Annotated in this window: 21 protein-coding genes (1 of these 21 running past the window's edge); 3 read left to right on the top strand and 18 right to left on the bottom strand. The window is 69.9% G+C overall.

The genetic code is table 11. The features are described from left to right. The 13 genes from ABD848_RS18635 to ABD848_RS18575 all read right to left on the bottom strand — a co-directional run. Nucleotides 1-1,882, bottom strand: partial view of an amino acid adenylation domain-containing protein gene (locus tag ABD848_RS18635; protein WP_344974033.1) — the 5' end (the start) only. Its footprint begins 5,198 nt before the window's first position; only the first 1,882 of its 7,080 coding nucleotides appear in the window; it begins with the start codon at nucleotides 1,880-1,882; its stop codon lies off the left edge, out of view. Between the two features lie 12 nt (nucleotides 1,883-1,894). Further along, complete coding sequence (locus ABD848_RS18630) at nucleotides 1,895-7,615, bottom strand: SDR family NAD(P)-dependent oxidoreductase (RefSeq protein WP_344974030.1); 5,721 nt, start codon at nucleotides 7,613-7,615, stop codon at nucleotides 1,895-1,897. Nucleotides 7,616-7,626: 11 nt separating this feature from the next. Further along, nucleotides 7,627-8,379 (bottom strand): polyketide synthase, encoded by a 753-nt coding sequence (locus ABD848_RS18625; RefSeq protein ID WP_344974027.1) that lies wholly within the window; start codon nucleotides 8,377-8,379, stop codon nucleotides 7,627-7,629. Further along, nucleotides 8,376-9,110, bottom strand: a complete 735-nt coding sequence (locus tag ABD848_RS18620; protein ID WP_344974024.1) for an enoyl-CoA hydratase-related protein — start codon at nucleotides 9,108-9,110, stop codon at nucleotides 8,376-8,378. Before ABD848_RS18620 ends, ABD848_RS18625 begins: the two co-directional genes overlap by 4 nt. Further along, nucleotides 9,107-10,354 carry a hydroxymethylglutaryl-CoA synthase family protein gene (locus ABD848_RS18615; protein ID WP_344974021.1) on the bottom strand — a complete coding sequence of 416 codons (1,248 nt, stop codon included), beginning with the start codon at nucleotides 10,352-10,354 and terminating at the stop codon, nucleotides 9,107-9,109. Before ABD848_RS18615 ends, ABD848_RS18620 begins: the two co-directional genes overlap by 4 nt. Before the next feature lie 16 nt (nucleotides 10,355-10,370). Then, the gene (locus ABD848_RS18610; protein ID WP_344974018.1) at nucleotides 10,371-11,633 is read right to left on the bottom strand and encodes a beta-ketoacyl synthase N-terminal-like domain-containing protein; all 1,263 of its coding nucleotides are present in this window, start codon (nucleotides 11,631-11,633) and stop codon (nucleotides 10,371-10,373) included. After that, nucleotides 11,630-11,869, bottom strand: coding sequence for a phosphopantetheine-binding protein (locus ABD848_RS18605; protein ID WP_344974015.1), 240 nt, complete (start codon nucleotides 11,867-11,869; stop codon nucleotides 11,630-11,632). Before ABD848_RS18605 ends, ABD848_RS18610 begins: the two co-directional genes overlap by 4 nt. Further along, nucleotides 11,859-18,791, bottom strand: coding sequence for a beta-ketoacyl synthase N-terminal-like domain-containing protein (locus ABD848_RS18600; protein ID WP_344974012.1), 6,933 nt, complete (start codon nucleotides 18,789-18,791; stop codon nucleotides 11,859-11,861). The genes ABD848_RS18605 and ABD848_RS18600 overlap by 11 nt, the downstream gene beginning before the upstream one ends. Beyond that, nucleotides 18,788-31,870, bottom strand: a complete 13,083-nt coding sequence (locus ABD848_RS18595; protein ID WP_344974009.1) for an amino acid adenylation domain-containing protein — start codon at nucleotides 31,868-31,870, stop codon at nucleotides 18,788-18,790. Before ABD848_RS18595 ends, ABD848_RS18600 begins: the two co-directional genes overlap by 4 nt. 14 nt (nucleotides 31,871-31,884) lie before the next feature. After that, a complete protein-coding gene (locus ABD848_RS18590; RefSeq protein WP_344974006.1) occupies nucleotides 31,885-33,816 on the bottom strand; it encodes an alpha-ketoacid dehydrogenase subunit alpha/beta in 1,932 nt (643 codons plus the stop codon). Nucleotides 33,817-34,366: 550 nt separating this feature from the next. After that, nucleotides 34,367-35,185 carry an AfsR/SARP family transcriptional regulator gene (locus ABD848_RS18585; RefSeq protein WP_344974003.1) on the bottom strand — a complete coding sequence of 273 codons (819 nt, stop codon included), beginning with the start codon at nucleotides 35,183-35,185 and terminating at the stop codon, nucleotides 34,367-34,369. 327 nt (nucleotides 35,186-35,512) lie between these two features. Beyond that, a complete protein-coding gene (locus ABD848_RS18580; protein ID WP_344974000.1) occupies nucleotides 35,513-37,126 on the bottom strand; it encodes an ABC-F family ATP-binding cassette domain-containing protein in 1,614 nt (537 codons plus the stop codon). A 689-nt stretch (nucleotides 37,127-37,815) separates the two neighbouring features. After that, entirely contained in the window at nucleotides 37,816-38,670 is an 855-nt protein-coding gene (locus ABD848_RS18575) for an alpha/beta hydrolase (RefSeq protein ID WP_344973997.1), read from the bottom strand. 486 nt (nucleotides 38,671-39,156) lie between these two features. Here ABD848_RS18575 and ABD848_RS18570 point away from each other — a divergent pair, with 486 nt between their 5' ends. Beyond that, nucleotides 39,157-42,291: a BTAD domain-containing putative transcriptional regulator gene (locus ABD848_RS18570; protein WP_344973994.1), complete on the top strand. Its 3,135-nt coding sequence runs from the start codon at nucleotides 39,157-39,159 to the stop codon at nucleotides 42,289-42,291. Here the strand turns inward: ABD848_RS18570 and ABD848_RS18565 are convergent. Together ABD848_RS18565 and ABD848_RS18560 are read right to left on the bottom strand one after the other, a co-directional pair. Continuing rightward, complete coding sequence (locus tag ABD848_RS18565) at nucleotides 42,281-42,922, bottom strand: response regulator transcription factor (RefSeq protein ID WP_344973991.1); 642 nt, start codon at nucleotides 42,920-42,922, stop codon at nucleotides 42,281-42,283. The two genes, ABD848_RS18570 and ABD848_RS18565, sit on opposite strands and share 11 nt — an antisense overlap. Then, nucleotides 42,910-44,154, bottom strand: coding sequence for a sensor histidine kinase (locus ABD848_RS18560; RefSeq protein ID WP_344973988.1), 1,245 nt, complete (start codon nucleotides 44,152-44,154; stop codon nucleotides 42,910-42,912). The genes ABD848_RS18565 and ABD848_RS18560 overlap by 13 nt, the downstream gene beginning before the upstream one ends. Before the next feature lie 912 nt (nucleotides 44,155-45,066). On the opposite strand from ABD848_RS18560, the gene ABD848_RS18555 reads away from it, so the two are divergent. Both ABD848_RS18555 and ABD848_RS18550 read left to right on the top strand, forming a co-directional pair. Then, complete coding sequence (locus tag ABD848_RS18555) at nucleotides 45,067-46,035, top strand: ATP-binding cassette domain-containing protein (RefSeq protein ID WP_344974055.1); 969 nt, start codon at nucleotides 45,067-45,069, stop codon at nucleotides 46,033-46,035. Then, nucleotides 46,032-46,853, top strand: a complete 822-nt coding sequence (locus tag ABD848_RS18550) for an ABC transporter permease (RefSeq protein WP_344973985.1) — start codon at nucleotides 46,032-46,034, stop codon at nucleotides 46,851-46,853. Before ABD848_RS18555 ends, ABD848_RS18550 begins: the two co-directional genes overlap by 4 nt. 265 nt (nucleotides 46,854-47,118) lie before the next feature. Here the strand turns inward: ABD848_RS18550 and ABD848_RS18545 are convergent, their stop codons facing one another. The 3 genes from ABD848_RS18545 to ABD848_RS18535 form a co-directional block, all read right to left on the bottom strand. Then, nucleotides 47,119-47,334, bottom strand: coding sequence for an MbtH family protein (locus ABD848_RS18545; RefSeq protein ID WP_344973982.1), 216 nt, complete (start codon nucleotides 47,332-47,334; stop codon nucleotides 47,119-47,121). Between the two features lie 67 nt (nucleotides 47,335-47,401). After that, nucleotides 47,402-55,240 carry an amino acid adenylation domain-containing protein gene (locus ABD848_RS18540; RefSeq protein WP_344973979.1) on the bottom strand — a complete coding sequence of 2,613 codons (7,839 nt, stop codon included), beginning with the start codon at nucleotides 55,238-55,240 and terminating at the stop codon, nucleotides 47,402-47,404. A gap of 86 nt (nucleotides 55,241-55,326) precedes the next feature. Next, on the bottom strand, nucleotides 55,327-57,671 hold a 2,345-nt coding region (locus tag ABD848_RS18535), incomplete at its 5' end, for a non-ribosomal peptide synthetase (RefSeq protein WP_344973976.1).

The raw sequence follows: 57,671 nt of genomic DNA, 5'->3' as shown, positions 1-57,671 counted from the left end.
GCCGGCCGCCGTGGGGACGCGCGAGGCCGCGCATGTGGTCGATCGAGCGGTCGGGGGCGGCGTCCAGCACCTCCCCCTGGCCGTCGTGGAGAGCGAACAGCTGACCGAACAGCAAGGCCAGACTGCGCGCGTCGGCGAGTAGCGCGTCCAAAGCGGCGTGGAGGACGACCTCTCCCCCAGGCAGGAAGCTGACTTCCAACGCAAACATCGGCCACGCGCCGATTTCGAACTCAGTGCGGCGCATGCGCTCCGCGACCGCGGCGAGCCTCTCCTCGACCTCAGCCCGGCCAAGGCCGGTCAGGTCGTGGCGGGCGAAGGTGTAGTAAGGGACTTCGCCACGCACGGTCATGGTCCCGTCGTCGTGAACCACGGCGCGCATCATGGGATGGTGCTCGACGAGGCGGTGCCATGCGCGTTCGAGTCGGTCGACATCATGGCGGCGCAGCAGGAACTCCTGGTAGACCTTGGTTTCTGCCGCCCCGGACAATCCACCGACCCTGCCGACGAGGTAGGCCGACTGGAGTTCGGTGAGCGGAAGCCCCGTGACGTCTTGCCGCGATGGCTGGACCAGCTCGGCCACCTCCGGCGATACCGCGGCCTCGCTGTCCCCCTCGGCGGCCGCCAGGCGGCACAGCGCCCCGGTCAGCCGGTCGAAAGCCTCGGCCCCGGCGGCCTCGTCGATCACCCCGCTGGCGATGTCCCAGGAGAGCACCAGGGCTCCGTCGTGGTTCTCCTGGGCACACTGCTCAAGATGGACGCCCGGGGTGTGGGTCAGGGTAGCCCCGTCATCGACTCGCGCGGGCCAGCTGCGCGGATCGTCCTCGGCGTCGGCGCCCGGCAGGCTCCCGAGCATGCTCGTGAAGACGACCCGCACCGGATCGCCGTTGTGCGACCGCTCCTGGCGGCTCCACTCCCGGTGCGCCCGGACTCCGCTCACCGCGTCGTGTTCCAAATCGCGCCATAGCTGGCGCTGAACGGCTCGGAGGTACTCGCCGAACGATCCCCCGGCGGGCGGGGCGAGGAAGACGGCGGTCGAGATGAAAGGCCCGACGAGACGGGCGACGTCGGGATGCACGGGCTTGCGGTTGTAGGTGGTGAGGACGATCGGGCGCTCCGCGTCGCCGATCACCGCGGCGAAGAGGGCGAGCAGCATCGCGGAGGGCGTGGCCCGGCTCTGGCGGGCAAGCCGCTGGACGGCCGCCCACTGCGGTGGTGGAAGAGTGAAAGACAGCCTGCGGCGTTCCCGGCTCTGCCCTGCGGGGTCCGCGGTAAACGGTGCCGGACGGTCGAGGTCGGCCCCGGCCAGCTTGTCGCGCCAGTACCGCAGGGCCCGGTCTGTCTCAGCCGCGGACGGCGTCGCTCTCGCAACGTAGTCCCGGAAGGTCAGTTGCGGCGGCTCGGGTTCGACTCCGTGGCGGTAAAGCGTGTACCACTGGGCCAGCAACAGGGACACACTCGGCCCGTCAGCCACCATCTCGTCCACGGTGAGGTGAACCCGCGCCCGGTCGCTGCCGAGCAGCACCGCTTTGATCGCGAACAGCGGCCAGGTGCTCGGGTCGAAGTTTTCGGCCTCGACGGTTTTCCTCAGCTCCCGGAGCTGCGCGGCCTGTTCGGCCTCGGAAACGTCGGAGAGGTCCGATACGGGAATCCGGTAACGGGGCACCTCGTCCCGAATCTCTTGCGTTCCGTCGGAACGCACTGTCGCACGAAGCATCTCGGTGCGATAGACCAGACGGTTCCAGGAGTCCTCCAGTCGGGCCACGTCGAGGCCGTCGGTTTCGAACTCCAGGTGCACCTGCGCCCCGGTCCCCGATCCGAGGACGCGGCCGACGTAGAAGGACTCCTGAATCTCCGTCAACGGAAAGGACGGTTGGCTCTCCATCGGTCCTTCTCCCTACTGTCTTCCGTTGTGGGACGCGATTTGCCGGGCGATCTGGGACACCGTCTGATCCGCCAGCTCCTCCAGCGGGATCGAGAGCCCGAACAGTTCGTCGATCTCAAAGCGCAGGTTCATCAGGTTCACGGAATCGACTCCCAACTCGGGCAGAGCGCATTCGAGGTCGACCGCGCCCGTTCCTCCGGGGATCTTGGGTTCGGTGATTCGCCGCAGGGCGGTGAGGACGGCCTCATCGTCCTCGGCGGGCTCGGAGGACGGCTCGGAGGACGTTTGGGGCGCGACGGTGCCCGCCTCGGCTTCCGGCGCCCCTGCCTGCCTTGGCGCCTGCGGCTCGGTCCAGGGCACAGCCCCTGGGGCGGGGGCGGGCTCGGGGGCGGGCTGGGGCGCGGGCGCGGTGTGGGGAGCCGGGGCATGCGTCCCCTGGTCGGTGAACCACAGCGGCCTGCTGAGCAGCGCCGAGGGAGGAACCGCGACGATCGGCTGCGGCGGGGAGCCGCCCAGACGCTCCCACGGCACATCGAGGCCGTCGAGCCACAGGCGACCGATGGCGTGGAGCCGTCCGTTGCTCCACAGGCGTTCGAGCAGGTCCTCGGCTTCGAGGAGACCGGCGAGCGCGTGCCCGTTCGACCGGTCCCGCAGGTCGCTGACGGGAACATCGGGCGACGTGAGCCGTTCGGCTATCTCGGCGGTGTTTCGCACGACCGCCGCCAGACGACAGCTCCCGGCGGCCCGCCCCTCTCGCAGCGTGCGCGCGAGAGCCGCCAGATCCACCTCTTCCTCCGCTGCGAGAACCTTCCGCGACCACTCGGCGATCCGCTCCGCGGTCGCCGTGACATGCTGCGGCGTCGGCCCGGAAAGGACGAGGAGCTGCGGGCCGTCGTCACCGGTGGCGACGGTGCGCCGCTCGCGATACTCTTCGACGACCACATGGGCGTTGACACCACCCGCGCCGAACGAGCTGATGCCGGCCCGACGCGGCATCCGGGTTGTCTGGTCCTCCCGCAACGGAGGCAGCCACTCCCCCTGTTCGTGTTGGAGCTCGAAGCGTGTCGCATCCAGCCTGAGGTTCGGGTTAACCGTGTCGGCGTGCAGCGTCGGGGCTAAGATCCCATGCCGCATCTGCAACAACACCTTGGTCAACGCCGCCAGCCCGGCCACCGACTCGCCGTGTCCGATCGCGGATTTCACCGAGCCCAGCGAGCAGGGGGGCGCTCCGGGGCGACCGTAGGTCTGCTCCAGGGCCGCCACTTCCACCGGGTCTCCCAGCTCTGTGCCAGTACCGTGGGCTTCCACCGCGGTCACGGTCGACGGGTCGACCTGGGCGCGCTCCAGCGCCCTCCTGACCACACGAGCCTGGGCGTCGGGGCTGGGAGCGGTGTATCCGTTGGTCCGGCCGCCGTGCGCCACCGCGCTTCCGAGAACCACCCCATGGATCTGGTCGCCATGGGCGACGGCGTCCTCCAGAGGTTTGACGAGCACCGCTCCGACGCCCTCGCCCGGGCCGAAGCCCGCTCCGCCCGCGCCGAAGCTGCGGCAGCGGCCGTCCTCGGCGAGGAAGCCGGACTGGCGCAGCATGCGCAACCGCGACGGGTGGAGGTAGAGGTTGACGCCCCCGACAAGGGCGGCGGCGCATTCGCCGCGCTGGATGCTCTCGCAGGCCATATGGAGGGCGACAAGTGAGGACGAACAGGCGGTGTCCACCGGCTGACTCGGACCACGCAGGTCAAGCAGGTAGGAAAGGCGGTTGGCGAGACTCCAGTAGTGGCCGGTGGGCATGGTCCGATGCCCGTGCGCCCAACGCTCGGCGCCCAGCAGTTGATAGTCGCTAGACGTCACCCCGACGAAGACGCCGACACTGCGCGGTGTGCCGTCCGCTGCCTCCAGACGGTCGAGACGGCCACCCGCATGGCCGGCGTCCTCCAGTGCTTCCCAGGCGACCTCGAGGAACAGCCGTTCCTGAGGGTCGGCGAGCGCGGACTCGTACTCGGCGAGGCCGAAGAACTCCGGATCGAACCGGTCGATGCCGCGCAGGAAGTGTCCCTTGGCCCGCACGTCGTCGGCTCCGGCCCAACGGTCGGTCGGCAGATCCGCGACGGTGTCCCGTCCAGCGCGGAGATTGCTCCAAAACGTGGCCGTATCCGGAGCGTCCGGGTAGCGCCCCGCAAGGCCGACGATCGCATACCCCCGCTCTCGGCCCAGCGGCCTGGGCACAGCCGCACCGGAGGGCACAGCCGCCGCCGGAGGATCAGCGTCGAGAGCGGAGAAGTGGCCGGCCAGTTCCGCCAAATCGCGGGCTCCGTACACGTGCTCGGGTCCGACGGGGCCGACGGTTCGGTTGAGCTCGCCGACGATGGTGCGGATCATCAGCGAATCCAGGCCAAGCGACTCGATCGTGGTACTGGGCGCCAGACTCCCCGGTGGACGGCCCAGCGCCTCGGCGAACGCGTCCACCACCCTGTCTCTTAGCTCCTGGGCGGCCTCCGGGGCCACGGGCGCCACCTCGGGGTGGGGCGCGTCGCCACCGCTGTGCATCGCCCCGTCGCTCTCGTCGCCTGTCCCGACGAGCCCCTGTTCGTGCAAGTGACGGAACCAGGAGTCGCTGTCGCCGTGGAAGACCGACACGACCGGACCGAGCCGGTGTTCGTCAGCCCGCAGCAGCCGTTCGAGCGCGGCCAGTCCGAGCGGGACGGGCAGGGGCTCCATGCCGGTCTGCTTGCGCAGGAAGGCGCGCACCGGCTCTGGCACCGACATGCCGTCCCCGTCCCACAACGGCCAGTCCACCGAGAGCGTGCGTCCGGACCTAAGGCCGTGGCGGACCAGGCGGGCGCGGTCATGGGCGAAGCCGTCGAGGTAGCCGTTGCCGAAAGCGTAGTCCGCCTGTCCAATGTTGCCGGTCACCGCTGCGACGGAGGAGAACAGCACGAACATGTCCAACGGCAGGTCGCGGGTGGCCAGGTCCAGCGCCCTGACGCCGTCGACTTTGGGCCGGAGCACCGCTTCCAGGTCCTGCGGGGCCTTGCGGGTCAGGAAAGCGTCACGGACCAGACCCGCCGCGTGCAGTACGCCGTGCAGCTCGCCCTCCGTGGCGAGGATGTCGCCGACCAGTTCGACGACGGCGTCGGGATCGGCGGTGTCGGCGGCCACGTAGCGGACCGCTCCCGCGCGAAGCGGCGGACGCGCCTCGGGCGCCAGCTCCTCCCACGGGGTCCTGCCGCAGACGACGACCCGAGCCGAATACCGGTCCACGAGATGCGCCGTCAAAGCCCGGCCGATCCCTCCCGCGCCCCCGGTCACGAGGTAGACACCGCCGACGCGAAACGCCTCCGGGCGCGTGTCCGCCGTGTGAAGGCTCTGCCACGCCATCACCTCGCGTGTGCCCGCACGCCGGTCGACGCACATCTCGGTCAGCGTGCCCGGGGCCGCGAGTTCGGCTTGGACCACGGGCGCGGCGGCCGCGCCCGTGTCGTCGACGAGCACGGCGCGACCGGACACGCGGGGATTCTCCCCGCAGACCGACCGGAGGAAGGCCGCCGCGGCGGGAGCGAGCGCGGGGTCGGCCGTCAGCACCAAGAGCGTGAGCGGCCGGTCGCGGGTCCCAGACGACAGCACCCCACGAACCACCTCGAAGGCCTCGACGAGCGCAGCGCTCTCAGCGTGGTCGAGCCTGAGCACCACCGCTGCGGGCTGCGTGTCGAGCGAGGACGTCGAGTGTGCCCCGGGGAGGGCCGCGACGAGGTCGCCGCGTGGGTCGTGAACGGCCACCGCCCCCGCCGCGGCTTCCGCCGCCGGCTCCGGTCGGTGCGTCCACACCGGCTGTAGCAGGGTGAGCTCGGCTACCCGAGGGTCTTCCTGGCGGGGCAGGGGCACCGGTTCGGTTCCGGCACGGCTCTGCCCCCGGCCCCCGGGCTCTTCCGGCGCGACCGCGTATCGGTCATCGGCGAACGAGGAGCCGGGAAGGGCGAGTCGGCGGTGGGTGGCCGGCGGGTACACCTCGGCCCAGTCGACATCCTCGCCCGCCAGGTAACGCTGAGCCAGTTCGGCCAGATGGGCCGGAGCGGGCGACACCTGCCGCCCCTCCAAAGCCGCCAGCAGCTCGGCGCGGTCACGGACCACCAGGGCCTCCCGGTGAGAATGGTGCGTCCGGGCGACGGCGAGAGTATGCGCGACGTCGCAGAGCGCCGCAGCCGCACCGGGGCCGGCAAGCCAGCGCCGTAGCGCCCGCTTGGCGGCAGCAAGCCCCTCGGGGTGGCGCGCGGACAGCACCACCACCGCAGGTTCGTCCGAGACGGCGCGCGCCGGCGGCTCCGGCGGCTGCTCGACGACGACGTGAGCGTTCGTCCCGCTGAACCCGAAGGAACTCACGGCGGCCCGCTTGGGTCGCGGGGGCTCCCGCAGCGTCATGCGTCGGTCGGCAACCGTGAACGGCCCCTCGGAGAGGGGAAGCCGGGGGTTCACACGCTCCTGGTGCAAAGTCGGGGGTACCTCCCCGCTGTTCACCACACCCATCGCCTTGACCAGGCCGGCCAGGCCGGCTGCTGCGGAGGTGTGCCCGATGTTGCTTTTCACCGAGCCGATCGGGACGCTGCCGGCGGGCGCCCCCGACCCTCGGAACGCCTCGTTGAGCGCGCCCACCTCGATCGGATCGCCAAGGGGAGTCCCGGTCCCGTGGCACTCGACGTAGTCGATCGTGGCCGGATCGACGCCGAACCGCTCATACGTCTGCCTGATCAGCGCGGCCTGGGACGCGCCGCTGGGTGCGGTGATGCCGTTGGTCTGCCCGTCGGAGTTGGTCCCGCTGGCCCGGATCACCGCGCGCACGGGATCACCGTCGGCCAACGCGCGCGAAAGGTGTTTGAGTACGACCACGGCGCAGCCCTCGCCGGGGACGATGCCGTCGGCCCCCGCGTCGAACGCCCGCTCGCTTCCGCTCGGCGACAGCATCCCCGCGCCGCTCATATAGACGTAGGGGAGCTCGGTGAAGTAGAGAGTGACGCCTCCCACCACCATCATGTCGGCCTCGTCGAGCCACAGCGACTGACACGCCATGTGAAGCGCGGTCAGGGAGGAGGAGCACGCCGTGTCGACCGTCGCCGTGGGGCCGCGTAGGTCCAGCCGGTACGCCAACCGCGCGGTGACCATCGAGTTCGAGTTTCCCTGCATCACCTGGGGAAGCCGGGAGTGCGGACTGCTGCGCTCGATCCGGTTCACATAGTCGTTGAGCATCACCCCGGCGTACACGCCGCAACGACTGCCGGCGAGTTCCGCGGGAAGCTGTCCGGCGTTCTCCAGCGCGCGCCACGCCTCCTGGAGGAACAGTCGAGCCTGCGGATCTGTCAGCTCGGCCTCTCGCGGAGTCATCCCGAAGAACTCGGCGTCGAACGCTGTCGCGTCGGCGATGAAAGCGCCCCACTTGGAGCTGGTGGTACCGACGGCGCCGGGGTCGGCGTCGTGGTACCGCTCGATCGGCCATCGGTCAGCGGGCACCTGGGTGACCGAGTCGGTGCCCTCCAGCAGGTGGTCCCAGAACTGGTCCGCGTCCTCAGAGCCGGGAAAGCGCGCGCTGAGCCCGATGACCGCGATCGGCTCTCGGGCTGGGGCACCGGTTTGGGGTTCCTGCGAACCGGTCGCGGCTCGGTCGAGTCCACGCAGCCGGACGGACGCCTCGCCTAGGTCGAGCTCCCCGTTGCTGAGCCGGGTCAAGATGTCTCGTGCGTCCATGTTTCCTCGTGTCATCGCGCACCGCCGTAGGAGGTGCTGATCCGCTCGTGTACTTCGGGCAGGTGGAAGGAGACCCGGTGCATCTCGGTCTCCCGAGCGATCGCGGACTCGGTCCGCTCCGCCAGCGGTGCCGCCGTCTCCTTCTTGAGCAGCTCAAGCGAGCCGCGTGGGGCTTGGGCGACGGTCGAGGCCAACTCCCGTGCGGTGCGGGGAACCTCGGAATGGGCGACGATGCTCGGTGGCGCCCCGCGCCGGCGCAGCTCGGCACCCCGATAATTGCGACCGGTGTAGAGCATCTCCTGGCCCAGGAGCGCACCGAGTTTGGCGGGGAGCACGTGGGTGGCGCCCATCCCCGGAGTGAAGCCGTAACGCATGAAATTGGCGGTGTAGATCGACCTCTCCGACAGCACGAGGAGGTCGGCGTACAGGGCCATCACGAGTCCGCCGCCGATCGCGTGCCCCTGCACGGCTGCCACCACCGGCAGCGGGCAGCGCAGGAAGATCCGGAAGAAGTCGTCCTCGTCGAAGCTGCCTCGCCCCTTCGCGAAGTCCAGCAGTTCGGCCTGCCTGCCGCCCGCGCAGAAAAGTTCCGGCAGTCCCTCGACGAGCACCACCCTCGTGCGGGGTTCGGCGGCCGCGGCCTCCACGGCCGCGACCAGCCCGCCCGACAGTTCCGGGCTGAAGGTGTTGCGTCCCACCGTGTCCGCCATCGTGACGACAGCGGTCGGCCCTTCCCAAGACAGATCGACGACGGTTTCGGTCATGGCAGCCCCCCGAGTGCCCGCTTGAGATCGGCCATGTTCCGCTGCACGTCCGGCTGGGCGAGACGGTCCAGAAACGCCCGGCTGACCACTGCCCCCAGCTCGGCGGGGCGTGGAAAGACCGTCGAGCGATAGGACTTCACCGCCGCGACGGTGTCGCGGTCGACTCTGCGCAACTTGACTAGCAGGGGCCGCACCAGCTCCTCTGCCGTCGGCGCGGTCTGGTCGGCAAGCCCCGTCTCCACCGCTGCCTGCGCGTCGAACTCCTCGGCCGTCAACGTGGCGGTGAAAGCACGTTGCTCTCCGACACGCCGCGCGACGAAGGGCAGGGCCATCGCGGGCACGAGCCCGAAGAGGGCCTCTGTGAGCCGAAATGTCGCGCTCCGCCCCGCCAGCACCATGTCGCACGCGGCGGCCAGCCCCACGCCCCCCGCCGTCGCGGCGCCGTCCACGGCGGCGACGGTGACGAGTTCGGTCGTCGCGAGCCGCTCCAGCAGCCTCCAATAGGGCAGTTCCCCCTCCCCGGCGTCGAGGTGCGAGGTGTCCAGGTCCATTCCGGCGCAGAAGTCCTCGCCCGTCGCCGAGAGCACCACGACCCGACAGTCCGCGCGAGCTTCGGCCTCGGTCAGCGCCGCGGACAGCTCGTCGAGGAACGCCTCGTCGATCGTGTTGCGCCGTTCGGGGCGCTCCAGGGTGACACGGACGTGCCCTGGGCCGGGTCGTACACGTATCACCCGTTCTCACCGCCAAGCCACACGTATTCGCGGTGATAGTCGCGGATCTCCGCTAGCGCCAGCCGTGGTCGCCGCGACAGTTGCGCCGTCACGATGTGCGAGAAGCGGTGCAGGTCGACCGTGAAATCGGGAGCACCGAACTTCAGCTCGGCGGTAGCGGCCAGTATCTCGTCGTACTCTTCGACCGAGAGCCTGTAGCGCTGGGCCAGCGCCGCACCGATCCCCATCCCGTGCACCGCGCGCTGTGAGTCCGGGGAGACCACCACGCTGTAGAACTCCGAAGAGCAGCCCGAGCCATAGGAGAAGACCCCGATCCGCGATTCCCGGTCGATGACGGCGTTGTCGATGGCTCCGGCGAGGGAGAGAAACACCGTGCCCGCGTAGATGTTGCCGACTTCGCGGGGGTAAGTGATCGCGGGCCCCAGCCGGCGGACAAAGTCGGCTTCGAGCTCCTCCGGGGACATACTCTTCAGGCGGCGCAGAACAGTGCGGTGGGCGCCCTTGACCATGCCCGGAAAAGGAGTGTGCATCGCCAACAGGTCGAAGGAGTCGACGATGTCGGCGCCCTCCACCTTGCTCGCGTAGTCGGTGAACGCGCCCCGAAAGCAGTCGATATAGGTCAGCAGGGAGAGGTCGACATCTCCAGCCTCGGTCTCGGGCGTGGGCCGACAGGTGTCCATCGTCTCGAAGCTGTGAAAACCGTTGGCGCCGTAGTCGAAGGCAGCGACGGTGGGCCGGTCGCTGATCAGCATCGCCGCCGCGCCCGCTCCCTGGCTCGGTTCCACGTAGGTGTTGGGAACGGGGCGGGCCACGTCGCTGGAGATCACCAGCGCCTTCGCACCGTCGAACGGGCTCGCCGCGACGACGGCCGCCGCCATCTGCATCGCGGCTGTTCCGGCGTAACATGCCTGCTTAGTCTCGAACAGCCGGCACGCACGCCCCAGGCCGAGGAGGTCGTGGACGTAGGTAGCCAGCGATTTGCCGAAGTCCACCCCGGACTCGGTGCCTACGACGAGCAGCTCGATCGAGGCCCGCTCCGCTTCGCTGAGGGCGTCCACGATGGGCTTGGCCGCGTTGACTGCGAACGAAACCGCGTCCTCGCAGTGCAGAGCCACGCTCTTACGGCTCATCATCAGGTTGTCCAACCTGGCGCCGTCGAGATCCCGTGCCTGGAACAGCTCCGGGACATCCACATAGGTCTCGCCGCAGTAGGCGTTGATGGCCTCGATTCCTACCTGCTTCATCTGGGTTCCTTGGGGGTTAGGCGGCCCGTATGAGGACCGAAGCGTTGATTCCACCGAACGCGAAGCTGGACGACAACGCGGTACGGATGCGGTGCTCCACTGCCGTACGACCGACGAGTCCGAGCCGATCGTCGATCGGGCTGTCAAGGTTGGGGTTGGGGTGGCAGGCTCCGGCGCGCATCTGGGCCATGGTTGCGACGATCTCCACCGCCCCAGCGGCCGAAAGGCAGTGGCCCACCAGCGGTTTTGTCGAATTGACCGGTGGAGTCGCGGTGCCGAAGACGGTTCGCAGCGACTGGGCCTCGATCTCGTCGCCCAGCACCGATCCGGTCGCGTGCGCGTTGATGTAGTCCACCTCCTCCGGTGCACAGCCGGCATCGGCGAGCGCGGCGCGGATGGCGGCGACCTGTCCCGTGCTGGAGGGCTCGGTACCGCGTTTGGCGTCGAGGCGCTGTCCGCACCCGAGGACCTCGGCCAGTACGGGAGCGTCGCGACCGCGCGCCGTATCGGCGCGCTCCATCACCAGCGCCGCCGCGGCCTGGCCGTAGACGAAGCCGGAGCGGTCGGCGTCGAAGGGCCGGCAGACCTCGTGCGGAGCCCGGGAACCATCGCCGGAGGACATCGCACCGGCACGCCGGAACGCCTCTCGCTCGGTATCGGACAGCTCTGCCATGGGTGCGACCACAAGACAGTGGTCCACCCAGCCCGACGCCAGCATTCGGGCTGCCTGGATAACAGCGAGGGAGCCGCTGGCAGAGCCGCCGCCGACCGTCCATCCCTCCGCGCAGGCGCCGGTGACCTCGCTGACCGTGCCCACAGTGTCGATATCCAGGTGGGTCAGCGCGTAGGAGGCACGGAGCGCACCGGGTCTGCGCTGGAATCCGCGTACCGTGCGAGCCTGGTGGTCAAGCGCAAGGTTGCTGCCGGCGACGAGAACGCCGGTGCGGGGGCCTGCGGTCAGTCCGGCGGCTCTCAGCGCCTGAACGGCGACGCAGGCGGCGGTCTGCGCGGGCGGGGCGGCCCGCCCCGCGGTGGCGCGCAGTCCCGTGGCCCCGGCGGGGTCGTCCGCCAGGTTGCGGGCGCACCATCCGTCGAGAGTGAACCCGTGGAGCCAGGCGGCGGGCGTTTTCTCCTCGGCCAGGCACACCCCGCTGCGCCCCTGGAGCAGGGCCTCGGTGAAACCGTCCAGCTCCTCGGCGAGGGGACTCAGGACGGAGGCTGAGGTGACCAGGACACGCTCGTGGTCAGGTCGCCGGCGCGCACCATCTCTCGGCCTCACAGGTGCTCCCGGAGCACGTCCACGAGCGAACGGATGTCGTGTACTCCCGCGAGGTGGTCGCTGGGTATGGCGATCCCCAGTTCGTCCTGCACCCCTATGACCACATCCATCCGGTCGATCGAGTTGGCCCCCAACTCCCGCATGCTCTGGTCGATGCGGATCGCGTCGGTCTCGACGAGGGGAAGGACATCGCCGATGTGGCGGCGCACCGTCTCGAAGATCTCGTCATCGGTCACGTTCCCACTCCTTTGCTGAGAGCGCCTGGAGCATGCCGAGGGCCTGGTCGACCGTCAGCTTGTTGTCACGCACCGCCGCGAGAACCGTGTCCGTGTCGGAGGGCGGAGCAGATTCCGCGTCGGAGGAAGCAGACGGGGTGAGGAGCTCACCGACATGTCGTGACAGTGCGCGGAGGTTTGGATGGTCGTAGAGGACGTCGGCCTTCAGCTCAAGGCCGTAGGTGCTGTTGATGAACCTCGTGAACTCCACGCCGAGCACCGAGTCGAGCCCGAGTTCGCTGAACGGTTGGTCTTCACCGAGATCGGCTTCGGAGCTGTAGAGCACGTCGGCGAGCCGCGCCCGCAGCACGTCGAAAACCTCCGAGGTGCGCTGCCCCGAGGTCGGCGCAGCCGGTGCCGACGCCTCTTGGAGGGGTGCAGCCGGGGCGGAGGGTGGGGCCGCCGTCTGCTCCCCCTCGTGCAGGAGGCCGGCGACATGACCGGCCAGGGCCGAAGGCGTCGGATGGTCGTAGAGCACGGTCGCCTTGATCGAGACGCCGAAGCGCTCGTTGACCAAGGAGACGAACTCGACGCCCAGAATCGAGTCCACCCCCAAGTCCTGGAACGTCAAACGAGGATCGAGCTCCTCCGGCGCGAGGTAGAGCACCGAGGCGAGCAACTCCGAGAGTTCGCGTTCGAGGTGTGGGGGCAAAGGCGGCGATTGCGAAGCTTCCTCGGCCGGAGCCGGCTCCGCGGCCGCAGGCCCTGCGGGGGGTACCGCACCGGACACGGGCGGCCGCGACGGCGTGGGCGGGTCTTGCTCCGCGCTCGTCTCGGGCGGCGCGAGGGAACGGAGGGCGATCTTGCGGTCCCGGGACACGGTTTCTCCCTTCGGAGGATCGCTGGTTTCACGGTGGTCCTGGACAGCGACCTCCGGCGTGGGGTCTTGGCTGTGTGCGGCCCTGCCGAAATCGCGCAGATGGGTACGTGCCGGCGGGTCGCTCACCCCACCGCTCCTGTTCAGGTGTTCGATCTGTAGGTCGTACCAGCACCGAACCCGCTCGAACGGATATGTGGGGAGGGGGATTCGGCGTCCTCGGCCGGCGGCCCCACACGCGGCCACCTTGTCGACGGCTCCACCGGCCTCCCAGTCGGCCGTCTCGGCCGTGCCGGCGGGGGCCGCTCCGTGGGCGACCTTCGACAGCCCCTCAAGCAACTCGTCGAGGTCCCCGGCCGGGACGGCGCGGCGCCGGGCGAGCTCCGCCCGGCCCACAGCGAAGGTGTAGGCGATGTCGTCGAGTTCGGGCCGCGTCTCAGCCACGTGATCGTGCAGGGCCTGGGCATAAGCGGCGAGGGCGCTGTCGGTCCGAGCCGACAGGAACACCACCACCGGGCCTGCGCTCGCGCCGGATCGGGGGGCGCGCTCGGGCGCCTGCTCGACCACGAGGTGGGCGTTCGCGCCGCCGGCCCCGAACGAACTGATCCCTGCCCGTAGGGGCTCGCCGCTTCGCGACCGCCAGGGGGCGACCCGCTGCTGCACCACGAAGGGTGTCGCGTCGAAGTCGATCTCCGGGTTCGGCGGGGTGGCGTGAATCGAGGGGACCAGGGTCGCGTGCTGCATCTGCAACAGGACCTTGTGAAGCGCCACCACGCCGGCGGCCGACTCCAGATGCCCAAGATTCGACTTCACCGAGCCGATCGGTACGCTTCCGGCACGTGTCACCTCGTCGCGCGCGAAGGCCGAGGTGAGACCGCGGACCTCGATGGGGTCGCCCAGGGCGGTCCCGGTGCCGTGGGCCTCGATGTAGTCGAGCTCCCCGGCCGTGAGGGAGGCATCGCGCAGCGCCTTGGTGATCAGGTCCGCTTGGGCCTTCGGGTTGGGAACCGTGTATCCGCTGGTGCGCCCGCCGTGGTTGACTGCGCTTCCGCGGATGACGCCGTGAATGTGATCGCCGGCTGCGATCGCCTCGGTCAGCGGCTTGAGAAGGACCGACCCGACGCCCTCGCCGGGAACATAACCGTCGCCGCCGGCGCCGAAGCTTCGGCACCGGCCGTCGCTGGAGGCGAAACGCCCCTGACCGAGCATGAAGTACTTGTTGGGGTGGATGAGGACGTTGACACCACCGGCGACTGCGACCCGGCAGCTGCCGGCCCGCAGTGACTCGCACGCGAGCTGGATCGCGGTGAGCGCAGACGAGCAGGCGGTGTCGACGGCGACGCTGGGGCCCTGGAAGTCAAAGAAGTACGACACCCTGTTGGCGATCGACCAGTACGAACTGTTCGCCAGGATCGGATTCCCGCGCAGCCGCTCTTCTGCCTCGTGCAACTGGTACTCGCCGTACATGGCACCGACGAACACCCCCACGTCACGCTGGTGGAGCGGATCATCGAGGCCGGTGAGGTCATCTGGCCGGTAACCGGCGTCCTCCAGCGTGGCCCAGCAGTTCTCCAGGAACAGCCGCGCTTGGGGGTCGGTGATACTGGCCTCACGCGGCGAGAGGTTGAACAGGGGCGCGTCGAAGTCCGTCACGCCGTCGAGGAACGAACCCCACTTGGTGTACGTGCGGTCGCTGCGCTCGCGGTCGGGGTCGTAGAGCGCGTCGGCGTCCCACCGTTCGCTGGGGACTTCCGTGACGCAGTCTGTGCCCTCGAGCAGCATTCGCCAGAACTCGTCGAGATCCTCACCCTGGGGATAGCGACCGGCCATACCTATGATCGCGATCGCCCCGGCGTCCTGTCCTCGGGCCGGGTGCGACTCCGCCGGGGAGGCGGACACCTCCGGGGGAGGTGGGGGCGTATCCACCGAGACCGGGGCCTCGAGAGCGGCGCTTTGCTCAGCGTGCTCGCTAAGAAGATGATCGGCCAGCTCCCCGACGGTTTGGAACTCGAACAGCAGCGTCTTGGCCAACGGGCCGAAATTGCGTTCCAGCAGCTCCACCGTGCGGACCACGAGCAACGAGTCGAGGCCGAGCTCCTCGAAGGTGCGTTCGGGAACGATCTGATCGAGGGGGATCTTCGCCGCTTCAGCCACCGCCGCGGCGATGTGGCCCACGACCGCGTCACGGTCTGCGCCGCTCCGTCCAGCCGTGGGTTCCTGCCGCGCGACGGGGGACTCGGGCTCGTCGGTCCGCAGTTGGGGAAACGAGGCGGTGAGCCGCTCCCGGTCCCCGGCGAGAACGACCGGATCGACCGGAACATCCTCGCCGGAGAGCAACGCCTCCAACGTCATCAGGCCGTCGCCGGTGGTAAGAGGGGCCATACCGACACGGCCGAGCATCTCCTCGGCCGTGTCCCCGCCCATTCCGCCGTCGCTCCAGTAGGGCCAGGCGATCGAGAGCGTGCGGCCGGATCGTCGTCGTGACCGCTGGTGAGCGAACGTGTCCATAGCCGCGTTGGCGAAGGCGTAGTCCGCCTGGCCCAGGCTGCCGAGGGGCGCCGACACTGAGGAGAACATGACGAAGTGGTCCAGTTCCCAGTGAGCGGTCGCCTCGTCCAGAGCCATGGCCCCCAGGAGCTTGGGGGCCACTACCTCCCAGGCCGTCTCCGGGGTCTTGTTGGCGACGAACGAATCCCGCAGCACGCCGGCGCAGTGAAACACCCCCTGGACGGGCTCGATGCCCGCGGCGAAGGAACCGACCGCCTCGGAGTCGGTGCAGTCGAGCCTGTGGTACTCGACGGTGCCCCCGGCGGCCGACAGGCGCTCCAGAACCGCACCACGCTCACCTTGGTCTTGCGAGCGCCCGGTCAGCACGACATGGGCGCCATAGCGGTCGAGCAGGTGCGCGGCCAGCGCCTCAGCGAGGTGGCCCATCCCGTTGATCCAGTAACGCCCCCCGACGGTAAACGGCCGGCCCCCCGCTCGGGGGCGGATTCGAAGGGGCGACAAGACCGTGGTTCGCCCGTTCTTGAGCACGTCGCCGCCGCCGGCGGCGGTGGCGAGCGCGCCGGCCACGGTCGTCGCCATGTCCTGTTGTGGCGCCACTTCAACCGCGGTGACGAAAACCCGCGGGTTCTCAGCGGCAAGGCTGCGGCCCACCGCCGCGATCCCCGGCCCTGCGGCCGCCCCCTTCGGGTACGGGATCACGATCCGCCCGCCGCGTCGGGACAGCGTGCGCACCAGATCCCGCAACATTCGGAACACGGCGACGACTTGGGCTCTGAGGTCGGGTTCCTCCGGAAGCGGCCAGACCACGACGGGCGCCCGCCGGTCCCCGTGCGGCAGTTCGGAAACGTCTCGCACCACAGTGGACACGCCGAGAGCATCGCGGCAGGCGGCGGCCTGGGCGTCCGTCCCGTACAGCACCACCGGAGCAGTCACCTCGGCCTCCGCCGGCGCCAGCGCCTCGGTCGTGGGCCTGTAGAGATGCACACCTTCGGGCACGGTTGCGGAGGCTCGGCTGACGGGACGCAGCGCGAGGCCGTTCAACCGGAGGACGACCGCTCCCCCGTCCCCCTGCACGGTCAGATCGAACACGCGAACGCGCCGACCGCCGCCACGCGAACTCACCGGCCGCACATGCACATGGGCGCGGGAGGGCACGTCGTCGAGCACATCGATGCGGCCGACGCCGAAGGGAACGAAGGTCTCGCCGTCGAGGTCGTCCTCGGTCAGGCACCCCAGCACCGCCTGGAGGACCCCGTCCAGGAGGAAGGGCGAGACACGGTGGTCCCCGGCGTCCGCGGCGACGACGGTGGCAACCGCGCCGTCGGCGCCGCGGGAGAGCCGTTCCAGTACCCGGAAAGCAGGACCGTACTCGACGCCGCCGGCCGCGAACCGTCGGTAAAGGTCCTCGACCGGCATCGACCGGGCCTGATCGTCGGGCTCGAAGGTCGGCACGGAAACCGGCTCGCCGGTCACTACCGTCGCCTCCATGTGCGCGACCGACTCCGCTCCCTGTTGGGACCGTACACGCACGGTCGTGTCCTGCTTCTCCGAGACGACCTCGGCGAGCAGGCGCGTACGCGCCCGCACGCGCAACGGACGGTGGATGGTGACGTCGCGCAGCCCGGTGACCGGTGCGCCAAGCGCCTCCTGCGCGGCGGCCAGCGCCATGTCCACATAGGCCGCCGCGGGCAGTACCGGCTCCTGGTCCACCACGTGGTCGGCGACCAGCGGCTCCTCCGGCAGCAGGACACGCTCGAAACGCACCGCCTCGAGGGTCGAGACATTGCGGTCGAGCATCCCGGAAAGCCGCGGGGGGTCCTCTCCGCCGGCGCCGGGCCGCGGCCACCGCCGGCGGGCGAACGGATAACCGGGAAGCCGGACCCTTCGGGCTTGGGAAGCCGGCTCCGGCAGTTGACCACGGCCCTCGACCCACGAGCGGGCGATGGAGGCGGCGTCCTCTCCCCCCTGCGGCTTCGGCCCGTCATCCGCAGGGACCCGGTCGACGGTGCCGCGGACGAGGTCGCCGCCGTCGCGTAGCCGGGCGATGGCGGTGGCGACGTCGTCACAGACGACAGCGAGGCGTTCGCGCTCGTGCTCTCGGCCGAGCGTCAGGGTCGCGGCCACGTCGGCCAGCCGCACCTGCGGGGAGCGCTCCAGCGCGTCGGCGAGCCGGCCCGCCGTCTCCTCCAACGCCTCAACGCTACGGGCCGACAGCGCGACGATCTGAGGTCCGGCCGGCATCTGCGGGGCGGACTTCGGCTCGGGGGCCTGCTCAAGCACCACGTGTGCGTTCGTGCCGCCGATGCCGAACGAACTGACCGCGGCGCGGCGCGGTCCGCTGGTCACAGGCCAGTGGGCCGCGCCCTCACCGACCACGAGCCCGGAGCCGGCTCGTGAGAGTTGGCTGTTAGGGCTGCGGAAGTCGTGTTGAGCGGGCACCTGGCCGTGTTCCAGGCACAGGACGGCCCGGATCAGGCCCGCGACTCCCGCTGCGGTGTTGGTGTGGCCGACCGTGTTCTTGACCGAGCCCAGCAGGCAGGGCTCCGCCCGGCGGTCACCGCCGTAGACACGGGCCAACGCGGAGAACTCGACGGTGTCGCCCATATGCGTACCGGTGCCGTGGGCTTCGACGTAGCCCACCGTCGACGGGTCGACCTCTCCCAAGACCAGAGCTTCCCGCAGCACGGCCTCCTGACCCTCGGGGGAGGGCGCGTGGAAGTCCATCTTGCGTGCGCCGTCGTTGTTCACCGCACTTCCGCGGATCACCGCGCGGACGGGATCACCGTCGGCGACCGCGTCGGCGAGTCTGCGCAGCACCACCGCCCCCACGCCGTTGCCGAAGACCGTGCCGTCAGCGCTGTCGTCGAAGGGGCGGCAGCCGCCGGTCGGCGAGAGAATCATGTCGCGGCTCGCGGTGTATCCCGCCTGCGGGAAATGCAGCGAGGCACCACCGACGAGGGCCGCGTCGCACTCTTCGTCGAGCAGGCTCTCCACCGCGAGGTGGACGCCCACCAGGGAACTGGAGCAGGCCGTCTGGACCGTCATGCTCGGGCCGTCCAGACCGAGCTTGTAGGACAGACGTGTGGCCGCGAAATCCTTGTCCGTGGAAGAGAACCGGACCATCCCGGCCGCGTCGAGGTCGGTGATGGACAGCGGCGGCGAGGCCGGCTGCCCCACCGACGTGAACACTGCGGTGCGCAGGCCGGTCCCGCGCGGTGCGATGCAAGCGTCCTCCAGCGCGTGCCAGGACGTTTCGAGCAGGAGGCGCTGCTGGGGGTCGAGCCATTCCGCGTGTTGCGGGCTGTAGCCGAAGAACTCGGCGTCGAAGGCTTCGGCGTCGGCCAGCGCGCTGCCGGCGGGCACGAAGCCGGAGCGGTCAAGCGTGGCCCTGTCGTGGCCGAGCGCGAGCAGCTCCTCGGACGAGTAGCGTCGGACCGTGCTCTGCGCTCGTCCCATCAGCTCCCAGAGCTCTTCGGCGGAGCCGGCCGATCCGAACCTGCATGCCAGGCCGATGAGGGCCACGGCGTTAGGATCTTCCTCGCTGAGATCTGTGCTCATCTTGTCTCTCCGAGTCGAAGTGCGCGCCGCAGTTCGCGACGGGATCGGGGCCGGACGTGGGAGGGACGCGACGGAGCCGCCGTCCCCAGGCGTTTGTTGATCAGCTCGGCTTGGGCGGCCACGGTGGGGCGGGAGAAGAGGTCAGCGGCCTCCAGGGCGATGTCGGGGAATGTGGCGACCAGACGCGCGTAGAGCTGTCCCACGAGCAACGAGTTGCCGCCCTCTTCGAAGAACGAGCGGTCCCGCGGCGGGTCGCTCAGCCCGAGCACCTCCGCCCACGCGGAAGCGACGGTGTCTGCCACGTCCACTGCGGCGGCGCTGGCGACCGGGGAGGCCGGTGCCGGCGGCTCGCTGGCGAGTCGGGCCACCGCCTCCCGGTCGACCTTGCCGTTGGGAGTGAGCGGCAGCGTGTCCACCACGACCAGCCGGTCGGGTACCATCCATTCCGGCAACCGCCGCTCTGCGATCTCCCGGAGCGCGGCCAGAGTCAACGGCGCCCCACCGGCCTTGGGCCGCGCCACCGCCACAAGCCGAGCATCGGCGCCGTGCCCGGTCAGGACGATGACCACGCGCGCGATGTCGGGGTGGGAGCCCAGCACCGACTCGATCTCTCCCGGCTCGACACGGTGGCCGCGCACCTTGACCTGGTTGTCCCTGCGGCCGACGAACAGCAGGCGGCCCGCGTCGTCGTAGCGGACGAGATCACCGGTGCGGAAGTAACGGCCGCCGGCCTCCGGGCGGGTCGGATGGGGGCCGAAGCGCTGGGCGGTCAGCTCGGGGCTGCGCCAGTAGCCCTGCGCGACGGCGGGGCCGCCGATCCACAGTTCGCCTTCGTCGGTGACGACCAGATCCGTCGCTCCGATGGGGGAGCCCAGGTGGACGGGATCGTCCGCGGTAATCGCGGCGATCGTCGACCAGATGGTCGCCTCGGTCGGACCGTAGACGTTCCACAGCCGCCGGGTCTTGGGGATCAGCGTCGACGCGAGAGCGTCCGGAAGTGCCTCGCCGCCACACAGCGCGGTCAGGTCGGGCTTTCCCTGCCAGCCGCCGTCGACCAGGAGTTGCCAGCCCGCAGGGGTCGCCTGCATCGCGGTGATCTCCTCCCGCTGTAGCGTCCGTGCGAGCCTTCCGGCGTCGATGACGGTCGCACGGTCGGCGATGACCACGGTTCCGCCGCCGAGCAGCGGCAGAAAGATCTCCAGTACCGATATGTCGAAACAGACCGTCGTGACCGCGAGCAGCCGGTCTTGGTGTGTCCAGCCGATGACCCGGCTAATCGCGTCCAAGGTGTGAACCACGTTGCCGTGGGTCACCGCCACGCCCTTGGGTCTGCCGGTGCTGCCGGAGGTGAACATCAGATAGGCCAGGTCATGGGGGCGCACGACCGGCGCCGTGCCAGCCACGGGCGCCTCCGCCACCAGGTCCTCGACGCGCATCCGGGCGATGCCCTCGGGGATCGAGTCGGCGTGTTCGTCGGCCACCACCGCGATCGGGCAGCCCGCCTGCTCGAGGACCATGCGCCGCCGCTGCGGGGGGTAGGCCGCGTCCAGGGGCACATAGGGGCTGCCGGCGGCGAGTACGCCCAAGAGGACAGCGGGCATTCGCGCGTCGCGCTCGATCAGCACGGCCACGGGGTCGCCGGGGGGTACGGCCGCGCTCACGTTAGCGGCCACCCGCCGCACCAGTTCGTCGAGTTCGGCGTAGGTCAGCCGGCGCCGCCCGTCCGCGACCGCGACGGCGGCGGGACGCTCGGCGACCGTGTCGCGGACTCGCCCGACCAGCGTGCCCGCGGTGGGGTCGAGCAGCCCGTCGAGCGTGGCCGCGCCGCCCCTGCCCAGCTCCACAGCCATGCGACGCAGGTCGTCGACGAGCACGTCGACGTCCTGGCTGTCAAGCGCTGCGGGACGGTGGTTGGCCAAGACGTCGATGCCTTCACCGGTGGCGGTCACCTCCAGGCCGAGGTCGAAGTGCCCCTGCTGGCCGCGGCGGTACACGGTCTCGCCGAGAAGTCCGCCCTCGTGAGGCCGACGCCTCCAGTTCTGGAAGGCGAAGGTCACCGCCGGCACGGCGGCGTGGCGCTGGATACGCGGATACGGCAGGTCCGCGTGAGCGAGGGCACCGGAGGTCTCCTCCTGAAGTTCCGCGAGCCATTCCGCGACAGGCCGTTCTGGGGCCAGGCGGACACGCAGCAGCACCGAATTCACGAAGCACCCGACGGTTCCCTCGAACTTCTCGTGGGGGCGGCCGTAGGTGGGCACCGAGACCAGGAAGGAACGGTGTCCGGTGAACCTGGCCACGGCCAGCGAGAAGGCGGCGAGCATCACCACGAAGGGGGTCACGCCGGCGGCGGCGGCCGTGGCTTTGACCGACTCCGACAGCTCTCGCGGCAGTCGGTAGTCTCGGTGCGCGCCGTGGGGGTCGACGTTTTCTCCGTTCTCTGCGAACAGTGCCGCGGTCGAGGCGTCGGCCAGCCGGGCCGACCAGAACGACTCGCACCGGGCGATGCGCTCAGCGGGCACGGCATGTTCCCTGTCCAGGGCATCTGTGAAGCTCGCGGTCTCGGGCAGCGCCGCTCCCTCGTAGAGCGCTTCCAGGTCGTCTCGGATCAACTCCATGGAGCGGCCGTCGACGACGAGGTGATGCGTGACCAGCTGGAGCACCGGGCAGTCTCGCTCACGCAGCCACAGCACCGCACGTAGCGGGGGCTCCTCGGAGAGGTGGAACCGTCTCTCGGCCTCGGCACGCAGCCGCGGCTCCACCGCTTCGTCGATGCGACGCACCTCCAGCCGTGGCGCGACCGCGGCGGGGGCGAACCGCAGCTCGCCGTCGACCGCGGCGACGACGCTGCCCAGCACAGGGTGGCGGCTCACGAGATCGGTCACGGCGCGGGCGAGGGCCGCGGTGTCCACCTCCTGCGGCACCTCCCACGCCATAGTGATCATGTAGGGCGCGGCCGGGGCCGCGGCCTGATCCGCTCCCCAGATCCCCATCAGGCGCTCGGGGAGGACTCCCGGGGCCTGTGCTCGTGGTTTCTCGTCGGTGTGCTCGGCCGGCCCCGGCTCCCGCCCGTCCACGACAGCGCCGAACTCCTCGGCATGGTCGGCGTCGATCCGATCGGCCAGCTCCACGATGGTCGCGCTGTCAAGCAGCGTGCTCATCGGAAGCCGTCGCCCGGTCTCGGTCTCGAAAGCGCGGTTGAGCCGCATCAGCGCCAACGAGTCGACCCCTTGCTCCGCCAGGTCCTGCTCGGGGGCCAGCCGCTCGGCGGGCACCCCGAGGGCCTGGGCCACCATCTCCCGCAGCCACTCCACGGGACCGGGGCGGCCTTTGGTGTCGGGCGTCGGAGGCGCCGAGTCTGCCGGCTGGGCCTCCGCTACGTCCAGTGCCTCCTCCCACACCCGTCGATCGCCGTGGACGAGGGCGACGTAGGAACGGCGGTAGTCGGCACCCAGCCAGGGCCACAGTTCCGCAGCCGCCCGAGCGGCGGGCAACGGGGTCAGTCCAAGGGTTGTCGCCAGGTAGTCGAGCGATTCGGGGGCGGGGCTCATCCCCGCTTCGGCCAGGATCGGCATGGCCACCGACAGCGTGTGCCCCGAGCGCGCCCCACTGGCGACCTTGCCGGCGCGTACGGCCGCGAAACCGTCGAGGAAGCCGTTGGCGAAGGCGTAGTCGGACTGCCCCTGGTTGCCTGCCAATGCGGCGAGCGAGGAGACCAGGACGAAGAAGTCGAGTCGGTGGTGCGCAAACGCCGCGTCGACCGTCACGGCACCCCGGATCTTGGCGTCGCACACCGCCCGCACGCTGTCGTCGGTCTTTGCACGCAGAAACCCGTCGCGCAGGACCCCGGCGAGGTAGACGATCCCGCGCACCTCGGGCAGAGCGTGGGAAAGCTCGCGCACCTGGGCGTCGACCGTGGCGTCGCAGACGTGGTACTCGACCGTGGCATCGGGGGCGAGGGCGCGCAGCGCGTCGAGGGCCGCCGGATCGGGCGCGGACCTGCCGGTGAGCACCACCCTGGCGCGAGGCGCGCGGGCGAGGATGTCGGCCGCCACCGCGCGCCCGAACCCCCCGAGGCCGCCTATCAGCAGGTAGCAGCCCTCATCCACGAGAGGCGCTGCCGAGGCTGGAGCAGAGCCGTACGGCACGAGGGTGGCGACGCGACGCCGCGGCCCCCCGAGCCTCACCCAGGAAGGTGCGTGGAAATCCGCGTCGCCGGCGATCTCGTCGACCAAGGCGGCGGGGTGCGCCAGCCGTTCGCGGTCGACGGTCACCAGCCGGATCTGGAAACGCGCGGTCTCCCCCGAGATCGTGCGGACCAAGCCGTGCAAGCCGTGCAGCATCGGCGACGGATCGGTGCCCGCAGCGGTCACGACATGCACGCGCGTGCCGTCGAGTGCCCGATCGCGCATCAGCTCGCGCATCGTGGCGAAGACCGTGCCGACCGGGGGCGTGGTGTTCTCGGTCGGCTCCTGCGCCCAGAACGCGAGATCCTCGTCCACATCGGTGAAGTCGACGAGGACGTCTCTGGCTTCGGTGAGCGCGACGCCGGAGGCGGCCTGGGCCACAGGCCCCTCTCCCAGGACCGCGACGGGTCCGTGGGAGACGGTTCGCGAGGGTGCGCTCACCCATTCGAGGCCGTAGGCGGGAAGTGGCTGCGTGGCCTCAGTCCCCGTGGGAATGTGGACGGTGAAGCCGACCACCTCGGCCAAGACTGTGCCGTCCTCGCCGATGAGGGTCAGGTCGAACTCACGCTCGCCCACCTTGCGCACGTGGACATAGCCCTGGCCCGTCGCTGGACGGTAGAGGTTCAGGCGCTCGATGCACAGCGGCCGGTAACTGCGTCTGTGGTCGCGCAGGAGCAGGAAGGCCGCCGCCTGGCAGGCTCCGTCCAAGACCGCGGGGTGCAGCATCTGCCTACCGTCGGGGTCCTCGCCCTCCAAAAGCGCGAACCTTGCGACGATGCCGTCCTTGTACGGCCAGGCGGCGCGTACGGTCTGCAACGACGGCCCGTAGTCGAAACCCGCCGCCGCGAACGTCCGGTAGAACTCCGCCGTCTCGACGCGGTCGCTCTCCCGGGCCTCCAGATCAGCGACGTCGTATCGATCCGGCCGGCTGTCCTTGCGCGGTGAGACGGTCCCCTCCGCCGCGGTACGTCCGGAGGCGGTGACCCAGAACGCATCGCCTTCCTCGTTGAGCCGGACGTCGACCCGTCCCGTGCCGGCAATCGACTCTGGCCAGGTGAGACCGCTGATACTCACGTCGTAGGGTGACGTTCCAGCCGACAACAGGGTCTCGTAGACCAGCTCCGGGTGCAGCGCTCCCGGAAGCAGCGGCTCACCGTCGACCACATGGTCGGTGAGCAGTCGGGAGGAGGACAGGTCCAGGGAAGCGGTCCGCGAAGCCGGTACGCGGACCTCCTCGACCAGCGGCAAGCCGCTGCCTCTGGCGGGCTCGGGAAGCTCCGGTCGCGCGAAGGGGGTCGTCGGTAGGGCGACCCGCCGGCTGGGAGGGGGCGGCTGCCGGCCCTGGTCGCTGCTGTCGAGGCACGGGTGGGCTTCGCCGCGGGCCAGGGCCTGTAGGGCCTGTGCCAGCTCGTCTCGTGTCGCGCAGGTGATCGTGGCACGGTGGGGCCAAAGCTCCCTGCCCACGTGGAGGGTGTGGGCGAGATCGTCGAGGTTCTTTGGCACCTTCGCGATCCGTTGCCCCTCCATCGCGTTGAACAGCCGCTGCGCGGTCAGGGCCAGCCGTTCCGGGTCCGGAGCCGACAGCGGGATCGTGACCGTCCCGCCCGCGGACTTCTCCTCCTGGCGAGGCGGTTCTTCGATGACGACGTGCGCATTGGCGCCGCCGGCGCCGAACGAACTCACGGCAGCCCGACGCGGCGTGTCCCCGGCGGGCCATTCTTCAGCGGTGTGCTGGATGCGCAGCGGGGTGGCGTCAAGCTCAAGCTTGGGGTTGACCGGGTCGGCATGCAGCGTCGGGACGAACTCACCGTGGTGCAGTTGGAGAATCGCCTTGGTCAACCCGGCGATCCCGGCGGCGGCCTCCCCATGGCCGATGTTGGACTTGACCGAACCGACCCGCACCGTGGCGGCTCCCGCGAAGGCGGTCGCCAGGGCACGCAGCTCGATCGGGTCACCCAGTTCCGTGCCGGTGCCGTGCGCTTCGACATAGTCGACCTCGCCGGGGGCAAGGCCGGCCTGTTGCAGGGTTCCGGCGACGAGTTCGGCCTGCGCTGCGGGGTTGGGGACCGTGTAGCCTGCGGCGCCGCCGCCGTGGTTCGTGGCGGTGCCCCGAATCACCGCGTAGACGGTGTCGCCATCGGCCTGCGCGTCCGCCAACCGTTTGAGCACAACCACACCGACGCCCTCCCCCGGGACGAACCCGTCTGCGCCCGCGCCGAACGCCCGTGTTCGGTCGCCACGGGAGGGCATGCCCAGGGCGCACAGCCCCGCGAGGCGGTCAGGGTGCAGGTAGAGGTTGACGCCTCCGGCGAGCGCCATCTCGGCGTCGCCGTCGACGAGCGAGCGGCAGGCAAGATGGAGGGCGCTCAGTGACGACGAGCACATTGTGTCGACGGTCATGCTCGGCCCGCTCAGGTCGAACGTGTGCGAGACGCGGTTGGCCACCGAGGCCAACGCCGTGACCGCGTACTCCTGATTGTCCGCGCCCGAAGCGCGTGCGTCGCGCCCGGCCAGCAGGTGGGTCGTAGCGGTGACTCCCGCGAACACCCCCACTCGACGGCCGGCCACCGCAGAACGCGGATAACCCGCCGTCTCGAACCCCTCCCAGGCAACCTCCAGGAACAAGCGCTCCTGCGGGTCCATACCGGCCGCCTCTCGGGGGGAGATCCGGAAGAGCTCTGCGTCGAAGCCGTTCCAGTCGTCCAGGAAGCATCCCCATCGGGCATAGCCGCCTCCCAGCACGCGCGCCACCCGCCAGTCCCACCGATCCGCGGGCACTTCGGTCGCCGGGGACCGGCCCGTCCGCAACAGTTCCCAGAACTCGTCAACGTCGGCGGCCCCGGGGTAACGACCGGCGAGCCCCACCACGGCGACCGGCGCGTCCCGGCTCTGCGCGGGGGCGGGGTCCTCCGTGGCCCCACGGGTCGGCTCCCGGGGGGCGCGCACCGGATCAGCGGCCGGCTCTTGGAGCGGGGCTTCCTCCGCAGCCGGTGCGGTGCCAAGGTTTGCCGCCAGGTGGTGTGCCAGGGCTTCGGGAGTCGCGTGTTCGAAAAGGGCGGTCGAGGGCAACGGCATGAACCGTCGCGAGAGCGCGGCGACCAGCTCGCCGTTGAGCAGCGAGTCCACGCCGAGTTCCTGCCACGTCGCGTCGCCGGGCACGGCGGCGTCGGGGTTTCTGGTGAGTTCGCGGACGAGGTCGCGGATCTCACCGAGGATCGGCGCGCGCTGCGAGTCCGGGGGGCGCGTGCCGGCGGGCGAGGGCACCGTGCAGTCGAGTACGGCGACGCCGCCGGGGCGGGCCGTGTCATCCGCCACGTCGAGCGTCCAGCCGATGTCGGTCAAGAGGCGACGCCAGGCGGAGGTGTCCAGCAGCGGACTGTGCGGGATACGGCGTTCGGTATCGGTGTGGCGCCACCACCCTTCGGTCACGCCGAAGATGAGGGTGTAGACAGCGGCGGGAGCCACCATCTCGGCGAGCAACACCCGACCCCCCGGCACGGTCACCTCTCCGATGTGCTCCAGCGTCTCTTTGACGTCGCGGGTGGCGTGTACGACGTTGCTGGCCAGCACGAGATCGAACGAAGCGGCCTCGAACCCCTGGGTAAGCGGGTCCTTTTCGATGTCGAGCAGCGCCGTGTCGATCGCGTCGCCGAAACGGCGCTGACCATGGTGCAAAAACGCCGGCGACAGGTCGGTGTAGACGTAGTCGACATCCGCCGGCAACGCACGGCGCACACGTTCGGTGGTTCCGCCGACCCCGGCGCCGATCTCCAGTACCCGAGGGCGCCGGCCGGTCTCGGCGATCTTCGCGGTCTCGGCAGCGGCGGCCACCGCCATGGCCTCATTGGCGGGGTCGAACAGTCGATTGTCCCGATAGACCGCCGAGACCAGGGAAAAGTCGCCGTCTGGGAACAGCACGTCGGTGGCGCGGCATGTTCCGCGAAGAATCGCCCCATAGGCGTCGAGTACGCGGTCGAGCAGCTCGACGTGGCCGGCCAGATCCGGGTAGTCGGCCAGCAGCCGGCGCCGCTGGTGGGCCGGCGGTTCCGTACTCGGCGCGGTGGCGAGCAGGTCGAGTATGGCGGCCAGCAGCCGGCGGTGCTCGGCTACGACACCGAGCCGCTCGGCTGCGTCGTCGACTCCGGCCGAGGGGTCGATCGGCCCGAGCCGAGTCATCAGCTCGTGCACCGCGGAGCGGGCGTACTCCTCCAGCCGGTGCGCCGTATCCGCGCCGGTGTGGGGGGCCAGCGCCGAGGGCTCGCCGGCGAGCACGCTGACGTGAGGGGCCGACCCCGCCACGGCCGTCTCCAAAGCCGCCACACCCTGGGCCGGCTCGAAGTCGCTCAGCCCTTCGTAGCTGGCCAGAACGTGTCCCGCATACTTCCTCGCCAGCCCGGTGTCCCGCCACAGCCCCCAGTCGATCGCGCGCACGGTCGCGGGCGCCCCGTCGACGGCCGCCGCGTAGTGGCCGAGGAAACCGTTGGCCGCGGCGTAGTTGAGTCCGCCCTGGCTGCCGAACAGCCCCGCCACCGAGGACGAGAGGACAAGCAGCCGGTCGCCCACGAGCCGGCGCAGTTCGACAACAGCGGAAACCTTGGTGGCGAGCACGGCGTCGAGGTCCGAGGCCGTGAGGTCGCCGACCAGCGCCGCGCTGACGGAGCCAATGGCGTGGACGACTCCATCGGGGTCCCCGAAAGTCTCCCGGCACTCGTCGAGCGCTTTGGCGGGCTCGCCTGAGTCGGTCAGATCGGCCACGCGGTAGGCGGCCCGGCCCCCGGCTCCGTTGATGTCACGCAGCAGGCCGGCGATCCGCTCGTCAGGGGAGGACCGGCCGACCAGAAGCAGGTCCGCACCGTAGTTCGTGGCCAGGTGGTTGGCTATCTCGGAACCGATCCCTCCGGCGCCGCCGAAAATGACGTAGCGGCCGCCCGGACGGAACGCGCGGGCCTCGGAGCGGATCGGTTCGGCCACGAGCGTCTGGCGCCAACGCCGGTCGTGCCGAGCGACGAGCGGGGCCGCGGTGCCGCACGGTTCCTCGGCTGCCACCGTCGCGTCGGCTTCGAGGTCGGGGAGGTCGACGGCGCATACCGTCACCGACGGAAGCTCCCGGGGGAGGCTGCGCAGGGCCCCCAGCAGTGCTCCCTGAAGCGTCGCCCCGGGTTGGGGGGCACCTCCTTGCGGGGAGGCAAGGCCCGTGGTGACCAGCCGTACGGTCGCGGTGGTGCCGCTGTGTGCGAGCGCCTGGGCCACCGTGACGAGTGCGGACATCCATGCGCGCAGCTGGGCGATCCCCGCGTCGTCCTCAGTCCAACTCGCTCCGCCGACCAGCAGCCAGAGGTCGACAGCGCCCTGCGAACACGCCTGTGACACCGACTCCGAGAGTTGTGGATCGGCGATGTGGACACGTTCCCGACGCGTCGCCATGGCAGCGGATGCCGTGTCGTGCACCATGAGCAGGCCGCGTCCGACCGCGGGCGCGGGAGGCGGGGGTTCGGGAATCCAACGCGGCACCAACATCCGAGGGGACGCCGCGCCTTCCGGCTCCGGCGTTTCGTGTCGCTCAGGGCCGGCCGGGGCCAGCCGCAGGCCGCGTACCCGCAGCGTGCCCGTAACGTCGATGTCCACCACGGGGTGCGTGGCCCCGCTGTCGACTCGTCGCACCCGCACCTCGGCGTCGGGCGCCGAACCGTTCCAGGTCAGCTCGTCGGCGCCCGCGGCGACGTAGGGAGCCGAGCCGTCGACGACGGCATGGGAGGTCTGCAAGACCGCGTCGAGCCAAGCGACGCGGCGCGTATAGGCATCGGGGCTCTCGGGCGCGGTCACACCGGCTCGGGCGCTCCCGCCGGCTCGCTGTAGACCGTTCACCAGCCGGTAGACCGGGCCGACCTCAATGCCGCGCCCGGACAGGAGATCGTAGAGGTCGACCGGTTCGCCTCCCTGCGGTTGTGTCAGCTCCGGGGGCTCGAGAGGTTCGAAGGCCGCTGAATGCGCGGTGGCGCATGTCGTCCCTGCGGCGAGTACCGAGCGCTCCTCGCCCTCCGAGACCGTTGTCAGCTCTACGGGAGCACCGAAGCGGTCCACGTGCACCGGCTCCAGAAACCGAAGTCGGCGAAGGGTGAGGGGGTTTCCCGAGCTCAGGGACTCGACGAGGCAGGCTCCGGCGAGCACCGTCGTGCCGGCTACAGCGTGGTCGGCTAGCGGGTGGCCCGGATCGATCAGCCTCCGGTCGTTTGAGGTCAGCCAGAAGGAGTCGCGACGGAACCGGTACAGCGGCAGGGACCGGCGCCCGGGTGAGGACGCGGGAGGCTCCTGGAGGACGGCGTGGGCGTTGGACCCTCCGAACCCGAAGGCGCTCACGGCGGCCACCCGCGGGCGGTCGGAGGCAGGCCACGCGATCGTGCGGTCGGCGATCGCGACGGGAGTCCCGTCCAGGTCGATCTCGCTGTTGAGCTGGGTGAACCCAAGGCTTGCCGGAATGGCCCCATGGTGCAGCGACAGGACCACCTTGATGAGACCGATCAGTCCGGAAGCGCCCTCGAGGTGTCCGATGTTGGACTTGACCGAGCCGACCCACAATCGCCCCTCGGGTCCCTGCGCCCGCTGCGGCATTTCGCCGTTGTCGGCCGCGAGCGCACCGAGAATGCCGTCGATCTCAATGGGGTCACCCAACGCGGTTCCGGTGCCGTGGGCCTCGAGGTAGCCGAGGGAGGCGGCGTCGACTCCGGCCTGGTCGAGCGCACGCCGGATCAGCCGGGTCTGGGCCGCGGGATTGGGGGAGGTGAGGCTTGCGGCGCGACCGCCGTGGTTGACCGCAACGCCGCGCAGCACGGCGAGCACGGGATCGCCATCCGCTTGGGCCTGCCGTAGCGGTTTGAGCACGACCCACCCCGCTCCTTCGCCTCGGACGAAGCCGTCGGCCGCCGTGTCGAACACCCGGCTGTGTCCTTGCGGGGAGAGCATGCCTGCCTGTTGGAAGGCGGCGGTATTGAAACCACTGCTCAACAGATTGGCCGATCCGACCAGCGCCGTAGTGCAGTCGCCTGCGCGCAGCGCCGCGACCGCGGTCGCGACCGCGGTCAACGCCCCGGAACATGCCGTGTCGACGGTGATGCTGGGACCGGTGAAGTCGTAGAAGTGAGAGACGCGGTTGGCGAGGAAGGCTGGGAAGGTTCCGGTGGTCGCGTAACCGTCGGCCGTTCCCTGGGCCACCACCCGTTCCCGGTAGTCGTAGCTGCATGCGGCGACGAAAACACCGACGTCGGTTCCGGAAAGCGTCTCCGGTTCCACCCCCGCATGCTCGAGGGCGTGGCGGCTCAGCTCCAGCAGCATCCGCTGTTGCGGGTCCATGGCCGCGGCTTGACGGGGGGTGACGCCGAAGAACTCGGCGTCGAACTGATCGATCCGTTCCAGGAGTGCGGCCCGGAAGCCGGAGCCGAGCTCTGCGGCGCGCGGGGGCGGCACGTCGGTGATCCTGCATTCCCCGCGTTCCAGCAGGCGCCAGTAGGCCTCGACGTCGTCGGCGCCGGGGACCGTGCACGACACTCCTACGATCGCGACGTCGTCGCCGTCCCGACCGGAGGTGGGGGCGGTCGAGGCTTGCGACGGGGCGGCGTGTATCTCGGCGACCAGTTCGCGAAGCCGAGGGTGGCGCCATAGCGCGGAGACGGGAACCTCCGTGTCGAGCGCGTCGCTGATCGCGCCGACCAGGCGCATCGCTGCCGCCGAATCCATCCCCTGCTCGCCGAGGGGGCGATCGGGGTCGACGGTGTGGCCGAGAACCCGCCCCGCGGCATCGAGGACACGGGTGAGCGGATCGCCGACGGCGGGAGCGGCCGCAGCGGGGCGCGCCGGAGTGAACGAATCCCTGATCGCGGCGAGGAAGCGCGCCGCATCCTCACCGTTAACCAGCGAATGGTCAAACGAGAGGACCATCTGCCGGACGTCGTTGTCACGCGCGCCGAGAAACAGTGTGGCGACGGCCGGTGGCACGACGACGGGAACGGCGAAGGTCACCGCGTCCTCCCCCAGATGGGACACGATGAGCGAGACTGATCCGTCAGCCTGGGAGCGGCCTTCCCTGGCCTCTTCGACGGCTTGAGCGTACTGCTGGGCGAAGCCGTTCTCGGAGAGCTGGTCGGCCCCGGTGACAGCGGCGACGGTGAGGTCGCCGCCCTCGGCTGCCACCGCGATACCGAGATTCACGCGCTCGTGTACTCGGACGCGCTCGTCGTCGATCCGGTACCAGCGCAGGCGGGGATGGTCGGCGGCGACTCGAGCGACCCGGCGGGCGAACTCCTGGAACGGCGTGGCCGCTTCGCTCTCCGCCTGCGCCACGGCCCGATCGAGCAGCTCGGCGTCGAGCGGCATCGCGACGGTCGCCGGGACCGTCTGCCCAGACGCACCGCGCATGGCACGGTTCAACTCCAGCTGGCGCGGGCTGAGGTGGACCTCCGGCTCGGTCTCTTCGGCTGCTTGCGCCGCCTCCTCTTGCGCCGCCTCCGCCTCATCTTCCCCGTCGCTCTCCCGCCGTGCCGCATAGGACTGCACGTCCTGGGGCAGCAGGACACGCCCCGCAGCGGGGATCGTCTCCAGTTCCTCCCGGTCGATACCGAGCTCCTGAGCGAGCCGGCGAGTCTTCGGGGGAATCCTGGGCTGCTCCCCCACGGGGTCGAGCACCGCCACGGGGTCCCCGACGGCAACGTCGTCCCCCTCGCTGACCACCCATTCCCGAAGCACGCCGTCAGCCGGAGACTCGATCTCCACGGCTGCCTTATCGTGCTCCATCTCGTAGATGACTTCGTCTTTGGCGACCCGGTCCCCGGGGTCCTTCAGCAGGCGAACGATCCGCACCTCGACGATGCCTTCACCGAGTTGCGGAACGACAAGGCTCCTCATCCGAATCCCTCTTCTCAGCTCAGGACCGAGCGGATCGCAGTCACGACGTCGTCCGCGCTCGGCAGGACGACCCGTTCGAGTTGGGGGTGGAACGGCACATGAAGATCGTCACGGGAGACGAGCCGGGGCGGGGCAAGGAGCGCGTAGAACTCGTCGTCGGAGCCGGTGATGTCGGCGAGCAGCCCCGCGCCGAAACTGCTCGTGCGCACATCTTCTTGGACGACGACCAGTCGGCCGGTGCTGTGCACCGAAGCGGCCACCGCCCCGCGGTCCCACGGGACCAGCCAGCGCAGGTCGATCACCTCGACGCTGACGCCCTCGCGGTCGAGCTCCGCGGCGGCCCCTGTTGCGATCTCGACTCCGTTTCCCCAGGTCACCACAGTCACGTCAGTGCCGGAAACGACGGTTCGAGCCCCATGGGCGGGGACGGGGCGCGCAGCCGGCTCCCGGTTAAGGCGGAGCAGGTGTTTGGGAAGCAGAAGCAGCGTGGGATCGTGGCCCGCGAACGCCTGCGCGAAGGTGACCTCGACGTCCTCGGGGGTGGACGGCACCGCGACCTGTAGCCCCGGCACATGCGTGAACAGGCTCTCGTTGCTTTGGCTGTGCCAGATTCCACCGCCGGGAAGGTAGGCCCCCCAAGGCGCGTACATCACGACAGGACACTGCCACTCCGACACGGTGCGCCAGCGCAACGTGCTGAGCTGAGCGGCGATCTGGTTCCAGGCGGGGCCGACGAAATCGACGAACTGCAACTCCACCACCGGGCGCATCCCCGCGGCGGCCAGCCCTACGGCGACTCCCACGATGGTGGCCTCGGCGAGGGGGGAGTTCACCACGCGGTCGGTTCCCAGTCCTTTGGTGAAACCGAAGACACCGCCTTTGGGGTCCGCTACGTCTTCACCGAAGACCAGCATGTCCGGATCGTGCGCGAGACCTCCGCTCAGCGCCCGGTTGACTGCCGCTCCGACGGTCCCCCCGCTCGGGGGGACCGGCTCGACCGTCTCCGGCGCCGGGCCGAAGACGTGTTGGTGCACCCCCTTGGGGTCGGCGGCGGGCTCGGCCGCGACCCGGTGGAACGTCCTTTCGACCTCGTCGGCGAAGCGTTCCTGTAGCCGTGCCACCTCCGCTGCCGTCACCACGCCCTCGGCTGTGAGGACCTCGGTGTAGCGGGTGACGGGATCGCGGAGGGAGGCGAGTTCCTCAGCCGAACGGTATCGCCTGTGATCGTCGGAGGAGCTGTGCGGTTCGAGCCGGTCCAGTCGACACCACAGCACCGTAGGCCCCCCGCCGCTGCGGGCCGTGGCGACGGCGACGCGACCGGTCTCCAGCACGGCCTCCGGGTCGGCCCCGTCGAGGAACACGAGCCGCTCCGACGGCAGCATCCCCAGGTCGGTCGGAGACGTGCCGCTGGTGGGCGTGCTGATGCCGTAACCGTTGTCAGCCACGAGGAACACGACGGGCAAGGTGTTCTGCACAGCAAAGGCCAGCGACTCGAAGAACTCCCCCTGGCGCGTGGACGCCTCGCCAAGCGAGCAGATCACGACGGACTGTTCGTTGCGTCGGGCCGCCGCCCACGCGACCCCCGCCGCTGGAAGGCACTGACTGGCGGTGGGGCTGGCGATCGAGAACACGTTCCCGGGGCGGTGACTGAAATGGGAGGCCATGTTGCGGCCGGCTGAACTCGAGTCGGCCTTTGCCATGAGGTCGCGCGCGACGTCTTCGACGCTCATCCCCCGCGCCATGACCAGACTCCGGTCTCGGTAGTGGGGGAAGAGGAAGTCCTGCTCCTCCAGGGCCTCGGCAATCGCCGCCAGTGCCTCGTGTCCGGCAGAGGACAGGGCGAACCACGCTTCCCCTTGACGCAGCATCAATCCGGATCTGCGATCACACTCACGTGACAGCATCATGCGCTCAAGTAACGCGATTCGTGAGTCTGCGTCGGGCAAGACGTCTCCTCATGTCATGAAAATCCTGCTAAAGCAATTTTTCCGCTCAGGAAGATTTTCAACAATCGATGAGGTGGATGAATCACCCAAGAGGAGCATATCGCTCAAAATAGTTAAATCGACGTTTAGTCACTCATACTTTCGGGGGAGGGAACGGTTGTTCACCCACCCGAAGGAACGAGTCAGGAGACGCAACCGGACGGACTGCCCCTGTCGGACCTCGGCAAAGTCAAAAGAACAGCCTTCTTTCAGCAGAGCCGTGGCCCTGAGCTGAGAATGCGTCGCGTCGGCCTCGCGAAGGAAAAAGCGGTGGACGGGGCGGCGACCGGTGCGGGGACGACGGTCCGCGCCGCAACATCCCGGAGGCGCGAGACGACCATCGCGGCCCCCGCGGGGGAAGGGAGCGGTTTCAACCGCCTCCCCGCCCGTTCGCCCAGCGGAGCGGCCTATGAAGTGCCGGCTCGAAAACGGCTGGACGCCGGTGGAGCGGACCACGCCCCGCCCCACCGAGCCCGGCAACGGCGGAAGAACACGTCAGGCTTGGTCGCCCTCAGGTACGCGTCAAACGGTCCACGTCGTTACACGGCGCCTTGAGGCGCGTGTCCCTGGTGAGAATCAGGTGCCGCAATCGTTGCAGCTGCGGCGAGGGCTCCACTCCGAGTTCCGAGAGCAGATGGAAGCGCAGTCTGCGAAAGACCTCGATCGCTTCTCGTTGGCGCCCCGACCTGTAGAACGCGATCATCAGGTGGGCGGACAACCCTTCATGAGTGCGGTAACGCTCGACCATGGCGGTGAGTTCGCGCACCATCTCCCGGTGACGCCCCATCCGCAGCTCGACGTCAACACGGGATTCGAGGAGGTTGAGGTGACTCCTGTGCAGACGAACCGCCTCAGCCTCCAGTACCGGACCGACCTGAACATCTGTCAGGGGCGGCCCCTTCCATAGCGCCAGCGCTTCGTTGAACCGACGTGAGGCGGTCGAAAAGTTACCGGCTTCCCGGGCATGACGGCCTGCTTCAGCAAGCCTGTCGAATTCTGCGGCATCAATGGTTCCTCCCAGCGTGTCAAGGAGGTAACCGCCCGGCCGGGCCACCAGAGCGTTCTTGGCGAGGCCTCCGTTCTCCGGAGGGGTCTTACCCAGAGCACTATTAATCAAGGTACGAAGATGAAAAACGTAAGTCTGTAGTGTGATCTCCATACTTCTCGGGAATCTTTCCTCCCATAACTCCTCGCACAACGAAGATATGGGCACGACCTTGTTGGCGTGCGAGGCGAGCAGGGCCATCATCCGGCGCGGCATCACAGCAGTCGGCACCACGGAGCGGTTTTCCACCCGAACTGAAAACATCCCCAGCAGTTGAATATCCAATCCAGCCCCCGATTTTCGTTCGAGCCACCCTGACCAACGGAGCCATACCGCAACCACGACAAAAGAAATCGAGTTTCGGATTTTCCGAAAAAGAGATCCAGTCCTGCTCCTCCTTTCAAAGAGACACAAGCCCGAGAAGTCACACACTCCAAGACACTAAACTTCCTGTCAGAAGGTATTCAACCGGATACGTAAAGTTTCTGGTCTCGCGCTGTCGCTTCCACCTTCGGGCCTCCTCGGGCAGCCGCCTCGCGCCCCTGGTGATGCCGTCGGCTGGGGCCGGTCTGCCCCGAAGCGCCGGGCTAGGGCACTTCGGGGCTACGGCGTTCAGGCCGCGATCTTGCCCGCGGTCAGGGGGAGTTCGGCCCCCTCCCAGGTACGGCGCAGCCACCGGTCATGGGTGGCCACGACAATGGCCCCGGCAGCGGTGCGCAGGGCGTCTTCGAGTTCTTCCACCAAGCGCAGCGACAGATGGTTGGTGGGCTCGTCCAGCAGCAGGACATCGGGAGGGTGGGCGAGCACCAGGGCGAGTGCGACCCGCCGACGTTGCCCGGTCGACAGCAGCCCGACCGGACGTTGCAGCTCCCGTCGCGGCAACAGCCCAAGCTGTGACAGCGGCGCCGCCGAAGGGCCGGCCGCCGCGCTGTAGAGCTCGCGCGGGCTTGCGTGGTCGTCGTCGAAGACGACCTCCTGGTCCAGCAGCGCGACGCGGATACCTTTGGCGTGGTGGACCTCGCCCTTCGTCGGGGCCAGCCGCCCGGCGAGCAGATTGAGCAGCGTGGATTTGCCCGCACCGTTGGGACCGGTGACCATGAGCCGCGACGAGGTGGACACCTCAAGGTGGTCGACCTGCAACCGACCGGGAATCTCCACCTGGCGCAGCGAAAGGGCGCGTTGGTCGGGAGGCGGCTCCGCGGTGAGCGACGCTGCGAACCGCAACGGTGTCGGGGGTTTGCGCACCTGGGTACGGGTAAGTTCGTCCAACCGCTGCTGGGCGTTGCGCACCCGCCGGGAGATCTGCTTTTGCACCCGACCGCCATGGCGGTCGTAGGCCATCTTGTTGTTGTCGGTACTCGCCCGAGCGTGGCCGACCGAGCGGGCCGTGACCTCGACCGCCGTGCGCAACTCCTTGAGCTCCTGCTGCTCGGCGGCGTACTGCTCCTGCCAGCGCTGGTACTCGCGGGCCTTGGCTTGCAGGTAGTCGCTGTAGGCGCCACCGTAGCGGGTGACTCCCTCCCTGGAGGGGTCGAGGTCGACGATGTCGGTGCACACCTCCTCTAAAAACACGCGGTCGTGGCTGGCCACGATCACTGTTCCCGGCAGCGCCGCCAGTTGGCGCTCCAGGAAACCGATCGCCTCGTCGTCGAGATGGTTGGTGGGCTCGTCCAGCAGCATCGCTCGCGGTTGGCGGGTCAACAGGGCGGCCAGCGCCAACCGGGCGCGCTGCCCTCCGGAGAGCGCGCCCAGGCGCCGACCGGGGTCTACCTCGCCCAGGCCGAGACCGGCGAGCACGACTTTCGCCCGCCGGTCGGCGTCCCACAGACCGTGGTCTTGAGCCCATTCGAGCAGGTCACCGTACTCGGCCAGTGCCGTGGTGTCATCGGGGCTGCGTTCCATGTGCTCGGTGAGCGCATCCAACCGCGTCTTGGCCGCGCGGATCTCCCGCAGCGCGTCGTCGATGACGTCCTGCACACTGGCTTCGGGGGGATAAGGCAGGTCCTGCCACAAGAACCCGCAGTCGGGAGGACGGTGAATCGAGCCGGAGTCGGGTTCCTCGACGCCGGCGAGTAGGCGCAGCAGCGTCGATTTCCCGACGCCGTTTTCGCCGACGAGGCCGATGCGCTGGCCCGGTGCGGCGGTTATAGACACTCCGTCCAGGACAAGGCGTTCTGCGTAGTACTTGACAAGGTCGTCGGCTCGCAAAAAAGGCGCGTTGGACACAAGACACCTAACGCTCAAGAAGAATGATCAGTAGACCGAAAAGCGAAAAGCCGCCGGGGCTGACTTCCCCTCGGAGCAGGGGGCGCCTCACGTACGGCCGAAGTTTGCGGTGTCAGGAGAGCATGGTGGCAGTCTACCGCATTAACCGCGCCCATAAACGACACGTGCGGCCGACGGCGTTGCGCAGCCGAGGTCTGGACTCTGGCCACCCGTCCCCTATTTCGCCCCTTGTGAACCTGGCAATTATCGATTATAGGACACCCGGAAAATCCTGCTTGGGAAGCCGAGAGGCGGTCCGGACGAAGACGCAACCGCCGGCGAGAGGTCGGGTGGCTCGCCCACCCGCGTCGCGGTGAAGCACGGCTTCTCCCAGCGGGGCGCCGTCGAGCGGGAGGCCGGGGCCTGCCCTCCGCGGCGGGCGACGTCGAGGCTCTGCCCCGCCCGGGAAGAGTGCGGCGGGTCGGTCGGCACGGGACCGGCCGAAGGGCCGACCGGGTGTGTCCGGTCGGCCCTTCTCTCCTGTCCCTGGGCACTGCTGCCCGGCGCCGTCCTCGCAGGTATCGCGGGGATGGTGCCTTCACCCCGGGTCGGGGGCGAAGGAGGGGGAAGGCGGCGACGTTCCCAGCCGGGCGTGCCGCGGACGGGACAGCTCGATGGGGGCGCCGAAACGCCCCGTGCGGGGGAGTGTGTTAGCTCAGGTTCTTCTGCCGCACGTCCCACTCGGTCGAGCAGAGCCCGCAGTTGGGGCCGACGAACTGCTGTTTAGCGGTTTGGTCACCCTTGAGCTGCCACTTCAGCCAGTCGGTGCCGACACGACCGTACTCGCCACCGTTGGTTTCGTCATAGGTACCGAAGTGGCCGACATCCAGATTGCCCATGAACGCCGGCAGCCCCGCGGGCAGGCGATCCCAGTCGTCCATGGCGTTTTCGTAGGCGATGTCGTCGGGGCCGCCGGCGAAGTAGGCGATGGGGGCGTGCAACCGGGTGAGCAGGTAGTTGTCAGCATCGTTGAGCAGGCCGCTGTTCCACAGCACGGTGGTGGTGATGCGGGGGTCGTCGGCCACCTCGTAGGTCTCCAGACCACCGCAGGACTGACCCATGACAGCGACGCTGTCGGTGTCGATGTGGCCGCGGTACTCGCTGAACCAGCGGTCGTTCTCGTCAATGGCCCAGTCGATGGACTCGGTAAGCATCTCGGCGTCGGTGCTGCCAAAGCCATCCGGGCTGCCGTTGGCGATGACGAGGAACCCGTGCGAGGCGAACTCGGTGAGGATCTCCTCGAACATCGTGCCGTCGGCTTGGCACGCGCCGTTGCCCCACGCGACGATCGGCAACTGCTCGTTCTCGGGAAGGGTGACGGGCCGGTAGATCGTGTGCTCGGGAAGTCGGAAGGTGGTCTCGTATTCAGCGGGGTAGGGGCCCGAGCCGCCCCCGGGCGTGAGGAAGGCGGCGGCAGAGGTTGCCGACACCGGAACGAGGAAGGCGGCCACCAGCAAGCCGATAAGCACGGTCGACGTTCGGCGAGCCAAATTCCGTGATCTCATATCACCACTCCTTACAAAGCCTACAGTGGACGACCTCAGCGTTTTCCGGTCCACCACCCCTTGAATATTCGATACCGAAATCCACACGTCAACACTGAGCCGAAAGAACAGGTAGTTTCACTGATACCCCTCGCATGGCGAGGATTTCTCCTGATCACTCGACATGCCGGTAAAAGCGAAGCAGCCCTCGAAATGGATACACGATTCGGCGAACCCGGCGTTTGATATGGCATACTGACTGTCCGACATCAGCACACGACAAGCACAGGAACAACTGTCAACAACTAGGAATTCGCTCACATGTCGGCGTGACTTTGTCCTGTGCGGCGGCTCGCTCGTTATTCGCTAGGGCGGGCTGCGCTGGCTCGCCGTCTCTCCCCCGCGTTCCAGGAGTCGCAGTGGAAGAACGTTCGAGGGCGTAGGGAAGCCCCTACCCGTGCTGCCCCCTGTTTGTTCCGCAACCGGGACTCTGGCACATTGACGGGCGTGCGTGTCGCAATGCTAGGGCCTTTCGAGGTGCGAGACGGACAGGGGCAGGCGCTACCGCTTGGTAGTGGCCGCGCTGTCTCGCTCCTTGCCCGATTGGCCCTGGCTCCCGGGCGGGTGGTGCCCAGAGACGTTCTCATCGACGAGCTGTGGAACGGCCGGCCCCCCGGTGACGGAGTCGGTGCCCTGCAACGGCTCGTCTCGCGGACGCGCCGCAGGCTGCATGAGCACGGGGCCGGCGATATCGGACCCGTGATGCGCGCCGGTGGCTACCTGCTCGACATCTCCGAGGAGGACGTCGACGTCAACGTCTTCGAGCGGCTCGCGGCCGAAGGGGCGCGACTGCTGCGGGAGGGGGCGCCCGGGCAAGCCGCGGGGGTGCTGCGCGACGCGCTCGCCCTATGGCGCGGGACCCCTTTCTCCGGGGTGGCGGCGGAGCTCACCCACGAGGCGGCGCTACGGCTGGACGAGCTTCGGCTCACGGCCGTGGAGGACCGTATCGAGGCGGAGTCGCACTCGACGCCCCCTCTTGGCTCCATCACCGAGCTGCGTTCGCTGTGCGACGCCTATCCGCTCCGCGAACGCAGCCATGGCCTTCTCATGGGCGTGCTGCACCGCGAGGGCCGCGAGAGCGAAGCCCTCACCGTCTACGAGAACCTCAGGTCCACGCTGGCCACCGAACTCGGCGCCGATCCGCCCGCCTGGATACGCGAGCTCCACACCGACATCCTGCGCGGTTCCGCCACACCCCGCTCCCGAGAGTGGCACAGTCCGTTCCTGACCCGTTTCTTCGGCAGGCAAGAGGAGCTGGCCACGATCAAGGAGCTGATGCGCCGAGCACGGCTGGTGACACTGATCGGTCCCGGAGGTGTCGGCAAGACCCGCATCGCCGCCGAGTTCGCCCAAGGCGCCGGCCCCGCCACCCAGGTGCACTTCGTCGAGCTGGCCCCGCTGCGGGAAGAGGGCAACATCGCGGAGGCGATCGCGGCGGCCGTGGGAGCCGGCGGCCTGCCCCTGCTGTCGCAGGACCTCTCCGGCCACGACCGTTTCGCTCAACTCGTCTCCGCCCTCTCGGGCAGCCGCACGCTCCTCGTCCTCGACAACTGCGAGCATCTGGCCGAGGGGGTCGCCGACATCGCTGTGCGGCTCCTGGCCGCCTGCCCCGAGCTGCGTGTCTTGGCCACCAGCCGCGAGCCCATCGCCGTCAACGGCGAGGCCCTCGTGCGGGTCGGGCCGCTCAAGGTGGGAGGCCGAGGCGATGGGGAGGACGAGGCCGTCGCGATGTTCACCGATCTGGCCTCCCTGGCGCGGCCGGGCCTGACCGTCGACGCCGACGACGCCGCGGCGATCGCCGAGATCTGCCGCCGCCTCGACGGCCTCCCGCTGGCCATCGAACTCGCGGCGGCCCGTACCCGGTCGATGACCGTCCAGCAGGTGGCCCGTCACCTCGACGCCCGCTTCCGGCTGCTCTCGGAGGTGCGCCGCTCCGTCCCCACCCGGCACCGCACCCTGCGCGCCGTCTTGGACTGGAGCTGGAACCTGCTGACCGAGCACGAAAGCCTGCTGGCCCGGCGCCTGTCGATCCTGCCCGGTGGCGCCACCGTGGCCAGCGCGGCGGCCGTGTGCGACGGCAGCGACGTCACCGAGACCGATGTGCCTTACCTCCTCTCGACGCTGGCGGACAAGTCGCTGGTGCAGGCGGTGGACTCGGCGAGCGGCGAGGACCGCTACCGGCTGATGGAGACCCCGCGGGTCTACCTGGCGGAGCGACTCGACGATGCCGGCGAAGAGGCGAGGGCGCGGGCCGCGGCGACCCGCTATTTCGTCCAGCTCGCCGAGGAGGCCGCTCCACTCCTGCTCGGCCACGGGCAGCTCCACGCACTGCGGCTGCTCGACACCGAGCACGACAACCTGGCCGAGACCATGCGGCACGCATCCCGGCACGGGCACTCCTCCCAGGCCGCGCGCATCGCCTTGGCGCTGAGCTGGTACTGGGTCATCCGTGGACGCTACGCCGAGGCCGAGCACTGGTTCGACGAGCTCACCGGCGCGGCCGAGGAGATTCCCGGTACGTCCCAGGGGGTGTTCGCCGCTGTCCGGGCGATCTTGCCGGTCTCCGCTGCGGGGATGCGCTCCGCGGCAGGTCCGGAGGTTTCTCCTCCCGACCTCGAGGATGCCCTGGCGAGCTTTCCGCCGCTGGCCATGATCGCTCCCAAGTACCGGCTGCTCGTGGGAGACCACGCCAGCGTGCGCGCCGACGCCGAGATCGCCCTAGGCCACTCCCATCCATGGGTGCGTGCCGCGGGGCTGGCCTCACTGGCCCTGGTCGCCGAGCACACCGGAGACGTGACCGCGGCGGAAACCCACACGGAGGCGGCGACGAGCGCCTTCCGCGAGCTGGGCGATCGGTGGATGACCGCCCAGCTCGTCGCCGCCCTCGCCGGGTTCCAGTCGCTGCGCGCCCAAACCGAGAACGCGGTGCGCAGCCTCTACGAGGCCGTGGAGTTGGAGCGGTCGGTCGGCTCGACCGAGAACCTGACGTCGAACCTGATCCGGCTGGGCACCGAACTGGTGCGCGCCGAGCGGTTCACCGAGGCGGAGGAGGTCTTCAGCGGCCTGCTCGGCTCAGCCGAGACCGCCGCGATCGAGCACCGCATCCTGTGCACGGTCGCCATGAGCGATCTGGCACTGGCGCGAGGGGACATTACCGGGGCGAACAGGCTGCTGTCCCAGGCCAGGGAGCTACTCGGTGACACGTTGGTGGATGCGGGCTACCTGCGCCGGGAGGTTCTGAGCCAGGCAGGGGCTATCGCACTGGCCCAAGGCCGGGTCGCGCAGGCGCGCCAAGCGGCACAGGAGGCCATGCGGGCGGCCGAGCACCTGGGCAACGCCGCTGTTCGGGCCCGAGCGGCCGAACTGTTCGCCGACGTGTTGCGCCACGAGGGCGCCCCCGTCGAGGCGGCGCGCATGCTCGGGGTGGCCGCGCGCATGGGGGGTCGCTATGACGAGGGCAGCCCGCGCGTGCGCGCCCTGGTCCGAGCGTTGACCGAGGAGCTGGGCAGCGCGGGGTTCGACCGGTACTACGCCGAGGGCGCCCGCGCCGACGCGGCGGGGCCTTCGGGGATCACCGGTTGAGGTAGGCGAGGACCGCCTGGACCCTGCGATGCCCACTGTCGCTGGGCGACAGTCCCAGCTTGTCGAAGATCGCTCCGATGTGTTTGCCCACAGCCGGGGTGGACAGGCCGAGCAGCTCGCAGATCCGGGCGTTGCCGTGTCCCTCGGCCATGAGCCCCAGTACCTCCAGTTCCCGGGGGGTCAGCGCCTCCAGCCGGTCGCCGCGGGAACGTCCGCCCAGCAGGTGGGAGACGACCTCCGGGTCCAGGGCGACGCCGCCCCGGGCGACACGGGTCAACGCCTCGATGAACTCGGCCACCTCACCGACCCGATCCTTGAGCAGGTAGCCGATGCCGTGCGCCTCGGAAATCAACTCGGTGGCGTAGCCGCTCTCCACGTAGGCCGACAACACCAGCACGGGAAACCCGGGGAAGCGCTGTCGGGCCTGCGCGGCGGCGCGCAGGCCCTCGTCGTTGTAGTCGGGAGGCAGTCGAATGTCGACGACGGCGACATCGGGGGAGCGCTCCTCCAAGAGCTTGTGGAAGGTGGTGGCGTCGTGGGCGGCTCCCACCACTTCGAAGCCCTCCGTCTCCAACAACAGCGCAAGACCTTGGCGCAGCAAAACGTCGTCCTCGGCTATCAGAACACGCACGGCATCCTTACCTCGATCGTGGTCGGTCCGCCATGGGGGCTGGTGATCCGGGCCTGACCGTCGAAAGCGGCCACCCTGCGCCGAATCCCCGCCAGTCCGCTGCCCGCGTTCTCGTCGGCGCCGCCGTGGCCGTCGTCGGTCACCGTGATGAGCAACGCTTCGTCCTCGGCTCCGATGCGTATCCCGATCTCGGTGGCAGCAGCGTGCTTGGCCGCGTTCGTGAGCGACTCGGTGACGACGAAGTAGGCGGCGGCCTCCACCGCGGTGGGAAGCGACCCGAGCTCGCCGACCTCCACGGTGCAGGGAACGGCCGAGCGCGCGGCCAGCGACTTCACCGCCGAGGTCAGGCCGCGATCGGCCAAAATCGGCGGGTAGATGCTGCGGACTACGCCGCGAAGCTCGCTCAGCGCCTCCTCCGCGGCGTCCTTGGTGACTGCGATCAACTCGCGCGCCCGCTGGGGGTCATCGGTGAGCAGCCGCTCGATGATCCCCAAGTGCATGTGTACCGCCACCAGGCGGCTCTGGGTGCCGTCGTGCAGGTCGCGCTCGATCCTGCGCAGTTCCGTGCCGTGGGCCTCCAGCGCCTCCTGCCGTGAGGCCGTCACCTCCGTGATGCGCGACAGCAGCCCGTTCTTGTCGGCGTGGAGCAGCATCCGCCGGGCAAGCCGGGCGTGGCCTCGGGCGGCCTTGGGCACCAGCGACACGTACAGGGCGAGGTAGACCAGGCCAACCAGCGGGGTGAGCAGGGCGGACGGCCAGGAGTCCACCGGGTACCCGCCCGGGGTCACGGCCAGTTCGGGCGGGAGCAGCCACCACCACAAGGGGCAGGTGAAAGACACGGCGATTCCGGTGGCCAGGACCAGAACAAGGAGCCCGATCCCCAGTCCGATGACGGCGTTGACGCCCGACCAGCCGACCTTGATCCAGTATCCGCCGGAGAATCGCGACGCCGACTGCGCGCTCAGCCCCAGGTAGCGGCAGGCCCGATGGAGTTCGGCGGCGACGTTTCTGTCTAGCGTCGCCTCCAGCCGTCTCCGCAGGGGAAGCCCCACGAGCAGAAGGGCCATTCCGTGGGCGAGGACAAGGCCGCACAGCACGATCCAGGACAGCAGCGCCCCGCTGGCGACGCGCACCGCGTAACCGGTATGGGTGGCCATGGCGCGCAGGGCTTCCACCAGTTGCTCCCGCGACGGCTTCAGGCTTGCGACCCGGCGCGCTGCGCGTACCGTCACCGGAATTCGGCTCCTCGGCCCACCGTTTCCCCCTCGATTTCGGATCGTCTACCCGAATTCAGCGATTGGCGCGACACGAGACCAGCCGCACAACAAAAGAGACAAAGCGGTTATTCAAGGTCAAACCACAACATCGCTATGGAACCACAAAAAGGAGTTTATCAGCGCCCGAGAAAAGAGCAAAAGACACCGAAATCGCACTCACCGACATCGATTTTAGTCATCGCCCGAAAACCGGCCTCATACTGCAAACGCAGAGCGCACGCTGCGCTTCCGCCCCGCGGGGAGAACGAGCGCACCACGCTTGCGGGGTTTTCCCCGGAGCGGCGGCGAGGAGGGCTAACCACGGTGCGGGAGCCGTTCGGATTCGGCAGGGAGCACGTCCCCGCGCCGTGTCTTTGGGCTCGACCACTTCGACCAGAGGGCGGGGCGGTTGGGCAACAGTCCACAGCCCGCCTGCCAAAGCGCAAGCTGACCTGACCGCGCCGCGAGCGGATCGGCCCCGTTGTGCAGGCCCGCGACCCGCTGGCGGCACTAGGTTGTTGTTTTTTGAAAAGGTCGGCGCGGGCGAGAGTGGGCGCACTGGGGGAGCGTGTCCGCTGTTGCCCCGCAGGCTGCCGAGATCGCACAGCGATCGAGGCACGAGCAAACGACGAACACCCCCACCCCACACCCCCAACCGTTCGACAAACAACGACCTGGAGCACGCGGACGGCTCCACGGCCCCGTGCTCATCGCGCGGCCGGCTAGGCAACGCCAGATTCTGCTCCCGCGCTCCAGCCGGCGGTCCCCGACGATCTAGCCGTGGGGTGCGAACAGTACGGCTGTGCTGGGGCTATGGCCCGGTGTCTGCGATGTGTCCACCCGATGTCTGGCCTCGCTGGCAGTTTCGCCAAGGACGAGGAGGGTTCCATGACGATGTGTATCCAGGCCAAGGGCCTGGTCAAACGGTTCAAAACCACCACGGCACTGGACGGGGTCGACCTCGCGGCCCCCACGGGGTCGATCCTGGGGGTGCTCGGTCCCAACGGTGCGGGCAAGACGACGACCGTGCGGATTCTGGCGACCCTGCTGCGCCCTGACGAGGGGGAGGCCACGGTGGCCGGCTATGACGCGCTACGCGACCCGGTGGCGGTGCGCAGCCTTGTCGGACTCACAGGGCAGTACGCCTCGGTCGACGAGGAGCTGACAGGGCTGGAGAACCTCGAACTGATCGGGCAGTTGCTGCGGATGCCGTCGCGCACGGTGAAGCAGCGCGCCCGCGAACTCATCGAACGCTTCGGGCTGACCGAGGCGAGCGGACGCGCCGTCAAGACCTACTCGGGTGGAATGAGACGCCGCATCGACCTGGCCTCCAGCCTCGTGGGCCGCCCCCGGGTGCTCTTCTTGGACGAGCCGACGACGGGACTGGACCCCCGCAGCCGCAACGACCTGTGGCGGATCGTGCGCGAGCTCTCCGCGGACGGGACGACCATCCTGCTGACGACGCAGTACCTGGAGGAGGCCGACCAGCTCGCCGACCGGGTGTCGGTCATCGACCAGGGCCGGGTCGTGGCCGAGGGGGCGCCCAAGGAGCTGAAACGTCGCGTCGGCGCCCAGACGCTACAGGTGCGTCCCGTCGCCTCGGGCGACGTCGCGCGTGTAGAGCGCATCCTCGCCGAGGTCACGGGGGCTCGCCCCGTCGTGAACGGCGACGGCGGGCTGGTCACCGCTTCGACCGACGACCACACCCGGCTCACCGCGCTGAGCCGACGCCTGGACGAAGCGGGCATCGCCGCCGACGAGGTGGCCATCCGACTGCCCAGCCTTGACGACGTCTTTCTTGCGCTGACCGGCCACGCCGCGGGCGGCAACACCGACACGGAGGGAGTTTCGGTATGAGTACCGTGACGGCCGCGACCACGACCAGCCGCCCGACGGTCCCGCGGCGGATCGGTGCGCTGCAAAGCCTGGGGCACGGTCTCACGCTGGCGAAACGCAACGTCCGCTACATCCTGCGCACCCCCACGACCCTGATCGACACCGTCATCCAGCCGATCCTGTTCCTGCTCGTGTTCGTGTTCCTGTTCGGTGGCGCGATCTCGGGCAGTTGGCAGGACTACCTACAGACGCTGGTGCCCGGCCTGATGGTGCAGATCACGATGTATGCCAGCATCGGCACCGGGATGTCGCTGAACACCGACATCACCAAGGGCGTGTTCGACCGGTTCCGCAGCCTGCCGATCGCCCGCTCGGCCCCGCTGGTGGGCGCGGTCGCCGGTGACGTTGTCCGCTACGCCGTCGCGCTGGCCGTCCTGCTGCTGTTCGCGTTCGCGCTGGGTTTTCGGGTACAGACCGATCCGCTGTCGGCGCTGGCCGCCTGCGCCTTGGTCATCGTCTTCGGCCTCACCCTGTGCTGGCTGTCGGTACTGGTGGGCATGGTCGCCGCGAGCCCGCAGGCGGTGCCGGGGATCGCGATGGCGGTCATCCTGCCGTTGACCTTCGGCAGCAACATCTTCGCCGATCCCGCGACCATGCCCGGCTGGCTGGAGGTTTGGATCGGCGTCAACCCCGTGAGCTACTTCGTGGACACCGTGCGCGGCCTGATGATCGGTGGCCCCGTGGCCGGTCCCCTCCTCGTGAGCCTGGTCGCTGTGGCCTGCTGCCATATTGTGCTCTTCCCCTTGGCGATCCAGGCCTACCTGCGGCGGGTCCGCTAGGTCCGGAAACGCCGCGCTCCGGCGTGTGGCCCCGGCGCACCGCCTCCGGAGGTGCTTCTACGGGCTCGTCAAGCCGAGTGTGGGGGTGGTGTCGTTCGCTCGCGCCTCGATCGCTTCGCGATCTCGGCAGCCTGGCGCGGTGTGTGGTCGGGGTAGTGCGGAGCACTGCGGGCAGCGACCGATTTCCGGCCGCTGCCCGCAGTTCGCTGTATTCGCTGTACAGGTGCTGGGCAGGCCCTTGGGGCTAGGGCCCTATGTCGGGGAGCTAGTGGTCCTCCCGCATCGCGGCGACGAGGCTCGCGGGCCGCATGTCGGTCCAGTTGCGCTCGACGTAGTCCAGCGCTTCCGCTCGGGAGGTCTCCCCCTGGGCGACCTCCCACCCCTCAGGGACCTCGGCGAAGGCCGGCCACAGCGAGTGCTGCCCCTCACCGTTGACCAGGACCAGGTAACGGGCGTCGTCGTTTTCGAAGGGGTTGCTCATCGTCGTCTCTCCTTACCGTGGTGGGTCGTCGTGCCCGGCGGCGGTGCCGGGCACGTCAGGGGCCGCCTCACCGCCCGCGGCGGGGACGGCGCTGGTCGGGAACCGTCTCGGCGAGCTCGCGCAGCCCGTCGGTGAAAGAGGTGGCGAGCCGTTGGACCGTCTCGCGCCGGTGCCGGTTGAACGAGTAGGTCCACGACAGCTCTAGGCGCTCGCCGACGACGCCGCCGGTGATGTCGAGGAGGTTGGTGCGCTCCTCGCCCGGCGCGTGGTCGGGGGCGGCCACGGGCAGGAAACGCCGGATCAGTCCGTCGCCGCCGTGGTCGCCGAAACGTCCCAGGTAGTTGAAGGCCACCGGTGCGTGGGGCACAGCGCGGGCCGCGTCGCCGCGAGGACTGTGGGCCAAGTAGCGCAGGGCACCGAAGCCGATGCCCCTCGGCGCCCTCCTCGTCTGGCGTTTGACAGCGGCCACGGTCTTCCTTGGGTCAGGCTGTGGCGGCACCTCCAGTAGCAGAGGGGAGATCGTGGTGAACCAGCCGACGGTGCGCGACAGGTCGATGTCGTCGAAGAGGTCCTCCCTGCCGTGCCCCTCCTTTTCGATGAGGATGCGCGAGGAGGCGCTCCAGTCGGTGAGCACCCGGGCTAGCACGGCGAGGAAGACGTCGTCGATGCGGCTGCGCAGCGCGCCGGGAACCTGCTGGAGCAGCGCACGGGTGGACTCCGGCGCCAGCACGGAGGTGACGACGTCCTGGGAGGCGACGTCGTTGCGGCCGTCGGTGCGGTCGAGGGGAATCCACGCCCCGGCGGCGTCGCCGAGCGCCTCCCAGTAGTCGGCTTCGTCGTCGAAGCCGCCCGTGTCGGTGAACTCGGCGAGGCGGTGCGCCCAGTCGCGAAACGGGGTGGTCTTGGGCCCCATGTCAACCGGGCGTCCTGCGTGGAGCTGCTCGTAGGCTGTGCCGAGGTCCTCCAGCAAGATCCGCAGGGAGACGGCGTCGACGACGAGATGGTGGGCCGACAGTAGCAATTGGGGGCGGCCCCCGCTGCCGGTGTCGAACACCAGCACCTCGAACAGCGGCCCCTCACTCAGCCGCCTCGGAGGTCGCTCTCGGCGTGCCTCGCGCTCGACCACCGCCTCGATGCCGTCGTCGTCGAGGCCGGTGGCGTCGACGACGCGCACCGCACGGTCCGGCTGCGCCGCGGCGTCGAGGTGCTGGCGCCAGCCCGACCCGGTCGGTTCGACGCGCGTCCGCAGCATGTCGTGGTGGTCCAGCAGGTACTCGGCGGCGCGCGCGAGGAGCGCCGGATCGGTTCCCTGCGCGATCTCGGCCCGCAGCGACATGTCGAAGTGCGCCGGGAAACGGGGGTGGGTCTCGAAGAACCAGTGCTGGATCGGGGTGAGCGGAACCTCCCCGGTGACGGGGGCCGTCTCGGCGGGCCCGCCGTGGGGCGCTCCGTCGGCAACGGCGGCGGCCAGCGCGGCGACGGTCTGGTGGAGGAACACGTCGCGGGAGGTGAGCTCCAGGCCCGCGCGGCGGGCCCGAGACACCAACTGGATGCTCAGGATCGAGTCACCGCCGAGGTCGAAGAAGTTGTCGTGGACCCCGACCTTCTCGACGCCCAGCAGTTCGCCCCAGATCTGGGCGAGCAGTGTCTCGGTCGCGCCCGTAGGCGGGGTGGAGTCGGTGGTGGCGAAGTCGCCGTCACTGGGCGCGGGCAGCGCCGCTCGGTCGAGTTTGCCGTTGGCGGTCAAGGGAATCCGGTCGAGGATCACCACGGCCGTAGGGACCATGTACTCTGGCAGCCGGCGTCTGGCCCCGTCGCGGATGTCGGCGGTGGTGGGCTCGGGCTGGCCCTCCTGGGCGACGACGTAGGCCACGAGCCGCCGCACGCCTGGCCGGTCCTCACGCGCCACGACGGCGGCGGAGGCCACTCCGGGCAGCGCCGCGACGGCGGCCTCGACCTCGCCCGGTTCGATACGGAACCCTCGGATCTTGACCTGCGCGTCGTTTCGGCCGCGAAACTCCAACTCGTGCTGGGCGGTCCAGCGGACGACGTCGCCGGTGCGGTACAGCCGACCGCCCGAGCCGAACGGGTCGGCCACGAAGCGCTGCGCGGTCAACCCCGCGGCGCCGTCGTAGCCCTGGGCCAGTGACTGGCCGCACAGGTAGAGCTCACCGAACACGCCGGGCGGCACCGGCCGTAGCCAAGCGTCCAGAACGTAGGCGCGCGTGCCGGGCATCGGCCGCCCGATCAGCGGATGATCGGCGCTGTCGACCCGCCAGACGGTACTGTTCACCGTGTTCTCGGTGGGGCCATAGAAGTTGTAGACACTGCCGGTGCCGGCCGCGGCGAGCCGGCGCAGGAGCGTCTCGTCCAACGCCTCGGCGCCGACGGTGAGCACCGTGAGGCGGTGGCGCTCCTCGGCCAGCAGCCCGGCCGTGATCAACTGGCTCAGGTAGGAGGGGGTCGTGTCGAGGTAGTCGATGCGGTGCTCGTCGAGGTAGCGGCACAGCGCCTCGGGGTCGGTGCGGGTCTGCTCGTCGATGATGTGCAACCGCTGGCCGTGCAGGAGCCACACGAGGGGGTCCCACGAGGCGTCGAAGGTCCATGCGGCCAGGTGGGCGGCGGTGAGCCCTCGTCTCGCGGCGTCTTCGGGCTCCAGGACCGCGCAGCGGTAGGCCGCGACCGTGGCGCGCAGGTTGGCGTGGGTGACGACGACCCCTTTGGGAGTTCCTGTCGAACCGGAGGTGTACATCACGTAGGCGGGATGCTCATCGTGGAGGGGACGTACCCGCTCGGCGTCGGTGAGCGGCCCGGCGGGGGTCGCCGGCGCCGGCTCGTCGACGATGGTGAGGGGTGGCGCGCCGGCCAGCCACGGGGCCGCGTCGGCCGTGGCCCGGGTGGCCAGGACGCGCCGCGCCCCCGACCTGCTCAGGACCGTGTGGGCGCGCTCCTGCGGGGCGGCCGGGTCGATGGGCACATAGGCCGCTCCCGCGCGTAACACCGCGAAGATGGTGGCCACCGCCCAGGTCGTGCGCGGCAGCAGTACCGCCACCCGGTCGCCGGGGCCGACGCCCTCGGCGATGAGCCGGCGGGCGAGCCGGTTGACGCGCTCGTCGAGCTCGACAAAGGACAGGGTCGTTTCCCCGCAGGTCAAAGCCGGCTGGTGGGCGTGGGGCGCGTCTTGAGCGGCCAATTCGGCGAGCCCGTCGAGGACGTGGCCGCCGCTGGGGAGGGACGCTGCGGTGCCCGCCGCCGCGAGGACGGCCTCGCGCTGGACGGTCGGTGTCGACTCCAGTGTGCGCAGCGGCGCGGTGGGCCGCTCGGCGAGGGCGTGCAGGAACGTGCACAGATGGGAGACGAAGCGGTCGACGGTGGCGGCGTCGAACAGGTCGGTGTCGTACTCGACCGAGCCGAGAAGCCGCCCGCCGGTCTCGAAGAAGTCGACGCTCAGGTCGAACAGGGAGTGGCCCCGCGACAGCGGGTGTTCGGTGACGGTCAGCCCCTCGATCCACCACTGCTCGACCGGCGCGTTTTGCAGGGCCACGAGTGCCTGGACCAGGGTGGGGCGGGAGGGGTCGCGCTGGGGGGCGACGGCGTCGACGACCGTGTCGAAGGGGACGTCGCCGTGCTCGAAGGCCCCGAGGGTGACCTCGCGGACGGTCCGCAGCAGCTCCTGTCCGGTAGCCGACTCGTCGACGCGGGTACGCAACGCCAGCGTGTTGACGAAGAAACCGACGACCTCCTCCAACTCGGCGCGTTCGCGCCCGGAGGTCACCGTGCCGACGACGATGTCGTCTTGGCCGGTGTGGCGCGCCAGGACGACCTGGACGGCGGCGGTCAGCACCATGAACAGGGTGACGTCGCCGGCCGTCTCCAGGGCGCGTACGGCGCGCAGGGTCGTCTCGGGGACCTCGAAGGTGCGGTTCGTACCGTGCCCGCGGCGCATCGGGGGGCGGGGGCGGTCGGTGGGCAGGTCGAGGGGTTCGGCGTCGGCCAGCAGCTCGCGCCAGTGGTCGAGACGTCGCTGGAAGCGCTCCGACTCCAGGTAGGCGTCCTGCCAAGCGGCGAAGTCAGCGTACTGCACGGGCAGGGGGGCGAGCCCGGCCTCGCGCACAATCTGGCGCGGGTCGGTCGCGCCCGCAGCGGCGGCCCGGTAAAGGGCGCCGAGCTCGCGTGTCATCACCCCCAGCGACCAGGCGTCCACGACGATGTGGTGGATGCCGAGCACGAGAAGATGCTCGTCGGTGTCGATGGTGGCCAGCAGCGCCCGGATGAGCGGTCCCCTGCCGAGATCGAACAGGCGGTGGATGAACTCGTCGGCGAGGGTGTCCAGCTCGGCTGCGCGCTGCTCGGCGGGCGAACCGGTGAGATCCGTTTGGACGAGGTCGACCCCGTGCCGGTCGTGGATCACCTGCACCGGCCGGCCATCGCGCTCCTCGAAGGTGGTGCGCAGCGACTCGTGTCGGTGGACCAGGGCGTCGATCGCCGCGCTGAGCGCGGCGGTGTCCAGCGGCCCGTGCAGCCGCAGCGCGCAGCCGGAGTTGTACTCGGCGCTGCCGCCCTCGTAGCGGTCGAGGAACCACAGCCGGCGCTGGGGCGCGGACAGCGGCAGCCGGCCGTCGCGGGGGACCGGCGTGAGGGCGGGCACCGTCTCGTCGGTGGCCTCCTCTGGCTCCGCGTCGAGGAGGCGTGCCAGCTCGGCGATCGTGGGATGGTCGAAGGCAGTACGCACCGGCAGGCGTGTGCCCAGCGTGTCGGCGACCCGCGAGAGCATCCGGATGACGCCGACCGAGTCTCCGCCGACCCGGAAGAAGTTGTCGTGGACACCGACCCGTTCCGCCCCCAGCAGGTCACGCCACACCTGGGCGAGCGTGTGCTCGGTCGCTGTGCGCGGCGCGACGTGCCCGGCCTCGGATTGACCGGCCCAGTCGACGGCGGGCAGCGAGGCGCGGTCGACCTTGCCGTTAGGGGTCAGCGGGATCGCGTCGCAGCGAACAAAGGCGGCGGGCATCATATAGGCGGGCAGTTCCCGGGCGGCGGCCTCGCGCAACCGTTCGGGGGTGGGTGTCGCGCCGGAGGCGGGGACGACGTGAGCGACCAGGCGCTGCTCGCCGCCGGTGCGGTCCACGGTGACGACCGCCTGCGCCACGTCGGCCAGCGCGCTCAGGACCGCTTCGATCTCGCCCGGCTCGATCCGATGGCCGCGCACCTTGACCTGGTCGTCGACTCGGCCGAGGAACTCCAGCTCGCCGTCGGGGCGGCGGCGGACCAGGTCGCCCGACCGGTACATGCGGGCCCCGGGCGGGCCGAAGGGGTCGGCCACGAAACGCGCGGCCGTGAGGCCGGGGCGGTTCCAGTAGCCGTGGGCGAGCCCTTCCCCCGCGATGTGGAGCTCGCCGGGGACGCCGTCGCGCACCGGGCGTAGCCAGCGGTCGAGCACGTGGATACGGGTGCCCGCGACCGGGTCACCCAACTGCGGCGGCGCCGTTCCCGACAGCGGCGGGCTCATCGTGGCGCATACCGTGGCCTCGGTGGGACCGTAGGCGTTGTACACCTTCCGGTCCTGCGAAAACGTGTCGATCAGCTCTCCGGGGCAGTTTTCCCCGGCGACGAGCAGGTGGTCGACGGGGCCGAGTTCCTGGGGGGCCAGACCGGGCAGGAGGGAGGGCGGCAGGGTGAGGTGGCTGACGCGATGGGTGCGCAGCGCCTCGGGAAGCCCCTCCCCCAGCAGGGAGCTTCGGGGGAGCAGGACCGCCGCCGCCCCGTTGAGCAGGGCCACGGTGAGTTCGGCGATGGAGGCGTCGAAACTGGGCGAGGCGAATTGCAGCACCCGCACGCCGGGGCCGACCCGCATACGCTGCCCCTGGGTGGTGGCGAGCGCCGCCAGACCGCGATGGGCGACGACCACCCCCTTGGGACGGCCGGTCGAGCCCGAGGTGTAGATCATGTAGGCCGCGTCCTCAACCGTCACGCTCTCGCGCAGCAGTGGGGCCTGCGCGATCTCGGCGGCCTCTGGAGCGAGGTCGATCCGGGGGGCGGTGCCGGGTAGCAGGTCGGCGACTCCGGTGGGGGCGATGAGGGCGCCGAGGTCGGCGTCGGCGGCGATGTAGCTGAGCCGCTCGTGCGGGTACTCCGGGTCGAGCGGCACGTAGACGGCGCCGGCGTAGACCACCCCCATGAGCGCCGCGCCCAGGTCGGTTCCGCGCTCCAGGCAGACCCCCACCCGTTCACCGCGCCGGATACCGCGCGAGCGCAGGTAGCCGGCGATGCGGGCCGCACGCGCGTCGAGGTCGGCGTAGCTCAGGGTTTCGTCGGCCCCGATGAGGGCCGCGGCGTCGGGGTGTCGGGCGGCCTGCTCGGCGACGAGGTCGCCAAGGGGACGCGGCTCCGGCGGCGGCGGTCCGGTGGCGGCCAACCGCGCCCGTCGCGCCTGGTGTTCGTCAAGCCGGTGGATCGCGCGCAGGGGACGCTCGTCCTCGACGCAGGCCAACACGTGTCGCACCTCGTCGACGAAGCGGGCCACGGTGGCGGTGTCGAAGATGTCGGTGTTGAACTCGGCCGAGCCGTCGACGGCTTCGCCGTTCTCGTGGAACTCCAGGGTCAGGTCGAAGACGGCGTGCTCACGCCGGATGGGCAGGGTACGGACCTCCAGCCCGCCCAAGCCCGCTTCCGCCTCGGTGGCGGCGTTGTGGAAGACGACCGCGGCTTGAACGAGGGGCGGGACGGCGGGGTCGCGTTCGGTGAGGACCGCGTCGACCACCGCGTCGAAGGGCACCTCGGCGTGGTCGAAGTCGGCCAAGACGTCGTCTCGGGTCCGTTCGAGGTTGCCGGCAAAGGACAGGGTCTCGTCGACCTGGCCGCGCAGCGCGAGCGTGTTGACGAAGAAGCCCATGAGCCCGTGCAGGCGGCTGTCGTCGCGGCCGGCGGTGACGGTTCCCAGGACCACGTCCTCGCTGCGGGTCCAGCGCGCCATGGCGATGCGGACGGCGGTCATGAGCCCCATGAACAGGTTGGCGCCGCGCTGTCTGGCCACCCGCTCCAGGGAGGCGGTCAGCTCGGGCTCCAGGTGGAAGGGGTGGCTCTGGCCTCGCGTGCTGCGCACCGGCGGGCGGGGGCGGTCGGTGGGAAACTCCAGCGAGGGCGCGCCGAGGAGCCGGTCGCGCCAGTGCTGGAGCGACCGCTCGTAGGCCTGTCCGCTGAGCCGGTCGCGTTGCCAGGCGGCGTAGTCGGCGTACTGCAACGGAAGCGGGTCCAGGACCGCGGCGAGGTCGGCGCCGGTACGCTCGGGCTCGACGGTGGCGGTGGTGTAGAGGCGGTCCAGTTCGGTGCGGAACACGCCCAGGGACCAGCCGTCGGTGATGATGTGGTGCATGACGACGAGCAGCACGTGGCAGCGCTCGTCGACCCGCACCAGGCTGGTCCGCAGCAGCGGCCCCGTCTCCAGGTCGAAGGGGCGAGCGTAGCCGCGGTGGAGAAGGTCGGCCTGCTCATCCTCGTCGGCGGGTGCGTCGATGACGGGCAGGTGGGCCTCCCAGGGGGCGCCGACGACCTGCTTGCCCACGCCGTCGACCTCGTGGAAGGTGGTGCGCAGCACCTCGTGTCGGTGGATCAGGGCGGTCAGCGCCCGCTGCAACGCGGCGACGTCGAGGGAGCCACGGATCTGGAGGGCGAAGCCGGAGTTGTAGTCGACGCGGCCGGGATCGAACCGGTCGAGGACCCACAGCCGCTGCTGGGCCAACGACGGGGCCATCGGGGTGTCGCGGGAGACGCGCGGGATCTCGGGGCTGCGCTTCTCCTTCCCGCGGAGCCTGCGCAACATCTCTTCCTGGACGCGGGTGCGGTCCTGCGGCGGCGCGGGGGAACCGGGGGTGGCCGGCTCACGCGCGCCCTCACGGGCGTTGTTCATGGTGGGTCCTCATCATCGGAGGTGCTCGTGGCAGGTCAGGCCACCGCGGGCCGCGCCGGTGCGCGCGGCCCGCGGGGTCACGGGGGTCATGTCCCCATCTGGTCGGCGAGAGCGGCTTCGACGGCGGTGGCGTAGGAACGGACGGTCTGGTGGTCGAACAGCGCCCGCGTGGGGACGGCGATGTCGAGGGTGTCTTTGATCTCCCTGACGACCTGGACGCTCTTCAGGGAGTCGCCGCCGATGTCGAAGAAATTGTCGTGGCGACCGACCCGCTCCAGGTTGAGCGTTTTGGCCCAGATCTCGGCGACGACCTCTTCGGTGACGCCCTCCGGTGCCGCGTAGTCGGATTCGACGAGCCCCGCCCAGTCGGGTTCGGGCAGCTTGGGACGGTCGACCTTGCCGTTGTGGTTGATGGGCAGCTCGGGCACGACGGTGAGCACCGAGGGGACCATGTAGGCGGGCAGTGTTTGGGCCAGCCTCTCCCGGACGGCTCGAGTGTCGGGGGGCTGGGAGCCGGCCGCGGTCAGGTATCCGGCCAGAACCTGGCCGCCGGAGGGGGCCTCCACCACGGTGGCCGCGGCCTGTGCGACCTCCGGGAGCCGGGCCAGGGCACTTTCGACCTCTCCCAGCTCGAGACGGAAACCGCGCAGCTTGATCTGGCCGTCGGCCCGACCCACGAACTCGATGTGGCCCTCGCCGTTCCAACGCACCAGGTCGCCGGTGCGGTACAACCGTCCACCCGAGCCGAACGGGTCGGCCACGAAGCGCTCCGCGGTCAACCCGGGACGGGCGTCGTAACCACGGGCCAGCCCGTCACCGGAGATGTAGAGCTCACCGACCGCGCCTACGGGGACCGGGCGCAGGGCCGCATCCAGGATGTGGGTACGGGTGCCGTCCATGGGGCGGCCGATGGGGCAGTCTTCGGCCAGGGCTCGCTCAAGGCTGATCGGGGTGCAGGTCGCGAAGGTCGTGGTCTCGGTGGGTCCGTAGCCGTTTACGACCTCGGTGTCCGGGCAGGCTCGCCGCACGCGGGCGATCGAGGAGGGCTCGGCCGCCTCGCCGCCGATCCACACCTGGCGCAGTCCGCTGAAGCAGCCCGGCTCCTGCTGGGAGAACAGGTTGAACAGGGCCGTGGTCACGAACAGCGCGCTCACCCCGTGGTCGCGGACACTTCCCGCGACCAGTTCCGTGGAGATCTCCTCCTCGGCGGCGACGACGGTCCCACCGTTGAGCAGGGGGACCCAGATTTCGTAGGTCGCAGCGTCGAAGGCGTGGGGGGAGTGGAACAGGACCCGTTCGTGGTCGCCGCTCCAGCGCCGATCCGCGGCCAGGCTCGCGATGTTGCGGTGGTCGACCACGACGCCCTTGGGCACGCCGGTGGAGCCGGAGGTGAACATCACGTAGGCGGCAGAGGCGGGGAGGGGCTCCGCGCGCTGCGCCCGGGCTGTTGCCTCTCGGGGCGGCGCGGCGGCGGGGTCGATACCGTCGGTCGAGAGGTCCTCCGGCTCGTAGTGGAGCAGGGTCGCCACCCCTGCCTGGGCACACCTATCGGCGGTCGTGGAGTCGACGATCGCGACGGTGGCCCCGGTGTCGGCGGCCAGGGCGGCCACACGTTCGGCCGGAACCGCGCTGTGCACGGGGACGTAGGCGGCGCCGGCCTTGAGGACGGCCAACATGGCGACGACGACACGCGGGGACCTCGGCAGCGCCAGCAGCACCCTGGACTCGGCGGCGACGCCGTGGGCGCGCAGGTGGTCGGCGAGTTCGGTGGCCCGTGCGTCCAGCTCGGCGTAGCTCCACTCGCCGTCGGCGGCGACGAGCGCGGTCGCTTCAGGGGAACGGCGCACCTGCCGGGCGAACAGCTCGGGGACCGAGTGCTCCGGACGCTCGCTCGCACCGCCGTCGACGAAAGCGGCGACGGCGGCGGGGTCCGCACCGGCCATCCGCCCCAGGGGACGCTGCGGGTCGTGGACGAGCGAGGCCAGAATCCGCTCCAGGTCGCCGAGCAGGCGATGGACGGTGGCGGTGTCGAAGCACGCCGGCTCGTATCCGATCAGTAGGCGGATGCGCTCGGTGACGTAAGCGCTGAGCGTCAGCGGGTAGTTGGTGGCCTCGTTGGCGGTGACGTCGCCGATGGTCAGGCCGTGCTCGTGGGCGGCCCGCTCGTCGACGGGGTAGTTCTCGACTACGACCAGGCTGTCGAACAGTTGGGTGTCTCCTTGGAGCCCGGCCTCGGCCTGGATGGTGCTCAGGGGCAGGTAGTCGTGCGCGCGGGCGGCCACCTGCCGTTCCTGGAGGTCGCGGAGCCAGGTGGCGGCGGGGGTGGCGGGGTCGATGCTCACGCGCACCGGCAAGGTGTTGATGAACAGCCCCAGCGCCTCTTCCACCCCGGGCAACTCGGCCGGACGCCCCGAGGTCGTGGCCCCGAAAA

The sequence above is a fragment of the Salinactinospora qingdaonensis genome, assembly GCF_039539445.1.
Classification (GTDB): domain Bacteria; phylum Actinomycetota; class Actinomycetes; order Streptosporangiales; family Streptosporangiaceae; genus Salinactinospora; species Salinactinospora qingdaonensis.
Note: the sequence above shows the minus strand (reverse complement) of the source record. Positions and strands in the feature narration are given on the sequence as shown.

Excerpts from the sequence above, each read along its gene's own strand:
- ABD848_RS18595 (WP_344974009.1), bottom strand. The coding sequence starts at position 31,870 with ATGAGGAGCCTTGTCGTTCCGCAACTCGGTGAAGGCATCGTCGAGGTG.
- ABD848_RS18575 (WP_344973997.1), bottom strand. The coding sequence starts at position 38,670 with ATGAGATCACGGAATTTGGCTCGCCGAACGTCGACCGTGCTTATCGGC.
- ABD848_RS18545 (WP_344973982.1), bottom strand. The coding sequence starts at position 47,334 with ATGAGCAACCCCTTCGAAAACGACGACGCCCGTTACCTGGTCCTGGTC.
- ABD848_RS18600 (WP_344974012.1), bottom strand. The coding sequence starts at position 18,791 with ATGAGCACAGATCTCAGCGAGGAAGATCCTAACGCCGTGGCCCTCATC.
- ABD848_RS18630 (WP_344974030.1), bottom strand. The coding sequence starts at position 7,615 with ATGGACGCACGAGACATCTTGACCCGGCTCAGCAACGGGGAGCTCGAC.
- ABD848_RS18625 (WP_344974027.1), bottom strand. The coding sequence starts at position 8,379 with ATGACCGAAACCGTCGTCGATCTGTCTTGGGAAGGGCCGACCGCTGTC.
- ABD848_RS18615 (WP_344974021.1), bottom strand. The coding sequence starts at position 10,354 with ATGAAGCAGGTAGGAATCGAGGCCATCAACGCCTACTGCGGCGAGACC.
- ABD848_RS18540 (WP_344973979.1), bottom strand. The coding sequence starts at position 55,240 with ATGAACAACGCCCGTGAGGGCGCGCGTGAGCCGGCCACCCCCGGTTCC.
- ABD848_RS18550 (WP_344973985.1), top strand. The coding sequence starts at position 46,032 with ATGAGTACCGTGACGGCCGCGACCACGACCAGCCGCCCGACGGTCCCG.
- ABD848_RS18555 (WP_344974055.1), top strand. The coding sequence starts at position 45,067 with ATGACGATGTGTATCCAGGCCAAGGGCCTGGTCAAACGGTTCAAAACC.